This window comes from Alphaproteobacteria bacterium, from assembly GCA_015231795.1.
In the GTDB taxonomy this organism is placed as follows: domain Bacteria; phylum Pseudomonadota; class Alphaproteobacteria; order Rhodospirillales; family WMHbin7; genus WMHbin7.
The window spans coordinates 337,014-394,684 of sequence record JADGAX010000003.1; the positions used below are offsets into that span (position 1 = coordinate 337,014).

Sequence of the window (57,671 nt, forward strand, 5' to 3'; positions counted from 1 at the left end):
CGTCCTCAGTAAGCCCTGGCTTTCCTCGAGGCCCATTATCTGCTGCCGCATATATATGGCAGATCTGACCTAATACTGCTTTATCACTTTCTGGGGTCGCAGAGCTAATAATTGGATTCGTGCAGTCAGGGTGAGCGCACTGATTGCCGCTTAGGCCAAAGAGCAGCTTAATTTCTCTTTCTGTGTATTTTCTGCCGACTGATGCCATTACACTTGCCGCCTGATTGAAGTCTGATACGCAGTGAGAGAAGGATAAGTGCTTATCGGTGGTTACATATCGAATCGCAATTCATAGGCTTTTCTGTCAAGAAGCTCGATAAATGAGTTTCCATCTGTTATGCCGCGTATGTCTTCTAGAGAGAGGACGAGGGTATATGCATTTTCTGCGTCGAACATGGCTTTAATTTCGCGGAGTGCGTCCACACCAGAGTCCTGCCCTGTTACGCCGTTCTTTGAAAAGATAATGCCCAATCTAACTTTGCATTTTCTTAGTTTTCCTTGAAAATCGCGTACGTTGGCAGCGCCAACCGGCTTTCTCCAATTCTTGCACTCAACCAGACAATAGCGCCCCATCTCCTCAAACAGTGGGACCATTTTCTGGGTCTTATCGTATTCAACTACCAGATCGATTTCACTGCTTCGAGTTCTGAGATTGTTGAACTTACAGCTCAGAGGTGGTGTTGCGTTAAAGAGATACGCTGCCAACTTTTCAAGCGTCTCGCCCTTCTCTTTACTCGCTTTTGCGTCCTCAACGGCTTCGATTAGCTTGACCAACTCAGTTTCCGAAATTCCTTTCTCAGTCAGTGTTTCTGTCTGCGCTTCGCGCACCATGGACTTAAGAAGATCTTCAGCCTCTGCGTCAGACAGACTTTGTAGATCGTAGTGTTTCTGGTGCTTACCTGATATATGAATTATCGATTTTGGTGTTAGTACAACGCCGGTGTGGCAACCAAATTCGTCAAGATATCGGCGCAGTTGGTAAATTGCGTCCCCGGGATTTGCAGGCATTTTCCTCTTTAGCTCAAGCACAACCCATGGCTTGGTCTCAATTGACTTAGATAGAACGGCATCTGCTCGATACCGCCCCCCATATTCATAAAATGTCTGATTTTCGTCGTAATTTAGAATCTCAGCGATACGAGGCACCACGCTCTGAATAAAATCAATTTCCTTGTCATACGATTTTTCAGTCAGTTCATGCAAAAAATCTGATAGCTCCTTCTTTGACTCGCTAAGATATCTCTTTAATTTGGGTTGACCAGAGGTAGGGGCGAATATCCTTCCGTCCGCGCTCAGTTCTTCAGCCCTTTCCTTTTTTATGCGCCAGTGGCGTCCCTTAGGAGGAAGTTTGCCATGCAACTCGTACTGCAATATTGGTCGCTCGCCTTGCGCGGTTAGATCTACAAGCACATATGGACCCTTTGGGTCGTTATCCAGATTAATATACCCTTTAGAGTGCCATTCATTTGCAGCCATAATTTCCCGCCTTTTCAGATAAAGAACTCCATTCTATTGATCTCACTGTGCTGTATTTCCCTTCCCACCACCCGCATTCACCCGCCACAGCGCACAAGCCCGCAGGGCGCGGAGCATGCGGGGCAGCCTTGCGGCACCCCCGTCAGGGGGCGGGTCAGGGGGGAACGGCTTGCCGTTCCATACCCTGCTCCTCTGAGTTGTGAAAATCAATATATGCCGATAGCGGGACATACGGATGTATGCGCCAAGGACGCACGATATCCAAAGTTACTTTTGACGATGATATGTGGGGGATGTCAGATCAAGGCTTCAGATTGCCGATGCCGATTGTGCATGTATGCGTTGAACGCCCGCCGATGGTGAACCGGCTATCGGCTTGCTGCTCGGAAATGCAGGGCCATGAGGCCCCGTTATTCCCGGCCACCTGCGACCAGTAAGGTGCCTCGCGGATGATCATGCCAAGACGCTGAAGTTGTACATCAGTCAGGCTTGATATGCCGATGTCGGCCCAAGCTATGCGCTCGCTATTCATCTGGTGCAGCCCAAGGGCCGCACCGCCTATAACCACACAGGTAAGGGCAACGGCGGCAATCAGATCGCGCAACGTGAACCGTAAGCCCCGCTTATGTTGGAATGCAGATGCCCTTTTCGCGGCTTCTTCAATCCGTGCAGGGATCGCTTCATATAGGGCTTGGTAATGCCCTAAGGCAATGAAGATAAGCCATATAGGATCGTCGTCGGAAAGGCCGAGGGCATCCTTGATACGTACCAGTCGAAGTCGCTCCGCATCTGTAGCGGCTCGTTGATACCGAATCTCGAACGCTTTCTCGGCCTTTGACGACATCATGGCTACAGGTATGCCTTCGCCTTGTTGATCTCTGCATCAAACTTTTCCAGCCAAGTGATGATGCGCCGACGATTCGTGAATGTAAGTTTGTCGTACTGCACAGCATCACAAAACGGCAAGCTTGCTTGGTCGAGCTCGTCGAACAAATCGTCGAGCAATTCCGGCATGTCGATTTCGATAGCTCCCCTGGCCTGGGCTTGCGCTCTGGTGTTACTGTTCGCAAAGCGAACAAACTTTTCGGTTTCTCCAAAATAGGTGTTCCGCACAATGATCCAATTCGCAGGGACGCTTTCAAAGTCTGTCAGCGCCTGACGCAGTGCTGCAAGTGAAGAGCGTGACCTGCTCAGAACGAACACGATTGTCAACTGTGCTCCCAAATCTTGAAGCGCCCCAGCCAATTGAATGTCACCTTTTACAAGTGCATTCAGTGCATCGCCGGCACCGGCAGCGAGATCGACAAGCGCATTGTTTTGTCGCGTCGAAAGCTTATCCAGCAGTGTATCGAAGGCCGTCTTTGACGACAAATCGATTAGCGTTATGGGGACTTTCTTGTCATAGAAACGGCTTAGATCGGGATTCCGCTTATCGCTGTCGTAGGCATCGACAGAAACATTGAAGCGGATAAAGTGATCGATCAAAGCTCTGGAAACGGTTGACTTACCGCAGCCGCCTTTGTCTGCATGTACCAGTACGATGCGCTTCGTTCCTTTGGTATTCGCGTTCATGTCAAAGGCCCTCATCCGGAATGTTGACGAATTTACTGCGGTCCGTACCTGGCGTAGCTGGCCGAGCATCTTGTGCCGTCAAGCGCGTTTTGCTCTGCCGAGGCTTTCTCGGCATGGCAGCGTTCATGCGCTTTGAAACCGGCTTAGCCGCCTTGGCGCGGGCCTCAGACACATATTGGCGTAGCGTCGTGATGCCGATATCGACGCCCTTCCCATCCAAGTAATCCCGAATTTGTTCGAAGCTGACGCCGCGCTTTAGGGCCGCGTCGATCTTCTCGAAGTGCTCCCTGATGAGCGCATTTTTTCTTTTTGGTTTTGTAGCAGGCAGAAGGCTATCCAGCCCCACACCTAGCTCGTCATCGTCTGCCCTTAAGTTGTCCATCGCAGGATATCTCCGCTTTTATTTCCTGATGGCATGAAAACATATGTTGCTCGTTTAAAAATGGCAAGCATAAATATTTGTAGGAACTTACGAATACTGTGCATGCACATACAATTACTTGCTATCGTGTGCAATAAAGTGCATCTGCATGCAACGCTGTGCAACGGAGGAGCAGGGTATGGGACGGCAAGCCGTTCCCCCCTGACCCGCCCCCTCCGGGGGTGCCGCAAAGCGGCCCCGAGTGCTCCGCGACCCTTCGGGTCTTGTGCGCATCGGCGGGTGATTGATCGGGTGCTGGGAAAGGAAGGATTTGGTGGTGGGCAAAAAGGCGCGGGCTGGCGACGGACAGCAGAGAAGCAATCGGCGGAAAAAATGCGAAGCGCTGACCGTTCGACTTTTGCCAGCTCAAAAAGTCGAGTTAGAAGACAAGGCGGCCATTGTCGGCATGAAAGTGACCTCCTATGCGAGGCATGTGTTGCTGACAGATCGACCCATAGCCTCTTCGAGGGTCAATCAAGTGGCACTGGCTGAGCTCTCCAAGGTGTCATACCGCTTAAATAAGATCGGTGTACTCATCAACCAGATTGCTCGTGTCTGCAATGCGACTGGGCAAATCTTGTCTCCCGATGAGTTCTTTGAACTTGTTGGCTACTTAAAGGCAGCCTCAGATAAGGCCGGTGGCTTAATCCGCCGCCTAAGCAATTTGGACGAGGAGGACAAGGATGCTTCCTAAAGTTCCAAAAAGCAAAGATGGCAAGGGATCAGGAGGGAACGGCTTCAGGGGGTTGCTTAATTATGTTCGTGAGCATGCGTTTGCCCTAGCTCATCGCTTTGTACAAAGTGTAGATACTGCTGCTTCTGAAATGCGTGCTGTTGCAGGGGATGCTAATAAGCCTGTTTATCATTTCATTCTGAGCTGGGCAGCTCTGGAACGCCCCACCGACGAACAAATGTTTGAGGCCGGTGACATTGCGCTAGCGCACTTAGGTCTAAGCGAGAATCAAGCAGTCTTGGCAATCCATCGAAACAGAGCTCACCATCATCTTCATGTTGAGGTGAATGTGGTTGGTTTCGATGGCAAGAAAGCTGATTTAGGCCACGACTTTCTTCGCTTGGAAAAAGTCTGCCGCGAGATCGAGTTTAAGCAAGGCTGGGCGCAGGATCGCGGTAAATATAATCCTGTCATAAACCCGGATGGTAGCGTTTCGCTAGACGGCTTAAGTCCGTATGCAAAGATGGGCTATAAGCTAACAGACGGAGAAGTGGGGCGTGAGCGCCGGACGGGTCAAGAACCGCTTGTCGAATACCTTAAGCATGATGAGATATTCGAACACATAGAAGCCATCTTCGACATGTCTCGGTCATGGGCCGAATTGAATGACCGTCTTGCTCAATACGGCCTGCGATATGAGGCCAAGGGCAGCGGCGCTAAGCTGGTCAGTACAGCCGATCCAAAGGATTGTTGTTCGCCTTCGCACGTCGATAAATCTTGGTCGCGGTCAAAGCTGGAAGCACGGCTTGGTCTTCTTGTTACCCGAACGCCGGAATACAACACCGCAGAGAAGGCCAATGGTCAATCCGTTGGTGGACCCCAGGTCAATCGGCCTGAGAAAGTGGCGGATATTCCGCCTAAGCCTGTACACCTGATCTTTGAAGCTGACGAAGATACTGAGCGCAAGAAGCGCTACAAATTGCTTTTGCTGTCGAAGATATACCTTGTCCGCATCCGCTCGACGATCAAGGACGATCTGCAGAGTATCGACCGTCATCACGACGGAAATATTCATATTCGTCTGACCTCCGGCACTCGTATCGTTGACGAAGGGGACAGGATAAGCACGGACAACGGCAATGACGATAGGGCCATTCAGGTCATGCTGGAGATCGCAAGGGCAAAGGGATGGACGTCAATCAATGTTTCCGGAACGAAAGATTTCCAGGTTCGTGCTGCTCGTGCGGCTGTTCTGGCTGGGTTCAATGTGACGAACCCGGACCTAGCCGATGTCGTTTCTGTGGTAATGCAAGAGCGGGAAGCCCAACTGGGAATCCGAGACACATTCCAAATCAAGAGTAATGTTACAGAGGCGCGGCAGCGTTGCTGGGCACGATACTCAGAAGCAAAGCAACTTTGCGCCGATCAACGCTTCCAACACGAGGCCGAACGAGACGAGCTAATAGAGACCCATTCTGCCTGGCGCGATATCCAAGAACAAGGACAGCAAGAACGAGCTCTCAATCTTGAAATGACATTCCCAGAAGGGCCGGAAGCCGAAATATTCAGAGCTTGGCATAAAGACAAGGCGAAGCGCGAGAATGCCTCGCAAGCAGAGCATCAGTGCAGGGAACGCAAAGACCTTCAGAAGCTGCAGAGGGTAGCCCGTAAGTCCGTCAGTATACCTGACTGGAGAACCTGGCTTCGGGTTGAGACAGGTCGTGGCGACGAAGACGCCAGGGTGGTTATTGAGGCCATAGATAAGCGTCAGGCAGCAACAGCAAAGAAGCCCGCGCCAAGCCGCGTAGATCGTCGGGAGGCAGACCGCCAGGAGCTTGAGGCGATGCGCCGGATAGATCTGATAGCCATGGCGCAAAGCTTGGGATATGCGGTCGATAAGGCTGAATCGACGCAGCATAGCGTCAAGCTGCGGAAGGATGGCGAGGTGCTGATCGCTGCGACGGCCAAGGATGGCACCTGGAGCTATTTCAATTCGCAGGTCTCTACCGATAACGGCGGGGTCATTCAGTTTATGCAAAGTCGCTTGGGTTCTGGTGCCAACCTGGGCGATGTCCGCAGGGCCTTGCGCCCCCATCTGGCCAATGTAGACGCTGCCGCTCCCCCTCAGGCAGCGCAGGAGCGCAAGCGTGACCATACGGCAGCTCGTCAGGGCTGGAACATGGCCAAGACGATTGTGCCCAGCTATCTCCTTGAACGAGGCATTACCGAGGCGACCTTGACCGCCTATGCCCGTGACCAGGTGCGGGAGGACGGGCGGGGCAACGTCCTCTTCGCCCACCGAGATCAAGCGGGCAACGTCCTGGGATTCGAAGTCAAGGGGCCGAATTGGTCCGGCTTTGCGAAAGGCGGTCAGAAAACCCTGGCCATCTTCGGAACTTCGGATTCACGAAAATCTGCTTTGCGGATTGTCCTGACGGAATCAGGCATCGACGCCTTGTCGTTGGCGCAGATGGAGGGAAGGGCAGATACCCTCTATGTCAGCACCGGCGGCGGTTTCGGCAAGAGGACGCTTGAGGAGGTCAAGGCCCTTGTCGCCGCTCACTCTGGCGCTGAAATCGCTCTCGGGTTTGACAACGACTATGCCGGCGAGGAGATGGCCGAGAAAGTCTCGGAAGCCTTCGATTTCGAAACCACCCGTCTGCGGCCTATCGGCAAGGATTGGAACGAGGATCTGGGGTGGGGGCGGCCAAGGCACGGGCCAGGGATGAGGCATTAGCCAGTTAACGTGCTGATATAAAATAGATGTCAAGTTGCCTGCAACATGGTTGATTTGCAAGTAACTGACTGGTATTCTCTGGAGCGATCTGCCGTTAAACAAGGTTAGCGAATGCTAAATAGAGTCGGTCTTTCCATTCAAACCATGTTTGCCGATTTAATCCAGCGCAGTCACGATGCTGCGTTTGATCGTGACTTTCCCGTTAACGGGAGCTTTTACCCTAAGCAGGTAAAGGGTAAGTCTTATTGGTATTATAACGGCTATGCCCAGGACGGGAAACGCTATGTGAAATATGTCGGTCCCGATAGCGACCCGGAAATTGCGTCTCGTATCCAAAATTTTCATTCTGTCAAAACTGATTTTAATGACCGCAGGAAGGTCGTCAGGGCTCTTGTCGCGGCGGGCCTTCCCCAACCTCCAGCGCCAGTCGGGAAATTGATTGATGCGCTGGCCCGTGCTGGCATATTCCGTCTTCGCGCCTGCTTGGTCGGAACCTCGGCATTCCAAACCTATTCAGGGGTGTTGGGGGTTATGCTCCCTTCGCAGCATCTTCAAACCGGGGATATCGATATCGCGCAGTTTCTTTCGGTAGCGATTGAGGTGGAAGATTCAGTTTCGGAAATCCCGAACATATTGAACGGGGTCGATAATAGTTTCCGCTCTGTATCGCACATGATGGATGGGCGCAAAATTATCGCTTTCCAAAATAATTCAGGCTTACGGGTTGAGTTTCTCACGCCCAATCGTGGTAGCGACGATTACCAAGCCGAGCCTCCGATTCTTCCCGCACTCGGTGGCGTCGCCGCACAACCTCTTCGCTTTTTGGATTTTCTGATCAGAGATCCCATCCGTTCGGTTCTGCTGTATGGGGGCGGGGTGTTGGTCAATGTTCCAGCCCCAGAGCGCTACGCTCTCCACAAGCTTATCGTTGCGACAAGAAGACGTTCAGAGTCTGCTGCGAAAATTGAAAAGGATCTGGCGCAGGCGGGCGTCATCATCGAGGCGATGGCGGAGCATCGACAATATGATCTTTACGACGCTTGGAACGAGGCTTTTGAGAGAGGGGAAGCTTGGCGTATTGCTTTGCAGCGCGGTATGGATATGCTGTCTAAAGACAAAAATGAAATCCTCAAGAGCTTGCTTGAACGCTGTGAATCTATGAAGCGCTGAGATTCCTCTGTTTGCCGCGATATCGGCCTTGACGTTGACAAGATATGAGAACGACCATGCAGATCAATCGACCAATTCGCAACGACAGAGAGCATAAGGCAGCCCTGCGAGAGATCGAGGGGCTGATGGATGCGAAGGCCGGCACCCCTCGCGGTGACCGCCTCGACCTCATTGCAACCCTGGTGGAAGTCTATGAGACTAGGCGCTGGCCGATAGAGAACCCGGACCCCATTGAGGCGATCAACTTCATGATGGAGCAGAAGGGATTGTCGCGGCGCGACCCGGAGACGATCATCGGCGGCAGGGGGCGGGTTGCCGAGATTCTGAACCGCAAGCGCAGCCTGACCCTTCCCATGATCAGGGGCTTGGCAAAGTTTCTTGACCTGCCCGCCGATATTCTCGTGCAGTCCTATCCGACAAAAGCGGCAGCCTAGCACATTGCAATTTAGCCCTCTTCGTCGTCGAGGTCGAGGGCTGCGTCCAGGTATCGCCTCAGGAGCTTGGTCATGTCTGATCCGTCGATCACGCCCGCCCGGTGCAAAGCGATAATCAGATATTCAATTCTATCTGTGACGACATCATTGCCCCAGAGGCGCGTTTTGGCTTCAATCAGTTCATCAGAGGGAGTTGGCACGTAAACAACACCATGCTTGCGTGCAAGCTCTTCGATTTCAGCGGCCACTAGGGCCTGAGCTTCATTCATGGTCATGGCCGACATTCCTTTGCACTTTTGCAATTTCACGCCTGAGCGATTCGATATCCGGCTCTTCGGGCTGACATAGAACAAAGAAGGCGGCCAGATGTAGGGCATCGTCAAGAGCGCGATGCGTTCTTGGAGCAAGTTGGTTTGCGAGCTGCTCCGCCCTGAGATAGCGCAATGAGGCTCCTTCTATGGCCTTCTGTTGCTCGCCTGGCGTTTGCGCTTCCTGTTTCCGAAAAACGTTATACACCAGCTCAACATCGGCAAGCCTTAGCCGCATCGCAATATCCGTGGCGGAAAAAAGAATCCGAAGCCAGTGACCGTCTGCCCCCGGATTGTCTGTGAAAGCTGGCCCGGCTTCTATTGCACTATCAATTAGCCGCGCCACGTCAGCAGGGGGCAGGCCCTTCTCGTTCAACAGCGCTTGGCTGATTCCGTGCGCTGCCTCGGCGGCATAATCCCAGGCGCAGGACTTCAGCCAATGCGGATCAGTGCGGATGAGGAACGATTTGCCCGAGAAGCGGTTGCCTTCATCGACTGCAACCCAGCCGACTTCGATGGGATAGCCGTTTTCTAGCGCCGAGGCTTCAAGATCGATGAAAACAGGCAATATTCTTCTCCACTATCGGGGCGTCCATTTATCCCCGACTCCCCAGCTTGTAGAGGCGGCTTTGTGCGCGAGCCCACCCCATCTTCTCATCGATCCACAGAATGGCTGACGACTGAAATCTTTTACACGGATCGGCAAATGGATGGTTAATGCAAAACCCGCTTAATGCCTCATACACGATGCCTGAATTCGGGCCTACTACGGTCTCCAACGACCAGCCTTCAACCTTTGCCACCCGTGTTCCTTCTGGCGGAGGATTCCAGCCAGGCGGGCAACGGCGCAGCGCCGGTTGCGCTTCCTTGCCCACCTGCTCACGGATAGCCAGCGCCACGATGCACAGTTGAGTTGGCAGGACATCGAGCGCCGGAGCAATCTGGTCAGCAAGAAGCTGCCGCCATGCCGGCATTTTCCCGAGCAACTGCCCTTGATACACGAGGGCTTCTTCAGTTCCATCAAGGCGGCCTTGTAGCCCAAGCACAAGGACTTGAGCGGCAATTGGTAATTCAATGAGTTCTGGCCGCATGGGCTCAAGCATGAGTTCACCAAATTTGCATGGCGCGACCTGGTCATATCCAACCGTGGTTACGTATTCAGGATTGTCGCCGTAACCACAAAGCACGGCGCAAAGCTCGGAGCCTATCCCCAGCTTCCAACGATGCTGTCTGGCCAGGGCTTCGGCCAGGAGGGATGGAACAGGCGAAAGGGGCCTTGGCCTCCCCTCTTGCATGCCAAGCAGGAAGTCGAGAGCCCAGGAATCGGCTTCGGCATAAATGTGGCGGGTGACGGCCCCGATTTTTCTTGCTCTAAGTGCTGCGCCGATTTCCTTGTGGGTGACGCCAGTGCTTTCAAGCTCGATCAATGCCACTGGCCTGGACATGGCAACGTGGTTGCCGTAGGCCAATGCAATCGTTGTGGCCCAAGATAAATCGCGCTGCTTTCTTATCTCGTTCAGCCTGTCACGAAGGGAGTTGTCAGTCATGCGCATAGCTGAACTCCCTGCTCTCCCGAGCAGCTTTAGTAAGCGCCTCGCGAGCGATCATGCGTTCGCGTGTGGCGCACAGATCGACGATGTTGGCCCGCTCCACCAGGTCGCAGGTGGCTAGGTGCACCGGCTGGACGGCGAGGAGTTCTTCAAACGGGTTTGTGATGACGTTGAACATATTTGCCCTCTTGCTTTACGCCAATAATAGGATAAAGTTTATCCTATAACAAGCCGATTCTCCCCGATTGCCGTCTGGATAGAGTTTATCCTATCCTGGGGGCATGAAGCCCGTAAGCGATACCCGAAGGCATGAGATTGAAGCGTTTTCCGAAGTGGTGCGGGCCGCCGCCGCACAGCTTGCGCCGGAGGCTCGGGATGCGGAAAGGATACGCCGATTGGCGGAACATCTGGACGCAGGGCTGCCTGCCGTCAAGAAATGGTTCTACGCGCAGAACTGCCCGAGAGGTGGGGCGGCAAGCGCCATTCTGCGGCTGCTTGAGCAAATCTCAGCGCCAGAGACTGACTTGGCTTTTGACGCGAACGAGGTAGGGCAAAGCCAGGCCTTTGATCGCCAATCACAGAGGTAGTCGTGGCCTGCCGCGCTTAGCTTTAGGCTTATACTCTTCCTGGAACTGCTGGACCCAGGCATAAACGACATCCGCCTGCCAGCGCAGCAAACTGGAATCCGGCAGCCGTACTCGAGGAGGAAGGCGATGGGGTGCCCTGGAGGCATCGTGGCGGATCGTGCGAACCGACCTGCCCAGATAGGCGGCCAGGTCTTCGGCGGTCATTAGGTTCTGAAGCTGAGTTTTAGGGGCGGGCGTTCTAGCCATAAACATCTCCAGCTTGGACATACGGGGGCTTATTCGCCAGTGCAACCTTTGCAATTTGTCAGTTTATTATCTTCTCCCGGTATGCGAAAAATAGGCCTAGGGGACTTTTCTTCCTGTAGGGGCCATGGACAAGAAGAAGCTAAGCGAACGCGATATCTGCACCAAGTTCATTACGCCTGCCTTGCGTCAGGCGGGCTGGGACGAGATGTTGCAAATCCGCGAGGAATTCGCCTTCACCAAGGGCCGCATCATCGTGCGCGGCAAGCTTGTCAGCCGGGGCCAGGCCAAGCGGGCTGATTACATCCTCTATTACAAGCCCAACATCCCCATTGCCTTGATCGAGGCCAAGGACAACAACCACAGCATCGGCGACGGCATGCAGCAGGGCCTGGGCTATGCCGAGACGCTGAACATCCCCTTCGTCTTCTCGTCGAATGGTGATGGTTTCGTCTTCCACGACCGCACGGGAGCCAGCCCCCGGCAAGAAACCGATCTGCCCCTGGATGCCTTCCCGTCGCCCAATGACCTATGGGCGCGATATCGCGCCTGGAAAGGCCTGTCGCCCGAGGCCGAGCAGACCGTCTTGCAAGATTACTATGATGACGGCAGCGGCAAGACACCCCGCTATTACCAGATCAACGCCATCAATGCGGCCATCGAGGCCATCGCCAAAGGCCAGGACCGCATATTGCTGGTCATGGCGACCGGCACCGGCAAAACCTATACGGCTTTTCAGATCATCTGGCGGCTGTGGAAGGCTGGGCGCAAGAAGCGCATTCTGTTCCTGGCCGACCGCAATGTGCTGATCGACCAGACTATGGTCAACGATTTCCGCCCCTTTGGCGGGGTTATGGCCAAGCTCAGCAGCAATTCCAAGACCATCGAAAAGGCCGATGGAACGATGACCGATGTCACCACGGCCATCGACTCCAAGCACCAGATCAACAAATCCTACGAGGTCTATCTGGGCCTCTATCAGGCCATCACCGGGCCGGATGAAAAGCAGAAACATTTTAAGACGTTTTCAAAAAACTTCTTCGACCTGATCGTGATCGACGAATGTCACCGAGGCAGTGCCGCCGAAGATTCGGCTTGGCGCGAAATTCTGGACTACTTTGAAACCGCCACCAAAATAGGCCTGACCGCCACGCCCAAGGAAACCAAATATGTTTCCAACATCCAATATTTCGGCGACCCGGTTTACTCCTATTCGCTAAAGCAGGGCATCCACGATGGCTTCCTGGCCCCCTACAAGGTGGTCAAGGTCCATATCGACCGCGATGTTGAAGGCTACCGGCCCGAGAAGGGGCAGCTTGACCGCGATGGCGAAGAAATCGAGGACCGCATCTATAATGCCAAGGATTACGACCGCACCATCGTCTTGGATGATCGCACCAATCTGGTGGCCCGTAAAATAACTGATTTCCTGAAGGAAAGCGGCGACCGATTCCAGAAAACCATTATCTTTTGCGTCGATCAGGAACATGCCGCCCGGATGCGCCAGGCTCTGATTAACGAAAATGCCGATCTGGTCGGCGAGAACCACCGCTATGTCATGCGCATTACCGGCAACGATGCCGATGGCCAGGCCCAGCTTGGCAACTTCATTGACCCTGAATCCAAATATCCAGTTCTGGTCACCACCTCGCGCCTGCTCTCGACCGGGGTCGATGCCCAAACCTGCCGCCTGATCGTGCTGGATCGGGAAGTAGGTTCGATGACCGAGTTCAAGCAGATCGTCGGGCGCGGCACCCGCGTGCATGAAGACACCCGGAAATTCTATTTCACCCTGATCGATTTCCGGGGCGCTTCCAGCCACTTCGCTGACCCAGACTTCGATGGCGAGCCGGTGCAGATCTACGAGCCGGGCGACGATGACCCCGTCGCACCACCCGACGATGTGCCGCCGCCCGATGACACTGACGATCCCATCCCACCCGAGCCAGGCGAGGAGGAGATCATTGTCGATGGCTTCCCCGAAGGCCCCACAGGGGGCGAATCCCGGCGCAAGATTTACGTGGATGGCGTCAAGGCCACCATCATTGCCGAGCGGGTGGAATATCTTGATGAAAACGGCAAGCTGATTACCGAAAGCCTGCGCGATTACACCAAGAAGGCCTTAAAATCCCGCTTTGCCAGCTTGGACGAGTTCCTGAAACGCTGGAAATCGGAAGAGCGTAAGCAGGCCATCATCGATGAGTTGGAAGCCGAGGGCCTGTCGCTTGATCCCCTGGCCGAGGAAGTGGGCAAGCAGTTCGATCCCTTCGATCTGATCTGCCATGTCGCCTTCGACAGAAAGCCCCTAACTCGGCGCGAGCGGGCCGACAACGTGAAGAAGCGCGATGTCTTCACCCACTACGGCCCCCAGGCCCGCGCCGTGCTGGATGCCCTGCTGGCCAAATACCAGGACGAGGGTATTATCAATCTCGACGACCCGCGTGTCTTGCAAATCCCGCCCTTCGACCGCATGGGCACCCCCATGCAGCTCATCAAAGCCTTCGGCACCCGCCCGGATTTCGAAAAGGCCGTGCACGAGTTACAAACAGCCCTTTACCAGGAAACCGCCTAGATCATGTCCGTCCGCACAACTGTTAAATCCATCCAAGACATCATGCGCCAGGATACCGGCGTCGATGGCGACGCCCAGCGCATCAGCCAGCTTTGCTGGATGTTCTTTTTAAAGATCATGGATGACCAGGACCAAGAACTGGAGCTGCTGAACTCCGGTTATCGCTCGCCCATCCCCACCAAGCTGCAATGGCGCTTCTGGGCCGCCGATCCCGAGGGGATCACCGGCGAGGAATTGATGACCTTCATCAACACCGATCTGTTCCCGGCCTTAAAGGCACTCCCCTTGTCGGGCAAAGCGGGCGACAGGCGGCGCGTGGTGCGCGACGTGTTCGAGGACGCCTATAATTACATGAAGTCCGGCCAGTTGATGCGCCAGGTGGTCAACAAGATCAACGGCATCGACTTCAACAACCTGACCGAGCGCCAGCACTTTGGCGACATCTACGAGCAGATACTCAACGATCTGCAAAGTGCAGGAAATGCGGGCGAATATTACACGCCGCGTGCCGTCACCGCCTTCATGGTGGATCGCATCGATCCCAAGCCCGGCGAATTGCTGTTCGATCCCGCCTGCGGCACCGGCGGCTTTCTGACCTGTGCGCTGCGCCACATGCGCGAACGCTATATCAAGCGCCCCGAGGACGAGCGCAACATGCAGGCCGCCCTGCGTGCCGTCGAGAAAAAACAACTGCCCCACATGCTATGCGTCACCAACATGCTGCTGCATGGCGTCGAGGACCCCGGCTTCGTGCGCCACGACAACACGCTGGCCAAGCCCTATATCAGCTATACCCAGTCGGATCGGGTGGATATCGTCCTGACAAATCCGCCCTTTGGTGGGCGCGAGGAAGACGGCATCGAAAGCAACTTTCCCAAGCATTTCCAAACCCGCGAAACCGCCGATTTGTTCCTGGCCCTGATTATCCGCCTGCTGAAATCTGGCGGGCGATCAGCCGTGGTGCTGCCCGATGGCACCCTGTTCGGAGAAGGTGTGAAAACCCGCCTCAAGGAACATTTGATGGAGGAGTGCAATCTGCACACCATTGTGCGGCTGCCCAATTCCGTATTCAAACCCTATGCCAACATCGGCACCAATCTGCTGTTCTTTGAAAAGGGCGAGCGCACCAAGGACATCTGGTTCTATGAGCATCAGGTGCCGGATGGGCAAAAGGCCTATTCCATGACCAAGCCGATCCGGCTGGAGCATTTCAAAAGCTGCATCGATTGGTGGGGTGGGGCCAAGCGCAAGGGGCGCAAGGAAACGCCGCAAGCCTGGAAGGTGAGCGCCGAGGACATCAAGGCGCGGGGCTACAACCTGGATATCAAGAACCCGCACACGGTAGCCGACGATCATGGCGACCCCGAAGTTTTGCTGGCCAGATTGAACGAGGCCGAGACCCAAGCCGCAGGCTTACGCGACCAGTTGAAAGCCATCCTGGCCGAGGCCCTGCTTCGATGAGCACCACGCAATGAACCCCGACATGCTGCTGGCCCATTATGACCGCATTGCCGATGCGCCGGATGCCATCGCCCGCCTGCGCCGCTTTATTCTCGATCTGGCCGTGCGTGGCAAACTGGTACCGCAAGACCCGAATGACGAACCAGCATCGGAATTGCTGAAGCGGATTGCGGCAGAGAAAGCAAGGTTGGGTATTCGAGACGCTTTAGAGCCGCTTGCGAGTGAAGAGGTGCCCTTTGCTTTGCTCAAAGGCTGGGCTTGGACTCGTATCGGGGAAATCTGCTCTAAGACAGGTTCTGGAAGCACCCCCCGGGGTGGCAAGGAAGTTTATGTAGAAAGTGGTGTGCCATTTCTACGGTCTCAGAATGTGTACGACGATGGGCTTCGGCTTGATGACGTTGCCTACATCGCTGCAGACGTTCACGCCAGGATGTCCGGAACTGCGGTTAAGCCTGCGGACCTGCTCTTGAATATCACAGGGGGATCTATGGGCAGATGCTGCCGGGTTCCCGATGGTTTTGGTGAGGCCAATATTAGCCAACATGTCGCCATTATCCGCTCTGCCATCGACGGCATGACCGACTTCTTACACAAACTCGTTCTTGCCCCATATTTCCAGGCCTTCATATTTGGAAAGCAGACGGGCGCTGGTAGGGGGGGGCTTCCCAAGAACCGCATGGATCGAATCGCGGTCGCACTTCCCCCCCTCGCCGAGCAACACCGCATCGTTGCCAAGGTCGATGAGTTGATGGCCCTGTGCGACAGGCTGGAGGCGGCAAGGAAAGAGCGCGAGGCAACCCGCGACCGACTAGCACTTTCCAGCCTCGCCCGCCTGAACGCCCCCGATCCAGAAACCTTTCAAGCCGATGCCCGCTTTGCGCTGAACAATCTCTCTGCCCTGACCACGCGCCCAGATCAGATCAAGCAACTCCGCCAAACCATCCTGAACCTTGCCGTGCGCGGCAAACTGGTCCCCCAAGACCCCAACGACGAACCGGCCTCGGAATTGTTGAAACGGATTGCAGCTGAGAAAGCAAGGTTGGTAAAGGCGGGGGAGATAAAGTCTCCGAGAGAAGCCTCTGTTCCTGCCGAAGCACCATTTTCAGTTCCTTCAAATTGGCGCTGGTCGCAGCTTTCTGAAATCGGCGTGTTGAGCCCGCGCAACGAAGCACCCGATGTCCTTGAGGCATCATTTGTTCCGATGCCGCTGATTGCCGCTGACTATGGCGTTGCGAACCAACACGAAGTCAGACCCTGGGGCGAGATTAAGAAGGGATACACGCACTTTGCTGAAGGCGATGTTGGCCTCGCCAAGATCACGCCTTGCTTCGAGAACGGTAAATCGACGGTCTTCCGAAATCTAACGGGCGGGATTGGAAGCGGCACGACTGAGTTGCACATAGTGCGTCCGCTGTTCATCGAACAGGATTACATCTTGCTGTTCCTCAAGAGCCCGCACTTTATCGAAACTGGCATCCCGAAAATGACCGGCACGGCTGGCCAGAAGCGCGTGCCAACCGAGTATTTTGCACATTCGCCTTTCCCCCTCCCCCCCCTTGCCGAGCAACACCGCATCGTCGCCAAGGTCGATGAGTTGATGGCCCTGTGCGACCGGCTGGAGGCAAGCCTATCAACCTGCGACGACACCCGCCGCTGCCTGCTTGAATCCATCCTTCATCACTCGTTGGCCCTGGCGGCATAGAGGTAGAGGCGACAGCATGGGGCAAGCGCCGCAAACACCTGCATCAGAACGCTTGGACCCTGAAAAGGTGGCCTACTGGTATTTCCGGTTAAACGGTTTTCTTCAAATTGAAAATTTTGTTGTTCATCCAGAAAGACGTGGCAGCCAACGCACAGACGCTGATTTACTTGCCGTGCGTTTTCCTTACCGTGCTGAGCGCCTATTCGACGACCCTAATGACATTATGGCCGACGATGTGGCTGGGTTGTCACTTTCCCGTGACCAGATTGAAGTCGTGATTGTGGAAGTGAAGACGAACCAGCCTTGTACCCTCAACGGTCCTTGGACCCAATCGGATCGAAAAAACATACACCGAGTTCTCGCTGCGGTCGGCTGCTTGCCTCATGCCGATATCGACCAGGCTGCAACAAACCTATATGAGAAAGGGCTCCATGACGCTCACAATAGTCTCCGCATTCGTCTTGTCGCGGTGGGAAAAGATCGAAGCATTGGTTTGGGGACGAAATATCCTCAAGTTAAGCAGCTGATTTGGAAAGACTTTACTTACAAGCGGCTCCATTCATATCGCCAGCAAAAGAAAGACGTGCATCAGTGGGATAATCACGGGCTTAAGATTAAGGGGCAAGCCGAAATGGCTGCTAATGAAGAAAGGTTCGTTGAACAGATGCTGCTCTTAATGGGGGTGCGGAATGACAATCCGGGTTCATGATATCTGGCCGACTGGCGTGCCAGAGATGATAATCTCAGCTTTGTGAGGTTGAGTAGCGTGAACCAACCCCTTGAGGTCTCGGTCTCCTTCCAAGAATGCACGGTAGGATGGATTAGATTCACCATCACGATTGCCAATAAGCAGATTCAAATCAGCGCCTCGCACATATACGACCCATTTCCCAGGATGCTTCAATGGCTGCATGCCTGCGTTCAAGGCCAGTCTCCATCTGAATGGTTCATTGACGAGGAAGGCAGTGGCACCAGATTCTTGTTTGAGAAGGGCGACGGCCCCAGGGTTTCTATCTGGCAAGGCGAACTACCACTCAACGATACTGATTTCCAACTGACTGCAACGATCAACCCGCGCCAAATGGCCGATGCCTTTATGTCGGCCCTGACATACTTCGCCAACAGTGTCGATTACGATCCCTTCGAATGGGCGCATATCAGCCTTGCCGTTGCTCTGGACCGTCTGGTGCCAACGCTGATCAAAGATGATTTGCTTGGCCTCTCGGCGCGTGACTTGTCATTGCTGCTTCATGCGACGATGGAGATTCGCAGCATCGCTGACCCCTTTGCCGATCTGAAGGCGCTGCTTGAGTTTGCCGAACAGCGCGTAACCCCGCCCTGGCTGGCCGATGACAACACCTATCCAGTTGGGTTCGATGGTGCTGATGTCCCCGCCGCGTGGGACGAATGGGATGACGACGAGAAGCGCAAGTTTCTGTCCAATATCCTGACAGAAGGAGTCACAAGCTGGAACGCTTGTGATCTAAGGGCGTTGTTTCTAAGCAAGAGCTACAATGAACTCCCCAGCAAGCAAGAATGTAAGGGCTGTGAGAATGCAAGAACCTGAACAGAAATGCCCAATATGTAAATTTCAGGCAAGTGTGACGCAATACGACGGTGATTGCATTATCGTCAGGTGCCCGCGTTGCGGAAGCTTCTATGCTTCCGGATCAGTATATGGATATCTTTCGCCCGAACGCAGCGACCTGACAGACTATAAGCGCGCCGTTCTTAGCCATGAAGTTCGCAAGATGCAGCGTCATGCCAGCCTGCCCACCCTGACCACCAACATAATGAACAATTGCTTTGAGCACGAGCTTCCAGCCCCAGCCGAACGGGGCAACAATTTGATCATCTGGCTGGGTGAGAACGGCAGGAAGAATCCAGGCAATTACCTACAGCCTGTTTACGATGAATTGATCGGCATTCTCGGCTGTATGACCGCCAATGATGTGGACTATGTAGCGAAAAGTTTGCTTGATCAGAAGCTGGTTGAAGGCAGCACTGATGGTGGATCGGGAACTCTGCGGCTTTTGTTCAAGGGCTGGGAACGATACGACCAACTACTGCGTGGCGATTTTGTCAGCCGCACGGCTTTCATGGCGATGCCCTTCAATAATCCACTGCTTGATCATGTTTATAAGGACATCTGGCGTCCGGCAGTCAAGCGGGCGGGCTTTGATCTCGTTCGCATTGATGATGAGCCAAAGGCAGGCGTGATTGATAACCATCTGCGCGTCGAGATTCGCAAGGCCCGCTTTGTGATCGCCGAACTGACCTGCGGGAATCATGGTGCCTATTGGGAAGCCGGTTTCTCGGAGGGCCTTGACCGCAAGGTGATCTATACCTGCGAGAGAGCCTTCTTCGACCTTCATCGCACCCACTTTGACACCAATCACTGCACGACCATCATCTGGGAAGAAGATGGCCTTGAGGAAGCGGGGCGAAAGCTAACAGATACCATCCGCGCCACCTTGCCCGGCGAAGCCAAACAAACGGATGATTGATTGACGCATGGCATTAACCAGTACCTTCTTCGCCCGTTTTATCGGCATCGACTATTCCGGCGCTGAGACCCCGACTTCCAGCCTGAAGGGCCTGCGCGTATATATGGCGCTGGGCGATGCCAAGCCGGTTGAGATTCCGCCACCACCGTCGCCCCGAAAATATTGGACGCGCAAGGGGCTTGCTGAATGGCTTGTCGAGCGGTTGGCCGAGGAGGTGCCGACACTGGCCGGCATTGACCACGCTTTCTCCTTTCCACTACGTTATTTTGAGGTTCATGGGCTGCTGCCTGACTGGCCCAGCTTTCTTGATGACTTTCAACACCACTGGCCAACCGACGATGACAACACCTACGTCGATTTTGTCCGCCATGGTCTTTGCGGCAATGGTGCTGCCCGTACCGGCAATTCGCGCTGGAAGCGCATAACAGAAGAACGCTCGGGCACGGCCAAATCCGTCTTCCATTTCGATGTCCAAGGCTCGGTCGCCAAATCCACCCATTCCGGCATTCCTTGGCTGCGCTATATCCGCAACCAGCTTGGCAATCGTGTTCACTTCTGGCCCTTTGACGGCTGGGTTGTTCCTGCCGGGCGCTCTGTCATTGCCGAGGTCTACCCACGGCTTTGGAGCAGCCAATTTCCCCGCCAGGATCGCACCACAGATCAACACGACGCCTATTCGGTTGCCGCCTGGCTATCGCAAGCCGACCGCAACGGCGCTCTCGCTGACCTCTTCAATCCAGCCCTTACCTCGCCTGAACGCGCCGTGGCAGAGGTTGAGGGCTGGATTTTAGGGGTTAAGTGAGTGGGTAAACCTCTCTACATTGAGCTTTCATCCTTGATGGTATTGGCGAGATCGGTTTCTAGAGTTCGTCGGTAATTGTCAGCAGAGATGAGATTTGTTGATCTGAGGCGGTCATCATTGGTATGCCCGGCCTCAGCTTTAGTCGATGACAGGTTTCTTCGGGCGGCCAGGTTTACTTGTGCAGTTTTTCTTCCTGCGTGGCTTTGATGCAAGGTGACCCGCTTTCAAGGCGGCTATGAATTCGTCGCGGGCAAAGACATACTTTGACGCTCCGATTGGATATCTTTTGAGCGTTCCCTGAGGGAGATGATTGAGGAAACTGGCGCTGAGCCCGAACTCTTCGGAAATTTGAGCTGTTGACATGAAGCCGGAGGATGGCTTCGGGTGCAGGCGCCTGCGAGAAGCACGAATCTTTTCTGATGACTTGTCTTTGGGCATAGCTGTGGCTCCACAACACAGAGGTTGATGAAGCCACGTACTGAGTTTCGCCCGTGGCATGCGGGGATTGTCTCCACCCCGCGGCTGAGACGGCAACTCCCGTCACTAAGGCACCTTCTTTAGGCTTGCGCTGGTGCTATGCCCCCGATTTTCATCGGTCAGATTGAGTGCGGTTGACTGGCTCTCATTGCGGCCTGTCCAGGCGGCGGATGGTTCGAGTCGTGCGCGAACAAATTAAACTTCTTCACAAAGCTATTGTCAACATTGCTGCGCTCCATCTGCGCTCCATCTGCGCTCCAATTGCGCTCCACTCAGCCTGCATTTTCATGCAAAAACGTGCAAACTGGTGCAGCGTAATGCATTGATTTATATGAAAAGTCGAGGCAGGGCGCATCGAGAGAACGCCCTCCGAAGGCAGGGGTCATGGGTTCGAATCCCGTCGGCTGCGCCAAATTTCTCTGACTTGCCAGACACTTAGATGCGCCCATAACTTAGCGCCGCTTCAATTATTTGGCTGTTGCCAAACTGTTGCCAAAAATTGGCCCGGTCTCATCCCAATTTTCCCATGGGAAGAGGAACCAAAGCAGCCCTCTTGGCTTCGTCATTCACATGCACATAGTACTTGGCCGTAACGCTTGATCCCGGCGCGTGCCCAAGCATGGCTTGGAGTACGGGTTGGGAAACACCTCGGCTTGTCGCGGCCCAGGTGGCGAAGGCCTTCCTCAAAACATGCGGCGTGATGCGTGCCGGGTTTCCTTGTCTGTCGGTGATCCCGGCGGCCTTGACCGCAGTGGCGAACGCTTTCTTAACTTCGGTGATCTTGCCGCCCAACCTTCCCGTGAAAACGGTTTCGGTCAGCTTGGGCAGTTGCCGGATTTCTTCCAACATCTCGGGCATCAGGTAAACCCTTCTGACCGAGGAATAGGTTTTCGGCGTCCAACCATCTTGAGGTTTGATCTCGACATAGCCGTGAACCTCATTCACGCAAGACCAGGTTAGATTAAAGGCTTCGCCGGATCGGCATCCGGTTTCAGCCAAGAACCGCACCAGGGAGCGAAGCCGTTCTGGCAGAGCCCGAATTATCCTGACAACCTCTTCCGGCGTCGGGATGTAAACCTCTTTCGGATGATCGGGAATCCTTTCGACGGTATCGGGGATTTGATCCACGAGGCGCGTCTTCTTGGCCCACCGAAGAATCTTGAAGAGGGTGACCAGATCGGAATTGATTGTTGAGGGGCTTCTTCCCGCTTTCAATCGCATCGCCTGATAGCTCAGGATCTTGGTTTCAGATATGTCAGGAATTTCCATTTTCCCGAAATGTCGGCGAAGCCATTTCAGCCTGCCCTTGTCAGTTTCCAAAGAAACCTGTTTCTTCTTTCTGGTTTGAATACGGGCTTCTTCCCGTTCAAGCCAAAGTGCGACGATTTCCGAAAAACTGTAGGCAGAGCGTTCGTCTTTGACCTGCTGTGCCAACTCGCCGCGCCTATAGGCTCGGTCGAGCTTGCGAGCAAACTCTTCTGCTGATACACGGTTGTCAAACAGCACCCGCCTGCGTTTGCCGCCAAATCCTTCCGGCACATTCACCAGCCATTGACCGGTTTGCTTGCCGTTTCGGACAAAGGGGCGTAGACGGAAAGGGCCTACTTTAATCGTGTTGCTCATTGCGTCCTCCGCAAAGGACGCCCTCGCACACTCTCCGTGGTCGACTCTAGCAGCCGTTGGACGGCTTGTGTATCGATGACTTCGGCTTGAAGGCCCTTCACATAGGCGTCGATATCCTGAAACCGGTAGATGTTCATCTTGCCTGGGCGTGAGCAGGGAAGTTCATCTCGGGGAATTCGCCGCACATGATCGATGGAGCATCGCAGAATGCTGGCCACTTCATCCACGGTCAGAAACAGCCGCTCGGGATCTGTTATGACCCTGTAGGATTGATCGTTCAGGAAGGGGTGGTTCGAACTCATAGGCCATCCACACATTTGAAGCTTGCTAGGGCAGGGAACTTCATGTGGTTGTCTATGGTTTCGAAGAAAATGCGAGTTTATAAAGAAAGAGTCAAGACAAAAAATACAGACATCAAAATAATCGTTCTTGATTGTCACGAATACTGTTGATCTGATTTCCAGGACAGTATTTCAGCTATCCAAGTGGTTTAACGAGGTGCACCGATAATTTCCTGTTATCAGCTTATGCGTCATGAAATTTCTGGCGGAAATGTCAATTTCTCAAAACGCGCTCAGGAAATTTGCGGCATAAATTTCGAAATGGTTGCCGCCGAGCGGGAACGCCTCGGGAGTGTTTCAATCTGGTACCGCAGATTTTGCTCACTTCTCCGCTTTGCTGGAGCGACGAAATCTCCAGTCTTTGTCAAGAATCCGGACTCGTTGTTTCAAAAGGACGATGGTACCGCTGATTTGCGATTCAGACGGTTTTCTCTGGTGCCAAGATATGCCGATTGCCTGGAACCAACAATTGCCAGAGGCGCGGGGAAATGCTGGGACCGGATTTCTGCGGCATGTCGTTTGATTTTATGTGCCGCGACTTTTGCAAAATGCGTGGTACCACGAAAAGTGAAAAGAGAGACAAGGCGCACCAAAGGAAGGAGGCGTTCACACGCCCCTTCCAGCCTCATTTTTTGGCCCCACGGCGTGCTCATGCAGGGGGATATTCATGGCTCAATGAAAAGCGACGTCAGTTTCGAATTAATGTGCCCGCCAATTTGCCTCGTCTGGTGGTACCGCAAAATCAAACCACATGAAAATTCGTGGTACAGAAAAAGTCTTAGGAGAAAGCGGAAAGCGGAACATGAAAATGCACCTGCTTGGCGAGATTGCGGTGCCATGAAAATGGGGATGCGCGGCAATTTGCCCGGCACATCTTTTCCTCATTCGGATAGACGCTCTGCTTGCGTGGCCTACGATCCACGTAAATCTCTAATTGATCTGCGGAGTAGAAGAAATTAAATGCAGAAAGTGCAATTAATTTCGTATTAGAAAAGGCTGATACAGGAGATTATTTCTGAAAACGCCATTTTATTTCTTATTAGAGAAATCTGATTCAGGAGATTTTTTTCGAAAAGAGCATTTAATCTCCTTTTAGCGGAATCTAATAAACGAAATTTTCTTTAGGGGCTCCGCTTCAACCGCATCGTAGGGTGTTGTCGTTGGCGAGATAGAAATTGTTTTTGCGTGCTTCCGTAAGTTTCGCCAAGAAATCTGTCGGATGATGTGGCAGATGGAAAATGTGCAGTCGATCCAATAGATCGACATGAACGCGATGCGCAAAAGGAAAGCGGCATGAACGCCCAGGACACCCTGACCATCCGTATTCCGATGACCATTCGCCGCTTCGGCGGGCGAAAACAGATCATCGTGCCCGAGGGCGAGGGCGTTCCCGAGCGCCGTAGCGCCAAGCCCGACGAGGCACTGCTGAAGGCCCTCGCCCGCGCGTTCAAATGGAAGCGCATGATCGAGGACGGGCAGGTCCGCTCGCTGAACGAACTGGCCGAGGCCGAGAAGCTGAACGGCTCCTATGTCAGCCGTATCTTTCGCCTCACCCTGCTGGCCCCCGATATCGTCGAGGCCATCCTGGAAGGGCGCCAGCCCCGCACCCTGCAACTGGCCGACCTGCTGGAAGACGTGCCGGTGGATTGGGGGGCGCAGAGAAGCGAATACGGCATCACCCCCCGTAGGACGTGACATATACGGACACGGCATGTTTTGATCCGGCTTTACAACCAAAATTAAGCACTTGAGGGCCTCCCCGGAATCGCTATTCTTGCTTTTGCGAATTAGCAGGGGAAAAAGACGCTGGCCGGGATATTCGGCGTGAAAGCCTGAGGAGGCCCTTGACACCCGTCGCTATGCCATTGAGGTCGAACCAAAGACTTGCACGGAAGTGGGCAACTATCGTCGATTGGGGCAGCTTTAAAAGGGGGATCCATTACCAAGATGAGGAAACGTGCCGACGATGACCGCTGATCACATGAAGGACATCGAGAAGTTCGAGGCCGATCTTTGGAAGATCGCAGACGATCTGCGGGCCAATTCCGGGCTGGCGTCTAACGAATATTTCATGCCGATCATGGGGTTGATCTTCCTGCGGCATGCCACGAATCGGTTCTACGAGGCACAGGCCGCGATCAAGGAGGATCAGGCCGCCGGACGCATGCCCGACCGGCCGCTGGTGGAAGCCGACTTCCGCCGTCGCCGCGCCTTGATGCTGCCCGAGGCGGCCCGCTACGACGCCTTGTTGGAGAAAAAGAAGGACGGCAATCTCGGCGCGGCATTAACCGCAGCCATGGAGGCCGTCGAAACGGCCTTCCCACCGCTGGCCGGGCAGTTGCCCAAGGACTATGAGCGCTTCGAGGGCGACCTGCTCGAACGCATGCTGCGCATGTTTGATTCCGAGGGGCTGCGCACCGCTTCTGGCGACGTGTTCGGTCGCATCTACGAATACTTCCTGGCCGAGTTCTCGAAGCAGGGTGCGCATGACAACGGCGAATTCTTCACCCCGCCCTCGATCGTGCAGACCATCGTCAACGTCATCGAGCCCGAACACGGCATCGTCCTTGATCCGGCCTGCGGTTCCGGCGGCATGTTCGTGCAGTCCAGCCATTTCATCGAGGATGCGGGCCAGGACACCATGAAGCGGGTGACCTTCTATGGCCACGAGAAGAACGAGACCACCGCGAAAATTGCGCAGATCAACTTGGCCGTTCACGGCCTGCAAGGCACCATCCGGGCCGGCAACGAAGCCATCACCTATTACAAGGACCCGCACGAACTGGTCGGCAAGTGTGACTTCGTGATGGCCAATCCGCCGTTCAACGTCGATGAGGTGGACGCCGAGAAGGTCAAGGGCGACCCACGCCTGCCCTTCGGCCTGCCCGGCGTCAACAAGGCCAAGAAGGTCTCGAACGCCAATTACCTTTGGATGTCTTACTTCTACAGTTATCTGAACGACCAGGGCCGCGCCGGTGTGGTGATGTCGTCGCAAGCCTCCAGCGCCGGGCGGGACGAAGCCACCGTGCGCCAGAAGCTGGTCGAGACTGGCGCCGTCGATGTGATGATCGATATCCGGGGCAACTTCTTCTACACCCGCACCGTCCCCTGCCAGCTTTGGTTCTTCGACCGGGCCAAGGAGCGGGACGAGGCGCGGCGCGACCATGTGCTGATGCTTGATGCACGCAGCATCTTTCGCAAGGTTTCGCGCTCGGTCTGCGATTTCAGCCCGGAGCAGCAGAAGAACATCGCCGCCATCGTCTGGCTCCATCGCGGCCAGCAGGATCGTTTCCTGAAGCTGGTGGAAACCTATCTGGCCCGGGCGCTCACCGAGGGTGAGGCGACAAAACCCGCACTCACCGCCTACGAGGAGGCTCTGGGCACCCTGGCCGACCTGATGGAGCCCTTCGCGAAGGTAAAGCGGAAGGTTGACCCGCTTGCCGAGCCGTGGGCTGAATTGACCAGCGCCCAGGCAACCCTGACGGCCGACATCGACGCCTTTGTCGCAGAAGCGGCGGCACGGGGCAAGGGCTGGCCGGATGCCGGACGCGACAATGCCGGCCTGCACGCGGCGCGGACGGCGCTGCACCCGCTGGCCGAGCGTTGCCGGGATCTGACCAAGCAAATCGATTTGGCGGCGAAGCTGGCGGGGCGGGTGATCGACATCGCCGTCAAGGAGCTTGCCGCGCGGGATTCGGATTCCTGGGCCAATGCCGAGGTGAACCGGACGCGCAAGGCGCTGGACGAGGCGCGGGCAGCGGCGGTCGAGGCGCTGCGCCAGACCCGCTATTTTATCAAGCAGGCAGAATGGTTGCAGGACCGTTTCCCCGACGCGGTGCTGCGCGATGTCGAGGGGCTGGTGAAGCAGGTCGATCGGGCGACTATCGCAGCCCATGATTACAGTCTGACCCCCGGACGCTATGTCGGCGTGGCCCCGGAAGAGGTGGACGAGGCGTTCGACTTCGAGGAAGCGCTGCGGGCCATCCACATCGACTTGAAGGGGCTGAACGAGGAGGCGGTGGACCTGGCGGCGCGGATTGCCCGGAACTTCGAGGAGTTGGGGGCGTGAATTGGCCGAAGATCACAATCGATGAGATAACAGAAGTTGTGACCAAAGGCACGACCCCGACGACATATGGCATGCCCTTCACTGAAAGTGGTGTCAATTTTATTAAGGCTGAAGCCTTGAATGGCGACAGTTCTTTGGACATATCCGGATTTACCTATGTCGATGAAACCACCCACGAAGCACTAAAGCGCTCGATCCTTCATGACAAAGATGTGCTCTTAACAATTGCGGGCGCACAGGTCGGGCGGTGCGGTCTTGTTCGCAATGAGCACCTTCCAGCCAACACAAACCAAGCTGTCGGGATTATGCGCGTCAACAAGGCCAAAGCCGACGCACGCTTTGTATATTACCACTTTAAAAACCCAAGAACATTTCAGAAGTGTCAAGGCCTCGGTGGGCAGGCAGCGCAACCAAACATCAATCTGACAGTGCTTAAGGGTTTTTTGATCCAACTACCCGACCTGCGAGTGCAACGCCAGATAGCCGACATCCTCTCTGCCTACGACGACCTGATCGAGAAAACAACCGACGGCGGATTGCGTTGTTGGAGGAGGCGGCGCGGCTGCTCTACCGTGAATGGTTCGTCCACTTCCGCTTCCCCGGCCACGAACACGTCAAGATCATCGACGGCATCCCCGAGGGGTGGGAGCGCCGGATGCTGATCGACTTAGTCGATGTCGTCAAAGACACGGTTAAACCCGCAGATTTCGCCGAAGACGATATCCACATCGGCTTGGAGCACATTCCTCGCCGATCCTTCACCTTGGCGGAATGGGAGACCACAGAGGAATTGGCGAGCGGCAAAACTCGATTTGCGGAGGGCGACATCCTCTTTTGCAAGATTAGGCCTTATTTTCATAAGGTGGGCTTCACGCTGCGATCAGGGCTGGCCTCGTCCGACGCGATCGTCTGGCGCGTGAAGGAGAGCGAAGATTGGCCGCTGGTCGTCTGCACCACTTCCAGCGACCATTTCGTGGCTGTCGCCTCGAAGACCGTGCGCGAAGGCTCCAAGATGCCGCGCGCTGACGAAAAGGTATTGCTGGGGTATTCGATCCCAAAGCCGCCAGAGGGGCTGCTTTCCGTATTCAACAACACCATCCTATCCGTTACTCAACAATGTAAAACCCTCGCGCTTCAAAACCGAGCCCTTGCCCAAGCCCGCGACCTTCTCCTGCCGCGCCTAATGAACGGGGAGATCGCGATATGATTCCCGATCCGGAGCACTGACGACATGGCGGTGACCGGCATCAACAGCGAGGACCGGCTGGTGCAGGCGACCTTCGCAGAGCATCTGGAAAAGGTGTTGGGCTGGGACTCCGTCTACGCCTGGAACGACGAGACCTTCGGGCCGGGTGGCACGCTGGGACGGACCAGCACCAGCGAGGCGGTGCTGACCCGCGATCTGCGCGCCGCTCTGGTGCGGCTCAATCCCGATCTGCCGGCCTCCGCCATTGATGAGGCCCTGCGGGCGCTGACCGTCCAGGATTTCAGCCGCTCGATGGTCCAGCACAACCAGGATTTCTTCCGGCTGATCCGGGGGGGCGTTCCTGTCCATTACCGCGATGCCTCGGGTCGCCTGCGTGAGGCCCGCGCCCGCGTGATCGATTTTGACAATAGGCCCTTGCCCAATGGCACGCCCTCGAATCGCTTCCTCGCCGTGCGCGAACTGAAGCTGACCGGCCTGCGCACGCCGAATTACAACCGCCGCGCCGATCTGGTCTGTTTCGTCAACGGCCTGCCGCTGGTCTTCATCGAGTTGAAGGCCGTCTATAAGAACATCCGTGCCGGCTTCGACGGCAACTTGAAGGATTACATGGACGAGAACGTCATCGCCCATGCCTTCCATCACAACGCCTTCCTGATCGTCTCTAACGGTGATCGTGCCCGCTATGGCTCGATCACCAGCGCCTGGGAGCATTTCTACGAATGGAAGCGCCTGGACGAGACCGACAAGGGGCGGGTGGATGCCGAAGTTCTGCTGAACGGCATGCTGGCCCATGACCGGCTGCTGGATGTCGTCGAGAATTTCATCCTGTTTGACGAAAGCAAGGCTGGCGCGACCCGCAAGGTGGTGGCGCGCAACCATCAGGTTCTCGGCGTCAATCGTGCGGTGGTCTCAGTTGCCTATCAGGAGGAGCTGAAGCGCGAATTCCCACCGGAAACGCGGCTCCGACATCGCGTGATCGAGCTGCCGCTGGAAAGCCGCGCCATCGCCGACCAGAAGCGGCTTGCGACTTCGGACCAGGAGGGTATGCCCGCGCTGCCGTCCTTCATCCCCGAAGGTCCGGTGGAGATCATCGAACGGGCGCACCCAGATCTCGGTCGGTTGGGGGTGTTCTGGCACACCCAGGGCAGCGGCAAGTCCTATTCCATGGCCTTTTTCGCTGAGAAGGTGCGCCGCAAGGTGCCGGGCAATTTCACCTTCCTGCTGATGACTGATCGTCTTGATCTTGACAGCCAAATTTACGGGACTTTCGTCGGTTGCGGGATCGTCAATGACAAGGCCGCCCGCGCCGAGACCGGCCGCGATCTTGAAAAGTCGCTGAAGGAAAATCACCCCTATGTTTTCAGCTTGATCCATCGCTTCAATCAGGATGTGAAGCCGGATCAGCCTTACAGCCTGCGCGACGACATCATCGTGATTTCCGACGAGGCGCACCGAACCCAGGCCGGCCGGTTGGCCCGCAATATGCGCTTGGCTTTGCCCAACGCCGCCTTCATCGGTTTCACCGGAACGCCCCTGTTCAAACAGGACGAGATCACCAAGCGCATCTTCGGCGATTACGTCTCGTGCTACGACTTCAAGCGCTCGGAAGAAGACGGCGCCACCGTCAAGCTGGTCTACGAAAACCGGGGCGAGAAGCTGGGCGTGGCCCGCCTCGATTTGAACGACCGCATCGCGGAAAAAGTTGAACAGGCGGACCTTGACCCCGACCAAACGGCGCTACTGGAAAAGCTGCTGGGCAAGGATTACGAGGTCGTCACCGCCGACGAACGGCTCGACAAGATCGCGGCGGATTTCGTCGAACATTGCGCCACCCGCTGGGAATCCGGCAAGGCGCTGTTTGTCTGCATCGACAAGATCACCTGCGCCCGCATGGTTCAACGGATCGTGCCGCGCTGGCAGGCCAAGGCGAAACAGGTTCGGGCCGCGGCCGCCGCCAAGAAATCCGAAGCGGCGGCGACCGCCGACCAAGGCATGCGCGCGGCCCTGACCGAAGCGGCGGATAGGCTCAATGCGCAGGCGGACTGGCTGGACGAGACGATCGTCGAGATCATCATCAGCGAGGCGCAGAACGAGGTCGCCGATTTCCAGAAATGGGGCTTCGACATCATCCCGCACCGCGCCCTGATGAAACAGGGCTTCGGCACCGCCGACGGCCAGCGGGTCGATGTCGAAACCGCCTTCAAGAACCCCAAGCACCCGTTCCGCGTGGCCATCGTCTGCGCCATGTGGCTGACCGGCTTCGACGTGGAATGCCTGTCCACGCTCTACATCGACAAGCCGATGAAGGCGCACACCCTGATGCAGGCTATCGCGCGGGCCAACCGGGTCTATCCCGGCAAGGATTTCGGTCTGATCGTCGATTACAACGGCATGCTGAAGAGCCTGCGGGAGGCGCTGGCGCAATATGCGCTGGGTGACGATGGAACGGGGGAAGAGGAGGTCGTGGCGCCGATCGAGGAACGGGTGCAGGCCCTCTTGGAAGCTATCGAGGCGACCGAATCCCATCTGCGCAGCCTGGGCTTTGATCCCACAACGCTGATCGGCACAAAGGGATTTGCCTGCATCAAGGGGCTCGCTGACGCGGTCGAGGCCGTTTACACCACCGACGAAGCCAAGCGGCGATTTGAGATCCTGGCGCGACAGGTGTTTATCCGCTTCAAGGCCCTGCTGATGGAGCCGTCGGCCTTCGCCTATGCCGAGCGTCACGACAATATTGAAGCCATTTACAAGAAGCTGAGCGAGCGCCGCGACACGGCGGACGTGACCGAGTTGCTGAAAGAATTACACCGAATCGTCAACGAGGCGATTCGAACCGACGAGGTCGGCGACGATCAGGCCGAGGGCCTGATCTTCGATCTCAGCCAGATTAACCTGGAGCGGTTGCGCGACGAGTTTGCCAAGAAGGTCAGGCGCAAGGCGACAGCGCTTCAGGACATTCGGGACATCGTCGAGGCAAAGCTGGCGGCGATGCTAGCGCGCAATCCTATGCGCATGGACTACCAAGTGAAATACGAGGAGATCGTCGCCGACTACAATTCGGAGAAAGACAGAACGACCATCGAGGAGACCTTTCGGCGACTTATGGAACTCGTCAACAGCCTGGACGAGGAGCAGATGCGAGCTACCAGGGAGGGCTTGGGCGAGGACGAACTGGCCTTGTTCGATCTGCTTCAGAAGGATGGTCTTGATAAGACTGCCCGCGAACGGGTGAAGCAGGCCAGCCGCGACTTGCTCGCTTCGGTTAAGGTGCGGCTGGCGGAACTCGATCGGTTCTGGGAGAAGGAGCAGACCAAGGCGGATGTTGAGGTCTTCATCCTGGACAAAGTGTTCGCCAGCCTTCCGACTCCGCCCTTCACGCCCGAGGAAAAGAAACTCGTCGCCGGAAACGTCTATGCCCATGTCTGGCAGCAGGCGATGAACGGTAGTTTCGCCAGGGCGGCATGACCATGGGCATCAATCTCGTCATTGCTGTAACCGACGGAGACTGGTTTGAGACGCTGCGCCAGCAAGCGAATCTGAGCGAGGTAAATTTCTGGGCGCCATCGGCGGCAAATTTCCGCGCCCTTCAGCCTGGTGATATGTTCCTGTTTAAACTTCACGCGCCGCGCAATTTCATTGTCGGGGGCGGCATCTTCGCTTACGCCAACGCGCTGCCCTGTTCCCTCGCCTGGGAGGCGTTTCGCGAAGCGAATGGGGCGCGATCGGCGCAGGAAATGCGTACTCGTATCGCCCGTTATCGCAAGGCGGATCCGAGCGACAGAAGCGATTTCGAGATCGGCTGCCGTATCCTGACCCAGCCATTTTTCTTCGAGGAACGCGACTGGATTGCCGTGCCGCCAAGCTGGGCGCCGAATATTGTCTCGTTCAAGACATACAATACGAACAACGCCGAAGGATTGGAGTTATGGGAAACGATTAACGACCGTTTGACCCGTCCGCCGGTTCCAGGCTTGGCCGAGGCACCAGCCCGTTTCGGCGAACCCCACCTTATCCGACCTCGGCTTGGACAAGGCGCGTTCCGGGTGTTGGTGACGGATATTTATCACCGGCGCTGCGCGGTGACCCAAGAGCGCACTCTCCCGGCGCTTGAAGCCGCGCACATCCGCCCTTATGGCGATGGCGGAGATCATGAGGCGCGGAATGGTCTTCTGCTGCGGCGCGACATTCACAGCCTGTTCGACGCTGGCTATGTAACCGTTACGCCCAATCATCACTTCGAGGTCAGTCGGCGCATTCGGGAAGAATTCGATAACGGCAAACACTATTACGCCCTTCACGGCAATTTGATTGACATGCCTCAGGACGCAAGTCAGCGCCCTGATCCCCTTTCCTTGGCGTGGCATAACGAGAATTGTTACAGGGGGTAAGATGCCTGCCTTTTTCCGCTTTATCGGCATCGACTATTCCGGCGCAGAGACGCCCTCCGCCAGCCTGAAGGGCTTGCGCGTCTATCAAGCCGAGGGAGATGCGGTTCCGACCGAGGTGCCGCCGCCGCCATCCCCCAGGAAATACTGGACGCGGCGCGGTATCGCCGAATGGCTGGTGGAGACGCTGGCCAGAGACGTGCCCACGTTGGTCGGCATCGATCACGGCTTCTCGTTCCCGCTACGCTATTTCGAGGTTCATCAGCTTCCCCCCGACTGGCCGACCTTTCTCGAAGATTTCCAGCGACATTGGCCAACCGACGAGGACATCTACGTCGATTTCGTTCGCCATGGCGCGGTCGGAGACGGGGCATCCCGCCAGGGCAACGCTCGCTGGAGGCGCTTGACCGAGGAACGGGCCGGCGGAGCCAAATCGGTTTTTCATTTCGACGTGCAGGGATCGGTTGCCAAGTCCACCCATGCCGGGATTCCCTGGCTGCGCTTCATCCGACGACACTTTGGTGCCCGCGTCCATTTCTGGCCGTTTGACGGCTGGGAAATCCCGGCCGGGCGTTCCGCCATTGCTGAGGTCTATCCCGCGCTGTGGAACCGCAGCTTTGCCTGCGAGGACCGCACACCCGACCAGCACGACGCCTTCACCATCGCCGCCAGGCTGTCGCACGCCGACCGCAACGGCACCCTTGCTGAGCTTTTTAATCCAGCCCTTAACCCGCCCGAACGCGCTGTTGCCCAGGTAGAGGGCTGGATTTTGGGTGTAACCTGATCGGATATTGACCGTTGAATTCGCGCCCAGACTCTTTTCGCGCCCGCCTAAATTGGCGAAAAGGTCAACAGCTTTGCGCCACGTAACATATTGAATTTACACGAAATACAAATCATGTACCTTTCCGACAAGGTCAACAGCCTTTGGAGAAAACGGGCCACAGAGAAGGGATTTTGGGAGAAAACGGGGCCGAACTGACCCGCCAAGGTCAACGGCCACAACCCAGAAACTGTGCCAATGCTGAGCTTTTCAGGCCCCCACGGGCAGGCCAGAGAATGTCTGGAAAAAGATATTGGCGGAGGGAAGGTTGCTGGAATTGAACCTTCTCTGCGTGCCGGGAGATTGGCAGCTGGTAGCAGTTGAAAGTTCCACATGGTCCGTCTCGCAAGAAGTCAAGCCAGTCCCAACCATTACCCTTCACCGACCCGTCGTCCGTCAGGTCCCGACGCCCTATCCTCAGGACCTGCGATTACGGATTCTTCAAGGAACCGTCGTCCGAGAAATGGGCAACGAGAATTTTCTCCAGGTCCCAAAGATCGCCGTCTTCGAAAACGATGCGAATGAGGTCGTTGGGGTTGCACTGTGCGACAAGGGTCTTGATTTCTCCCGCCTCGCGAAGAATTTTCGAGACTCGCCGAGCGACGGTGTCGGAACCGGTCGCCATTTCGCGAAACTTGTCCGCATGGGACTTGATCTCAAGGGCCAGGCAGCGGAAGAAGACGTTTCTATCGCCGGCGAAATAAGCGTCGGTCAGGGTCGAGATGAACTTCCTGACGGTTTCCTTGTCGTCTTGGACACTGGACAGCAGATCGGTCAGCAACTGCGTGGCCGTCATGCTAAGATCGTTGAGCGCCAGCGTCAGCAACTCGGCCAGCGAGCGCATGCGGTCGATGCTTTGTACGGAATCGCTGGCAACGACCGGCGCCAGCTTTTGGGCCGACAGGGCCAACTCGCGCGAGATGTCCCGCGACATGCCGCCTTGCGAGCGCAATTCCTCGATGATGGCTTGACGACTATCGCGCGTGGCGTCGACCAGCAGGGTGGCAGCCTTCTCCTGCGCCTCGATCTGGGCTTCGCGGCTTTCCCGAATGGTCTGGCTGATCAGGGCAAGTGCCTCGGTGGCAATACCGTCGTGCTGGGACAGTTGGCCGACATCCGTCCGCAGACTATCCACGCGGATGGTTACCTGCGTGATGACAATGACAAGACCAAAAAAAATCAGAGGCAATGCAACGACAAGCAGAATAATAAAGAACTCATGCGGCATCAAATACATAATATTTTCCCAGCCGCTGTATACAGAAATATAAGCCGCGCAAACAAACAGCCAGAGCGCTGAAATCGCCATGAAAACGCTTCTGTTCTTTCCATTGAAGGACAGGAGCGACTTTTTCGACTTGTCATGCATGGTAAACTCCGCAGGTTACTGAAAGCAAGCGCACACACCCCGGCCCGAAAGGCGCCCCTTCTTTGGCCCCCCCCTAGGCGGAAGAAAGGCCAATCGCCCCCGATCACGAGATCGATAAAGACCCCAACGCTCCAACGTCAATGGATTATCCCGCGATTTGGCCGCTTTGCAAATGATCTTTCCCCATGACTTGCTCTGATGCATCTCGTCGCCGCAAGATTTCAAAAAAATAGTGGGTTTGGAATATATTTTTGTGCATATGTAGAGATTGTGATAATCTCTGACGCTGAAATTCAATTCTTGACTTGGGGAGGGGAGAAGTGGCCTACTCGAAAGAAATCAGCCGTGACAGCCGGGGGGTTTTCCTGTTTCTGGTCGATCAGTCGCGCTCCATGAACAAGCCTTTCGGCATCGACCCTGCGGGCAACGCCCTGACCCGCGCCGAGGCGGTGGCCAATGCCCTCAACGGCACGCTGGAAGAACTGATTAATCGCTGCATGCGCGACGAGGGGGTGCGCGACTATTTCGATGTCGGCATCATCGGTTACGGCAAGACGCGGCGCCCTGAATTCTGCTGGCGCAACAATCTGGCGGGCCGCAAACTGGTGCCTATTACCGAGGTGGCGGAGAATGCCGAGATCGTAGAGATGGATATCGCGACGGAAGTGCGCGGCCAGATCATTCACGAGCGGGTCGCCGTTTCGCGCTGGATCGACCCCATCGGCGTTGACAGCACCCCGATGAACGCAACCTTTTTGCTGGCCCAGGCGACGCTGGCCGAATGGATCGCCTGGAACCCCGATTCGTTTCCGCCCGTCGTCATCAACATCACCGACGGCATGGCCAATGACGTCAACAGCGACCAGGAACTGCTGAGGACGGCCAGGAATCTGACCAATCTCGGCACCAGCGATGGCAAGGTCCTGCTGATCAATTGCCATATTTCAGGCGGCGACGAAGCGTCGGTCTTGTTTCCCTCCACGCCCGATGAGTTGCCCAATGACGCCTATGCCAGATTGCTTTTCGAGATATCGAGCGAATTGTCGCCCCGTCATCGGGCGGTGATCGAGGAAGTTCACGACCGGACGCTAGCACCCGATGCGCGCCTCAAGGGCATGGCCTATAACGCCAATGCGGTGGCCCTGCTGACCTTGCTGGACATCGGAACGCGTCAAGCCATCAATGTTCAGCCCGCACGTTCCTCTCTGGTCGAGCCCTTCTCGCCAGGCGAGCTGTCTTCGGCTTCGGACATCGCGGGCGACAGTTATGACGATGGCGACTTCGCGGAATCGGAACTGCTGGACAAGGCATCGTGATTTCCGGGCAGACTTCCTGGCCGAGTTGCTCGGCCAGGGGACGCTCTGTCGCCAAACCTCGTAACGACAGCTTTTCCAGCGGTGATCAGGTTGTCTGGCGGCAGAACGAAGACAAGTTTCGTCTGCATAGGTCCAGAGGCGGCCTGCTGGCGGCTGTTTCCGACGGCGCAGGCGGCACGGGGATGTTTTGCGGGGCCTGGGCCGAAACGCTGGTCAGCCGTTTGCCGGGAAGGCCCATTGCCGGAATAAACGAGCTTAATCGCTGGCTGGACGGCTTCTGTCTCTCCTTTCGCAGCGATTATGCCCAGCGGGCGAAAAGCCAGCCGGTCAAGCATGCCAAGTTCGTCAAGGAAGGTTCGTGCGCCACGCTGGCCGCCTGCTGGCTGAGCTTCCTGCGCGGCCGGGCGGTGATGCGCTGGCTGGGCTATGGCGACAGCCAGATCATGGTGTTCGACCGAGCGGGACCCCGCCCCGTTCTGACGACAAGCTATCCCTCAACCCTTTCCGACTTGGGCCGGACACCCGCCCTGCTCAATTGGAAGGACCTGCCCGACAAGGCCAAGCTGTCAACCAGGGTGGTAACGCTGCCTGCCCGCGCCACGATCGCCGTGGCCTCCGACGGGATCGGGCAATATCTTCTGCTGCGCTATCTCGCCTTGCATGCGCCAGGCGCGAGCAATTCGAAAATGGCCGAGGCGTTCTCGCGTCTTGCCGAGGGCGACAGCAAACTTGGCGATGCCATTCGCGCCCAGCGCAAACAGGCGCAGGAGCCCTTCGCCAGGGTTCTGGACGCCTTGCGCCAAGCCCTGAAATCGGACCAGGCTTTCTTGGCCTATGTCCGCGCCCGCCACAGGGAAGGGCTTTTGGCAAATGACGATGCGACTTTGTTGCTGATCGACATCGACACGACCGAGCCCCCGCAGATGGCAGGATCGGGCACAAGACAGCCCCTCAGGGGCTCAACAGGATGAACCTACAATGACCTATCCTCTGATCAATGACTATAAGCATGCCGTGGTCAATCCGAAGGGACGCTTCGTCTCTCTGGACATCTCGCCCTTGCGCGATTCCAGGAACGCCCCCATTTTGCTGGCGGGAAATTTCGCAGGCGTCTTCAAGGTGCAAGACGCAAAGGGCCAAGTGTTGGCCCTGAAATGCTTTACCCGCGATATCGCCCATCTGACCCGGCGCTATCAGGTCGTGGCCGATTTCATCCGAACCGCCCAGTCGCCCTATTTCCTGCCGATGAAATTTCATCCCGAGGAAATCTTCATAACCTCCACGACCGCTCCTCATCGGGATTATCCCGTGGCTACCATGCCCTGGCTTGAGGGCAGAAGCCTGGGGGCTATGACCGAGGCCTTGTGCGCGGCAAAAAAGCGCCAGGCCCTGGCTGGTCTGACCATCGCCTGGAGCCGCTTGTGCCAAGACCTGCTCAAGCGCGGCATCGCGCATGGCGATTTGAAGCACGACAATGTTTTCGTAAGCTCGACCGAGGGCAAGCTGAAACTGCTCGATTACGATTCGATGTATCTACCCAAGCTGAAGGGGCTTTCCTCGCCGGTTTTGGGCAGCGTCAATTTTCAGCATCCGCTGCGCAACACCAAGCATTTCGACGAGACCATCGACCATTTTTCCATGCTGGTCATTCTGCTCTCGCTGCGCGCCCTTGTTTTCGAACCGGAACTGTTCGCGCAGTATCACAACGGCGAGAATCTGATCTTTAGCCGCGAGCATTTTCTGACGCCGGAAAGCGCTTCCTTGGTCGCTCGTCTGTCCAAAAGCCCGGATATCTTCGTGCGCGATTGGACTGAGGCCCTGGTCAAGGCTTCCAAGTCCCGTGCAATCAGCGTTCCGGGTCTAGCCGCCATGCTGAAGACGGCCACCAAGCTCGATGCCACCCCAGCCCAGTCGCGGCATACAGGAATTCTATCGTTCTTTTCGTAAACGGGCAGGCCGTCAGGCCTCGGCCAGAGGCGGCGCCTCGGCGTCTTGGTTCTCTGCAAGCTCGGCTTCGCTTGGAATGTCATCCGTGGGTTTTGGTTTTTCGAAAAGCCCCCATGTCACATCGCCCAAGCCAGAGCAGGCGGGACATAACACAGTCCAGGCTGATAAAGACGCCTTGCAATGCCCGCAATGCCAGCCGTAATCCTTGGCTGCATGCTCGGACTTGTGACGCCATCTGCCGACAGCCGTCGCGTCGCCGGTCTCCTGCTCTTCGATTTGAGCCAGCAGGGCATAAGCTTTCGCCGAGGGTTCGGACTTCACCGCCGCGATCAGATGTCGTCTGGCCCGCCCCCAGACCTTGGCATGGCAGGCAGCCTCGCCCAGAGCCAGTTCGCTCTGCGGGTCTCCTGGGCCTTTCTGAACGAGATCTTCGATGCGCTTGAGACGATCCTCTGCCGTCGCACCATGCGCCAGCTCCTCCTGGCGTTCCAGAAGGGGATAGGCCGGATGCCTGTGGCAAGCGTCCTTCAACAAATTGCCCAGCTCGTCAGGCTTGCCTTGGCTGGACAGGATTTCGGCCATGAAAAGAGTCGCGGGAATGAAGGCCGATGACTCGTGTTGTGCCGCCGCCTCTTTGGCCAGGGCCAGGGCTCGCCCCGGGTCGGCGGTCTGCGAGGCCATGGCCTGCGCCAGAGTGATGCCTGCCTTCAAGCGCAAAGCGGCATCCGGCACTTTGCCCTTCTGCGGAATGGCCGAAGCGATCACGTCCTGGGCGCCATCCCAATTTTCCTCCCGCACCAGTTCGGTCAGCCTCGTTGTATCGACAACCAGCATTTCCGGTGCTGGCGGCGCTTCGGAAGGAACATCCTGCGGTTCGCGCTTCACTGGCTTTGGCGAAGGCTCGGGGGCTGAAAAGTCAGCAGGCGACAAATGACGCGCTGCCAGCCTGCCCCTTGAGGGGCGGGGTGGGGCATTTCCCTGCAGTTTTCGCCACCAGGAGCTATCCTCCTTGGCCCGCACGGACTCCCTCGCTGCACCGTCGTCCAGCGAAGGCTCTCCCACATCGGCGGGCGGAAGCGGCATGAACGAAGCCAAGAGCTTGGCCAACTCCCGGCTTTGCAGCAATTGAGCTGCCTGTCCGGCGAGACGCCGTCCTTCGCGAATCTGGCCGACCGAAGCGGCCTCGAGAGCGCCGATCAGTGCCGCCAGACCCGCGTCCTGATCCTTGACGCGCCTGGCCAACAAAGCGCGGCTGCGCATTTTGCCCAAGGAGAAGACAAAACGGAAGAGCGAGGAGGTGAAGGAAATTAACAAGAACAGAGCGAGCAGAAATAGCAGCAGCACCAGCATGGTCGTCTCGACCTGCCAGCCCATCCAATCGATGCTGATGGCGCCAGGATTGGCAACCAGCCAGAGGGTTGCTGCGGCAACCAAGCCGGAGAGAATCAGCAGCAGGATCAATCGGAAGAGCATGGATCAGTCGCCGCTTTCATTGGCGGCCGTGATGGCTGCCGAGAGAATTTCCGAAAGCGCTCTGTCGGCATTGATTCGCGTCACCGCTGCTTGCATCCAGGGCAGCATTGCATTGGCCGCAGGCCCCTGAAGCAGCCTGAGGGCATCGACGCAGCCGATCAGATCGCCCTCTGCCATCAGCTTTTCAGCGCGCCTGAGGGCGTCGCCGTTGCCGTCGCCGCTGCCATCGGTCCTGCGCACGGTGATGGCGGAAGAGAATATCTGGGAGACGCGGCCCTCCAGCCAGTTGCTGCCCAGTTGCGAATTGGCCGCCAAGGCTGCGGATGCGCTTGGCTTGTAGCGTTCCATCAGCACAGCGCGGGTGGGAATTCCCGTCTGCGAAAGCGGGGCCAGAAATTCAAGCGCATTGGCGAATTTGCTCGGACCCAGCGAGCGCGCGACCTGCAATTCGGTCTCGAAAGGCGTCCCCCTGTCGACGGATTCCCGCAACTGGCGGGCGGCCAGCAGGAGCAGCGATCCCCTCGCCACGCGCTCACCCTGCCTTTTGCGCAAGTCATCCGGCTTTTCCGCCGGGCTGGCAACATTTGCGGGCATCTCTGCCCCACCAGCCTGGAAAGCCTTGTCTGCAGGCAAAGCCGGCGCCAGGGCGGCCAGGGGCTTTGGTGGCAATTCCTTGCTATCCTCTTGAGTGCGCTGCCGTGTCGCCTGCCTCAACTGCGCCTCGACCAAAGCCAGCCGCTGCTCGGCCTGTTCAAGCCGGATGGCCGCCGAGGACAGGGCAGCCTCAAGCATGGCGGCGCGCTCAGAAGATGCTTCAGGCGGCGGCAAGGTTTGGACGGGCCTAGCAAGGGAAAAAGATGAAGCGGAAAGCCAGCCCAAGAGGGGCTCCGCATAGGGGCGAATTTCCGTCCAAGCGGCAGCCCCCCCCATCAGCATCAGAAAAAGGACGATGAGGACAAGGCGTCCCGATCCGCCGCCGGACTTCCTTCTGGGCCGTTCTCCTGCCCGGGCATCGGTGCGCGATGCCCGGCTGGGAGATGAGGCGGTTTTATCGAGTGTCTCTGTCATTCCAGCCACCTTGCCCGAGGGTTATAACACGGGCGAAGGGATAAGAGCCATAAGCGAAGCCGCTCATGTGCCAGCCAAAGGAAAAGTCACCAAGCCCCTTAAGGAGGGGGCTTCGGCGCCTTTCCGATTTGTTGGGAACGCCTTAGAGCGGATTAACATTTTAATCCGTGCCACAAAGTGACTCGGATTAAAACGATCGCGCACTAGATGCGTGCCGAGACGTAGCTGATCAGCGGCAGTTCCCAGGCCCTTCCGAAAACCACGGACAGCAGGCCCAGCGCCGAAAAGGCCACGACGGCCATGGTGGAAAGCCCGAAGACCCACTTGCCCAGAAGCGGAACGTGAAGGGCGAAAATCGCCAAAGCGCCCCACATCCAGATGACCAGTCCCTGCTTGGCATGAAAAGAGACAAACTCGTCGTCGCGCGAAACCAGAAGCGGAACAAAGCACAAGATTCCCAAATAGCTGAGGGCGGCAAGAAGCTTGCTCTTCACTTCCCTTGGCGCCAGTACGAATGCTTCCGTCATGATCCTCTATCCCCTGCTGTTAGGCGTCTCTGCAACTCAAGCCATGGCTTGGCGCAGCTCGATTTCCTCGTCGGACTGTTCCTGTTCGGCCTTGCGGCTGCGCAGATAGGCATAAGCGGCGGCGGCAGCGGCAAGACCCAGGAAGATGGGGCCCCAAGCGCCCAGACCCAAACCGAGGCCTAGGCCCAGCCCCTTTCCGGCAACGGCGGTTCCGCCCGCCGCGCCAACGGCCGATTTGGCAGCAAGACCAGCGGTACCTTTCGCCGCCGCAGTTTGCCCGGCTCCCGTCTTCAAGGCAACACCCAGTCCCTTGGCCTGTCCGGCTCCGGCAGCCGCCTTTGCTGCCCCGCCCTTTGCGACGGCACCCTTGGCCCCGGTCGCCTTGGCGGCCACGGCTTCATTCTCGATCTCTCCTGCCATGGCGGCGGGCACCGCGGGAGAAACGCCCTGAGCGATGGGTGGGCAATTTACGGCAGGTGTGATCATCTCTCGTTTCTCCCCTAAGGATAATGCCAACAAGCTTATCATATCAGCCATGCCCTGATAGCACGGCCTGGACAATCGAGCAACCCTGACACATAGGAAAAATACTAACTACCGATCAGATATGGATTTTGTGACGAGAACCGGGCGGACGGGGGCCCTATCCTGGGGTTGGCGTTTTTGGCCACAGGCGAAATTACCTGCAGCAACCGTCCGGCTTCTGGTATAATTTCTGGCAATGCACCGATTGGGCGCGAACGGTCGCCAGCTTGCAGTTAGCGACATCGCGACGGGAATGAGATTATCGGGCCTAAGGGCCTGGGGTTAGGTGAGACATGAAATGGGATGCCCTGCTGGAAGTCGGTGTGCCTTCGATTGACGAGGACCATCGGGATATTGTGGCCTGGGTATCGGATTTGCAGGAAATGGGCGACTATTCCTTTCCGCACAGAACCCTGGTGTCCGTTTTCGATTCCCTGGTCGATTATGTTTCGATTCACTTCAGGCGCGAAGAAAGCGCCATGGCGGCCTGCTCCTTTGCCGGGCTTGAATCGCATCGCAAGGAGCATGAGGCGTTCGAGCAGATCATACAGAATATCCATAGTCAGTTGCTGGGGAATGCGGACTTCATCTTCGAGAAGGCGACATTCGACTTCATCTTCGACTGGCTGCTGTCGCATATCACGCAGGTTGATGTTCAGATGGCTTCTTCGGTTCGAGGCAGCAAGGCTGCAATCGAAGCCGCGGATAAATTTCCCGGCGTGTCCATCAAGGCACCGTCTCACATCTAGAGGTCCGATTCAGGCTGGGGGCATAAGTCTTGGCCCTGGTACCCCGATTCAAAAATGATTAGACTTGGGGGCGGGGATCGCCAGAGTAATCGCCTGATCTTGCGTAATATCCCCCGATATGGATGCGTTCCTATCTGTTGTGGAGTTTGGCGCTAAATGCACACGGCCAAGTCACTTGGCGATCTTGTCGCAGCGTATCTGGGCCAAGCCGAGGTTGCTGTTGCGCTTTTTGACGAATGCGGACGAATTCTGCGGGCCAACGTCAATTTAGAGCGCTTGCTGGGATGTCGGGGCGGCCAGCTTTTGCAGGCAAACTATTTCGAGCTTTCGCACCCAGACGACCGTGAAAGCGAGCGCGCGGCTTTTTCGACGCTGACGGACGAGGGGCAGCAAACCTACGCGCTGGAAAAGCGCCTGCTGCTGGGCGAGCATGATTTGGCGCATTACCAGGGCGTGCTGCATGTGGAGTGCATGGTCACGCGCTACCGCTATCAGGAGAAGATGATCTTACTGGCCCTCATGCAGGAGATGAAAATCTATCGGCACTTCAAGACGCGGCATATCTAGACATGAGTCTGAGCTTCAGCCTTGCTGCGATTCGCATGTTGCTGGGAGAGGCCAATCCCAATGTGCGCAGCAGCCTGCGCACATCCTTGTTCCGCCACGGCCTGCGCGGCATACAAGATAGCGCCTCGGCGTTGCGTTCGCACGAACTGCTGGGAGAGCAGCCTTTCGATCTTGTCGTTCTCGACGCGAATATGGAGGACTCGGACGTCTTGGGAATCGTCCGGCTGGTTCGAGAGCATAGGCTTAGCAAGGACCCCTTCGTCAACGTGATCCTGATTGCCGATCCCCCTCATCCGGATATGGCCCGCCTCCTTGTCAATGCGGGCGCCGATGCCGTTCTCATCAGGCCCATCTCGGTTCAGGTTCTGCACGCGCGGATCAATCTGCTGATCGAAAGCCGCAGACCCTTCGTGGTAACACAGAACTATATCGGGCCTGAGCGGAGAACCGAGCCGCGCCAGGGAGCCATGCTGGTTCCTGAAATACAGGTTCCCAGCAGCTTGAAAAACAGGGCATATGGCCGGACCGATGACGAGCTTCACATGAAGGCTGTTTCCACAAGTTGGGAAATTGTCAAAAAGATACGAGCCGAACGTTTAATTTATCAGATCGGCTGGCTGGCTAAGCGCATCCTGCCCGAGGCGGGAAAGGAAGATGTCCTGCATCCGCTTTCGCAGATCGCCATGCATTTGGTTTTCGCGTGCGACAGGCTGACCAATTGGGCCAATGACGTGGAGAACGAGGAATTCTATACGGTCTGCCGCAAACTCAAGGAGAGGGCAGAAACGGTTCAGCGCGCGCAGACACCCCCGGAGCAGCAACTGATTGCCGAGATGCAGGCCGACGCGGGCCGCCTCGAGGCCTTGTGGTCGAGACCTGCCGGTGACCCGCCGCCCGAGAGCTGAAACGAAAAACGGCCCCTGACGAGGGGCCGCTCTTCATGAGTGCGTGGCTGAGCCGGTCAGGCGATGTCTTCGATCGCCTCGTCATCCGCACCGGATGTGCGTGCCGCAATCTGGGCCTCGGTATATTCGACGGCCCGGTCCCAGGCATATTTGCCTGCGATGCCCGCAGCAACGGCAACGCCCAGCGACACCACCAAGCCGCCGCCGACGGCACCGGCCACGGCAGCGCTGAGGGCCGTCGCCAAGCCGGCGCCAACCGTTTCCTTGCCAGTATCGATAGCTGCTTCCTTGCTGCTGACTTTTCCGGCCTGCAGTAAGTGGAGATTCTTTGCCAGAGCAGCCGCCCCGCCAACGATTCCGCCAAGAACGCCGACACCGGGAAGCGATTTAGCCAGATAAGGCGCCAGATGAAAGGGCATGATCAATTCCTTATAAATTAAAAGACGTCACCTTATGCAACAGCCCGTAAATAGCACAACGAGCTGAAGGCAGGTCCGTCAGGGACGGTTGGAACTCTAGCATGGGCGAAGGTGGCTGAAAAGTCCTAACAGAGAACAGCTTCCGCTTGGTGAATCGCCCCGTCAGCATTTACGCTGACCCTGTTGGGGGAGAGGAGTGTAGACCCTGATGCCGAATTTGGAAGCAGAGGCGGAGGAAGACCTGTCGGCACCGGAGCGTTTGGGTGTCGACCCCATGCGTGACGTCCGTCGTATGCGCAGGCTGGCAACCGGTTTGCTGTGTCTTGTCGCCGTGATTTTTCTGATGGCCGCTCTGGGGGAAGAACGCTGGCCCTGGCTGGGCATCGTCCGCGCCTTTTCCGAGGCGGCCATGGTGGGCGCCATTGCCGACTGGTTTGCCGTCGTCGCCCTGTTTCGCCACCCCCTGGGCATACCAATTCCCCATACCGCGGTTATTCCCCGCAATCACAAGCGGATCGCCGCCGCCATCGGACGTTTCGTCTCGACCAACTTTCTGGCCTCGCAAGCGGTGGCGCGCCGCCTTGAGGAACTTGATGTCGTGGGCCGCCTGGGCCGCTGGTTGTCAGCACCAGAGAATGCAAGCCTGCTTGCGGAACGGCTGATGGTGCTGCTGCCGCCCGTCTTGGAAGTTATTCAAAGAGAGCATTTGCGCAAGACGGTGAATTCGATGTTTCGAAAGGGCATCGGCAAAGTCATCACCGCCCCCTTGCTGTCAAGCCTTCTTTCCGTGGCTGTGGCCCAGGGATATCACCAGTCGCTTCTGAACGAGGCCTTACAGGCCCTGGGCGACCTCCTGCGCGCCAAGCGCGGTTTTATCCGCAAGAAGGTGGCTGCAAAAAGCAGTTGGCTGCCTTTGTGGCTTGAGGAATCCCTGTCGGACCAGATCGCCGCAGGGCTTAACGAGGCGTTGGTCGAGTTGCGCTCTTTGGATCATCCCTGGCGCGCAGAATTTGAAAAGGCGACCCGGGAGTTCATTCATCGTCTGGACGCCACCCCTGAGTTCGAGGAACGAATTCATGCTGTCAAAACCCAGATCCTGAACGATCCGGCCATTGAGACGTATCTGGACGACTTGTGGAACGAATTGCACGATCAGCTTGCCACAAGTGCGGCGGAAAGCGGCAGGGGGCTTCGCGGAACCATTGAGGATTCCTTGCGTTCCCTGGGCGAGCGCACCGCCGCAGACATTACGTTTCGTGAAACGGCCAGCCGGTGGCTCAAGCGCGCCATCGAACAGTTCATGGTGCCGCGCCGCGAGATGATCGGCTCCTTCATCGCCGGAATGGTCATGCGCTGGCCCACGGAAACGCTGGTAAACCGGCTTGAAGCCCGCGTCGGCAAGGATTTGCAATATATTCGCATCAACGGAACGCTGGTGGGCGGCTGCGTTGGCTTGGTCATTTATCTGATCGGCGCTGTCCTCAAGCCCTGAGCGCTTTCAGCCCCGACTGGCGCCTTGCGCCGTCCGCCCACTTGGCTATGATTGGGCAAGAGCAAGCGTTCAGGTTGTTGCAACGATGGCTTTTCTCCCGTATGGGGGATGGGCAGCGCGGGGAAGTTTCCAGAAAAGATGATGACCGTTCCTTCAAGAATGGGTTCAAGCGGCGCCGAGCCCCTTCAAGCCAGCGATACGATAACAGCCCAGGCCCGCAGGGGCAGCCTTCGGCTTGCCCTCTGCCTTGGGCTGGCTTTCGCGCTGATCTGGGGAGCCCTGGTCTGGCGGGCGGACAGGATGGGCCAGGATGCGGCTGGAAAAGCGGCCCATCTGGCACAGAATTTGTCGATTGCCTTCGAGGAAAACATTGCCCGAACCATCGGCAATCTCGATCTGTCGCTTTTGCATGTTAGGCAGTCTTACGAGCGAACGCAGGGAAAGGGATTTGACGTCGAAGTCGAGCTTGAGCAGTTGCAGGCCATACAAGGCCTGGCCTCGCAGGTGGTGGTCATCGGCGAAGACGGGCTGGTCAGGCAAAGCAGCGGCGGGCCGCTGTTGGTCAAGGCCAATGTCAGCGATCAGGACTTTTTCAAGGCGCACAAAAACGGCGATTCCGACAAGCTTTTCATCGGCCGCACTCTGGCCGATGCCACCACCTTACGCCTGTCCGTGCCCTTCTCGCGCCGTCTGCGCAAGGCCGATGGCGGTTTCGCCGGAGTTTTGCTGCTGTCGGCCGAGTCTCATCTTCTGTCGGAGTTCTTCAAATCCGTTGATGTCGGCCCAGCCGGAACGGCCAGCGTGGCCGGGCGCGACAGCTATCTGCGCGCAGGCCTTGATCTTAACGCGGCCATCATAGATACGCCGATTCAAGACGGGCTATTATTTGCGCAACTGACTCAAAATCCGTCTGGGCAGTTCTTCGACGAAAAGGAAGGCGGGCGCGTGATCGCCTACAGGTCCTTGATGGACTATCCCCTGATCGTCGCTGTCGGCATTCCGGTCAGAGATATGTTGGATATTCTCGGCCAGGATATGCTCCCGGAGATTCTTGTCGGCCTGCTGCTCTCCGGTCTGCTGGGCGTTGTGGGCTGGGGGGCGGGCCAACGCCCTGCCCAGCGCGGGAAAGAGGCGCCTTTGCCCAAGGCGGGACCAGAGCGCTTCCACAAGACTCTGGATAGCCTGACCGAAGGGGTTGCTGTTGCCGGTCTGGATGGCAAGATCGTCTATGCCAATCCGGCCTGGCAAGTCCTGGCGCAGGAGAATCCCGCCCTTGGCGCCCTTGGCGAAGCGGCGCCTCAGGCTGATGACGCGCTGGGCCAAGCCATCGTTGAGGTGGCCTGGGGCCGCTCGTCTGGCCAGTCCGTCGATTATCCGACGCAGGGCGGAGAGGCGGCGAAAGTCTGGCGCCGATTGGATATCCTGCCTTTGTCCGGTGGCGGCGGCGCCTTGATGCGTCTGGCCGATATCAGCGAAAGTCGAAAATACGCCGAGGCCCAGCAGATTCTGGAAGCGCGGATCGCCCTTCTGTCAGAAGGATCGCTGACTTGGCACTGGGAGATGGGGCCGGACTACTGCTTTACATGGCTGTCGCAAACTTTTCAGGCGTTGACGGGGCAAGATCCGCGCACTGTCCTGGGCCGCCATGTCGAGGCGGTGACGGGCACATCCGCGCAAGAGGCCTTGACGGGATTGCTTGACGATTTTCTGGCCTATCGCAAAATTGCAGGCTTTGAATTCTCACTTCAAGACCGGCGCGGCGCCACGCGAACCTTTTGCTTAGGCGGCGAGCCGCTCTTCAATGCCAGCGGGCAATTCGCAGGCTATCGCGGCAGCGTCCGCGATGTCACCGAGACTAGGAACGCCCAGATCGAAAGGCAGCTTTTTCTAACCCGCCTCGAGGAGTTGGAGGAGCGCAACCACGCCTTGCTGAACATACCAGGCATTGCTGCAATTATCTTGGACGGCGAAGGCAGATTGGTGGCTTGCGGGGCGGCCTTTCTTGAATTGACCGGCCTGCCTGGCGAAACGGCGCTTGGGCGGCGCCTGACCGATTGGTGCCCAGAGCCATCAGCTCAAGAGGCCCGGGAGAAACTGGCGGCGTTGAGGAATACTCCCGGCTCGTTCGAAATGACGCTGCTCTGCGACGATGCCCGCGAGGCTGACATATTGGTGAGTGGATGCGCCGCTCAGATCGGTGGAACCGCCCTGATCATGATATCGATACAAGACCTAACGGACCTGAAGAGGGCGGAAGCTTCGCTTGATGCCGCCCAGGAAAAGATCGAAGTCCTTTCGACGGCCATGATGGATTTCCTGAAGGCGGCCGGGCGCGACATCCATACGCAGCTATACAGTATCCTGGATCTGGCGCATCTGGCCCTGGCCCGAAAGGAGATGGCGCCAGGAAGAGATGTCGTTCAAACGATGAAGAAGACGGCCAAGCGGCTGCTGGCCGTTACGGGCGGCCTTATGGACATGCCCGGCTTGCAGACAGGGCAGCTAGCCCCTGCCTGGGAACGCTTCGATCTGGAACGGCTGATTGGCGAGGCGGTTGCTTTGGCGGCGGATCTGTCCAACGTCAAGGGGGTAGAACTGGTGGTTCGCATCTCGCCGGAGGTGCCGCGCCTTGTGGTCGGGGACGCCAGGCGCCTGGGCAGACTTCTGCTGGGCAGCCTGAGCCAGGCGGCCAGATGCACCGAGTCGGGCGAAATCGTTCTCCAGGTCGCCCTGGACGGGACAAGCGGGGATCGCCCGCAGCTTCGCTTCACCGTCGATTTCAGCGGAACCTGCGGCGAATCAAGCGGGTTGGAAGATGGAACGGTCATGGATATGGAGACGGGGGCGGGCGGTTCCCTCTTCAGGCCTCTGGTGATTCTGCTGGGAGGGGAGGCGGGGGCAGCGACAGCGACAGCCGGAAAGAAAAGCACAATCTGGTTTACCCTGCCCATGGGCATGGCAAAAGCCAGGGAACAGGCTTCTCCAATACGCCTCGGAGGGCGCAGGATGCTGGTGGTGGACGATAATCCCAGCGCAAGCGAAGCTCTGGCTTTAATGCTTTCAGAACTGGGAGGCGAGGTCGAGCGGCTGCCTTCCGGCAAGGCTGCGCTGGAAACCATCACGATTGCCTTGGCGTCGGACAAGCCGTTCGACGTTGTTTTTATCGATCAGGGGATGAAGGATATCGAGGGTTTCGAAGCCATCATCCGAATCCGCAGCAAGTTCGGAAACGGCAAGTTTCCGCATCTCGTCTTGATGTCGGACGGTCATCTGCCCGAAAGCGAGACGCCGCATCTTGGAAAGCCTGTTTTGCGCCACCGTCTGCACGAAGTGCTGGCGCAGGTGCTTGGGCTTTCGATGCAGGCAAGTGCCCAGCCATCCAGCTCGGCGCAGCTTGATCCGTCGAGCCTAAGCGGCACCAGAGTCTTGCTGGTGGAGGACAGCCCTACCGACCAACTGGTGGCCAGGGACATGCTGGAGGCGGTGGGCATGAATGTCGATACCGCTGAGAATGGCGCCGTGGCTGTCGAGATGGTTTTGTCCAACGACTACCAGATCGTGCTGATGGATGTCTTGATGCCGACGATGGGTGCCATCGAAGCGGCGCGTCGCATCCGCCTTGACCAACGCTTCGCCCGTTTGCCCATCATCGCCATGACCGGCGAGGATTGGAAGGACGAGCAGGAAAAGTTCATTCAGTTCGGATTGAACGACGCCATCTTCAAGCCGGTCGATCCCGACCAGCTTTATGCGGTGATTCAGAAATGGGTGTTGGGAGTTGAGGCTCGTCCTTCCTTGCTCGATTGACCTGAAAAATGGTCGATCAATTCGACCATGCCAACGGCCAGTCCAAGCAACAGCAGGAACAAGGCCACCTTGACCATGCTGGTTTTGGGCGTTCCGGCGAGCATGGGAAGAGAGAAGTGCCTTGGTAAATTACGAGCAGCCGTCCGGCGGCTTTTTGCCACCGGTGCCGCAGCAGCCTCCGCTGCAGGAGGCCGAGCCGGACTTGGAGAAGATGCGCTTGAAATGTCGGACGACGATCGCCGCCACCACGACACCCACAGCGATGATTGCGGAAATGTCCCACGCCGCTTCACTGGTCATAGCAGCACCTTTCCAAGGTTGACGATGATCAGGGCAAGCGACCAGGCCAACCCCAAGGAATAGGCTACCGAGAATCCGACCCATTTCCAACTGCCGGCTTCTCGACGGATGGCGCCGATGGTGGCCAAGCAAGGCAGGTATAGCAGGGCGAACACCATGAAGGCAAAGGCCTGGGCCGGATTCATGGTCCCGCTGATGGCGCTCATCAGGCCTTCCGATTCCTTCGATTGGGCATAGAGAACGGCATAACTGGCGACGACGGCTTCCTTGGCCACCACGCCGGTCAGAATGGCCACGGTGTCCTTCCAGCCAAAGCCCATCGGCTCGAAGACGGGAGCCACGGCGATGCCTATGCGGCCGAGATAGCTTTTTTCCAGTTTTTCGCGATCGCGTTCGGCGGTCAGCCTCTCTTCCGTCGCCGCGCGTTCGTCGCTGGCCGGTTGCGCTGACAACTCCGTCAGGGCGGCCTCATAATCCTGGCTGAAGGTGATTTCGCGCGGAAACTCCTGCAGGAACCAGATGACGACCGAGCCCACCAGGATGACGCTGCCCACCTTTTGAAAAAAGCCCGCCGCATTTTCCCACATATGGAACAGCACGGCGCGGATCGAGGGCAGGCGGTAGGGCGGCAATTCCATGACGAACGGTTCCGGCATGGACCGCAGCACCGTCTTGCTGAACAGAATGGCCGAGCCCAGCGCGGTCACGATGCTGAGCAGATACATGGCGAAGACCATGGATCCGGCATGCGCCGAGAAGAAGGCGCCCGCAAACAGCATCATGACGGGCAATCGGGCCGAGCAGCACATGAAGGGCGTCACCAGCGAGGTGATGATGCGCGACCTTCTGCCCTCGATGGTCCGGGTCGCCATGATGGCGGGCGCGTTGCAGCCATAGCCCATGATCAGGGGGATCAGCGCCTTGCCGTGCAGCCCGAAGAGATGCATCAGCCGGTCGAGCAGAAAGGCGCCCCTGGCGATGTACCCCGTCTCGCTGAACAGGGCGAGAAAGAAGAAGAGAATAACCACGTTGGGCAGGAAAACGATGGTGCCGCCCACACCGGCCAGAACGCCATTCAGCAGCAGGTCCTTGATCATGCTGTCTGGAAGGATTCCGCCAAGAAAGCCGCTGAGGGCATCAACGCCCGACTTGATGATGTCGGTCGGATAGGCGCCCAGGGTAAAGGTCGTTTCGAACATCACCCACATCAGGCCCAGCAGAATGGGCAGGCCAAGCCAGCGGTGCAGAAGGATATCGTCGACCCTGGTGTGCAGCATGGCTTCGTCGGGGATTTCTGCGGAAACCGTCCTGGCCTCCATCAAAAGCCCGTGAATGAAACCGTAGCGACCCGCGGCGAAGGCCAGTTCGCAACTCTCGTCGTGATGCTGCTTGAAGGTGGAGCGTTCCTTCCCGACTTGTTCGATCAGTTCCTTATGCTCGCCCTCGCGGGTCAGGATTTCGTCATCGCCCTCCAGCAGCTTGATGGCCAGCCAGCGGCTTTGCTGGGCCGACATCTCCTGGGGGTGCAATTCGGTAATCCGGGCGCGGACGCGTTCAATCGCCGCTTCGAGATGGGCGTCATAACCCACCGAAACGCTGGGATGGGGCGGGGTGGCGGGGTCGGCAATCTCCAAGGCGGCGTCGAGCAGGCGTTCCAGCCCCTCGTCCGTCGTTGCCACCGTTTCGATAACGGGGCCTCCCAGCATCGAGACCAGGGCGGTGGTGTCGATCGAGATACCCTTGCGTCTGGCTTCGTCGAACATGTTGAGGGCATGGATTCGCGGGCAGCCCATTTCGATCAACTGGGTGGTCAGGAACAGGCTACGGTCGAGATTGCCGGAATCGAGGACGTTGATGACGACATCCGGTCGCTTGAAATGAATATAGTCGCGCCCGGCCTGCTCTTCAGGCGTTCGGGCCGACAGGGAATAGATGCCGGGCAGGTCGACCAGCATGATTTGGCGGCCTCGATGCTCGATCATGAGTTCGCGCGGCGCAATGGTCACGCGTGGATAATTGCCCACGCTCTCGCGCGCATTGGCTAGCTTATTGAAGATGGTGGTTTTGCCGGAATTCGGGTTGCCGGTCAGGGCCACGGTCAGGGTCTTGATCTTTACGTCATGCGTCATTTTTGTATCCACATCCCACGGCGCACGAAGACGGGCATCCTCGCGCAAGCCCGGAAACCAAGGAAATTTGGCCTATCAGCTAAGGCGCAACAAAACCTTGCGCGCATCTTCGTTGCGAAGGCTGAGTTGGTATCCCTTGATGGCGTAAATACGTGGATTGCCCATGGGGGCCGTGCGGTTAAGACTGACCGTCGCCCCTCTGACCAGTCCCATCGCCGCCAGATTATGGCCCAAGGCGTCATCGGCGATCTTGACCACGCAACCGCTTTGCCCGGGGCCAAGATCGGCCAGTGTTACTGCTTCCATCTGAGAATTCTGCATCTCGACCTCACTTGCTTGAGATCTGCCTTTACTTGGACAGATCCTAATTTTTCCAATCCGCCATGCTTGCCGAACTCATTACAAAGGAAGCGCTTTGCGGGAGTTTGTCCGCAGGCATCCTCAATTCTGTACCGAGATGAGAGGCAAAGGTGCCTGCACACCCCGTTAATTTACAGCCCCTCTCAGATACAAGTCAAATTAAAAGTCATTCGCAACCAGCCTCGCTGCCCCCCTGAAGCCCCTAACATTTCCCGATGTTTCCTGTTAGCATTGAGGCAAATCAGGCGCAGGCCCTCTTCTCCTCCACAGGGCGGGAAATTGGTGTTTATTGTGGGAAATGGGCGCTTTGGCCTTACCTCGAAGAGTTTGCAAGACTGCGTCAGCGCGATTCAGCGTTAATCTGGAGCGAGTGAATGGTTAAGGAAAAAAAGCGGCAAGCCCCGAAGAAGCCGGCCCGGCCATCGGCGCCGAAAAAGCAGTCGGCTTCCGAGCCGGTCCATGAGTCGGCCTCGAAGCGGCAAACGCCCTCGGCGGCGCCAGCGGAGTCGGCTTTGCAAAGACAGGCGCCCCGGATGCCGGTCCAGGAGTCGGCTCCGGCGCCCAAGTTACTGGCGTCCATGTTGGCCGAGATGGGGCAGAACAAGGGGTTTATGGCGGCAAGGACGCAAGGCGAGGGGCGCGGCGCGGTCAACGGGGGAAAATCCCCGGCGGGGCAGGCGGTGACAGAGATGGCGCAGGGTGCGCCAATGGTCGAGGGTGCGCCTGCCGCACTCAAAACTTCGCCACCCAGCCGGGATATTCTCTCGCTCATGGAGGAAGCGCCCTGGGCGAAGAAGGCGGCATCGCGGCTGGCCAGACCCGCATCGGCGGTCAAGGAGCCGCCTCCTCCGGTGGCCCTGTGGTCCCAGGTGGCGCCTGCGACGGAAGAATTCGAAGAAAAGATGGCCGAGGAGGATAAGCCGGTTCTTCCCCATTCCCCAGCACCTGAGGCGCCTTCCCCGGCGCCCTCCTGGCAGACGCTGCTGGAAAGCCAGCCCTGGTTGCAGCGGATGCGCCCCGTCTTGCCGTCTCCCGAAGTGCAAGAGCCCAAGCAGGAGCCCGACTTGTTGGGAGATTTGCTGTCCGACAAGCGGGTCTCGACCCCTCTTCAGGAACTCATCTCGCAGAAAGTCTCTGCCGATGCGGCTCCCCCCCCTCCCGAACCGGAGGCCGAGGAGATTGCGCCCGACGAAGAAGCACCCGCGGAGGCGGCGAAGGCCCCCAGCCCGCCTCAGGTCGCGCTGCAAGCCGCCTCGATGGCAAGCCAGGAGGAGGAGGCGACTGACCTCAGCCCTTTCTCCGAACCGTCTGAGGCCTCTTTGGCGGCTGAAAAGCCCTTTGAAGAGACGGTTTCGGACGTTCCGAAACCGCTTGACGAACCGGAGCGGCAGGCCGAGAAGGCTCCTGCTTTGCTGGCCGATCTGCTGGCCAACGCCAAGCCGGCGGCGCCCATCCATGCGCCTGCACCCGATCCCGCCCCAAAGCCAATAACCGCTAAATCGCCGCCTAAGCCCGATTCAACTTTTCGCGAGCCGGACCGCAAGGAAATTCCAGTCGAGGATCTGCTGGGCGGCATGATCAGTCTGTTTGGTTCGGGTGTGAAGGGGGCCTCATCGCTCTTCAGGCGCAAGTCGGGCGCACGAAAGTGACGCCCGGTTTCTGATGGGCGGAAAGAGACGGGAGTGTGTGTCATTCTCATCTAAGATGGAAGGCTGGACACGGGGTTTCTTTTGTGATTAACCATTCTGGCCGTGCGGGGTGACTCTCAGGGCCTTGATGCATTGAAACCAGAGGAAGACATGCCCTCACAGGGAGTCTTGGAGTCGCAGCGCAACTCGCTGTATCTGCTGTCGGCCGTCTGCATGATCTGCATGACGCTGGCGGTGGCCGTGCAGCCCTTGTTCCTGCGTAACGTCCTCAATATTTCCTTCGAGCAGGCTGGCTTCATCAACGCGAATGTGCAGGTGGTGACAGAGATCCTCGACATTTTCGTCGTGGGTTACCTGGGCTATTGGTCTGATCGCATCGGTCGCGTTCGCATCATCGTTTTTGGCTTCCTCGTCGCAGCCCTGGGGGCCTTCATCGCCCCCTTCAGCCTGCCCTTCGGCCAGTTGGCGGGCAGCGCTCTGGTCGTCTATTACCTGTCGCGCATCATCATGTCGCTGGGCACGGGTGCGGTTTGGCCCCAGCTTTCCGCCCTGGCCGGTGATTTCAGCGACAGTTCGAACCGTGCCCGGCTGATGAGCAATACGGCCTTCATGATGGCCTTCGGCGTCACCCTGGTCTATGCCGTGCTGATGCAGATTCCCAATTACGCCAGCGTCTACACCACCATGCTGTTGACGGCGGTTATCTCGCTGCTGGGCGCCTGGCTGGCCAAATCCTGCTTGGTGGATGTCGCGCCACGGCTGGAAGACAAGTCTATTCCCTGGAAGCGCGTCTGGAGACTGGTGCGGGCCGAGCGCCATCTGCGCCTTGCCTTCACGACCTCGTTCTTTGCGCGTAGCGACATGGTTTTCGTCGGTCTTTTCCTGATGCTGTGGTTCATCTATTTTGCCGATCTGGTGGGCATGACGCAGGAAGCCGCTGCGGCACGGGCCGGACAGTTGATCGGCGCCCTGGGGGTTGCGGTGATGGTCTCCATCCCGCTATGGCGCCTGTTCATCGAGCGCCAGGGGCGCACGAAGGCGATCATTCTGGGCATGGCGCTGTCGGGCCTGGGCTTCCTGATGCTGGGTTTCATGGTCAACCCTTTCAGTTGGCTCATCGTTTTTCCGGTGGTGCTGGTGGCGGCGGGTCAGGCGGGCTGCTTTGTCGCACCGCAGATTCTGACCGTGGATTACGCTCCCCGCGACCTGTTGGGATCCGTGCTGGGCGCCTTCAACGTGGTGGGCGGCATCGGGATCATTCTTTTTGTTCAGATAGGCGGACTGCTCTTCGACATGGTAGGTCCGCATGCCCCATTTTTGTTTACAGGCGTGGGCAATCTCCTTATTCTGGCCTATGCCGTTTGGGTTCAAAGGCTTGACCGGGAAGTGGGCCGCGAAGATGAAGAATTCGCGGCGTTGGGAGAGGACGACCCACAAAGCCAGGAACTTTAAGTTGAATCAAACTCAAGCCATATCGTCGGAGAGGACATCATGCCGAGCGTAATTTTTGGATTGCTCACCGTGGCCTTGGGGCTTTGGGGACTGACGGCCTGGTGGTGGTCGGTTACCGAGTTTTTGCGCGGCGCCCTTCCGATCGCCCTGATTTTCTTGGGTTTGGTGGCTTTGGCGGCGGGTGTGCGCACCGTTCGCAAGCCGGGCGGCAAGGCGGCGGGCAAGGCTGAGGCCGAGGAAGAGATCTGATGAGGGATTTTACGGACGATACAGATGAGGCGGCTGGGCCGCAGGTCTGTTCGAAGGATCTGAAAAAGTATTTCTTCGTCATTGGCGTGGTGGCTTTGGTCGTGTTGTTTGGCGCTTACGCCTATCGCCAATCGACGGGTGGCGGCGTCAGCTTCAGCAAGCTTCTGGCGAATTTGGGTGGCAATCCCGCCGTCAATCTGCCGGTTCAGGGCAATCAGGCGGGCGCGGGTGGGGCGATGTCCCTGCCGGTGGGCGTTCTCGCAGCACCCCCGTCGGGGGCTGGCGGGCTGGCGACCATGCCGCCGATGGTCGAGACGGGCGGCGGTCCGGCCACGGACTGGGCGGGGTCTCCCGATTTTTCGTCGGTTGCGAGATTGTTGCGCAACAGCGTGGTCAGCGTTACGGCGACTTCGGGCGGCCAGGGCGTTGCCGAGCCTTTGTCCCCGACCGGCGTGTTTCCGGACGGCCAGTTTCGTTTCGCCCCCCCCATGGCGCGCGCCGTCGAAAACATGGGATCCGGCGTGATCATCCGCAGCGACGGATATATTCTCACGAATTACCATGTCGTGCGCGGCGCCAATTCCGTTTTCGTCAATGTGCTGGATGACTTCGCGGCGACGCGCTATGCGGCCGACATAGTGAAGATGGACGAATCGCTCGATCTCGCCCTGCTGAAGGTGACACCCAAGACACCATTGCATGCCGCCGTATTGGGCGACAGCGATGCCGTCCGGGTGGCGGATGCTGTTCTGGCGATCGGCAGCCCCTTCGGGCTGGATATGACGGTCAGCCGGGGAATCATCTCGGCCAAGCGCAAGTCGCTGGTCATCGAGGGGGTGACGCACACCAATCTTTTGCAGACCGATGCCGCGATCAATCAGGGCAATTCCGGCGGACCCTTGGTGGCGCGCAACGGCGCCGTGATCGGCATCAATACGGCGATCTATACCCCGACCGGAGCTTTCGCCGGAATCGGCTTCTCGGTGCCCAGCAATCAGGCCAGGCTGTTCGCCATGGATGAATTGAACAGCCTTCCCGGCTCGACGGTTGAAGGGCCGTCGATGGGGCTGGTGGCCTTTCAGGGTGCGCAGGGCAATGGCGGATTCGGGCAGCAGCAGATGGGTGCCGGTGCCGTCGGAGCCGCGGGTCCACCGATCATGGCGGGTGTTACCTCGCCGCATCGGGACGGGCGCCAGAACATGGTTTGCACGAACTGCCATGATCTGATTGGCGGTGCCGGGCAAAGGACCGTGGCCGGTCAGGGCCAGCCGATGATGCCCGTGGCGGCTCCTGTGGGCGCGGTACCGCCGCCGATCATGGCGGGCATCAGTTCGCCGCATGCCGATGGCCGCGAGAAAATGGCCTGCACGACCTGCCACACGCTGCTGCCGGCAAGAGCCGGTGTGGTGGCGATGCCGGGTCCGGGTGCGGGCGGATCGCCCTATCAGTTCGCGCAACCTCCGGCAAGTTTAGCCATGAATGTCCAGGCCGGAGCCGGAACGGGCCGCGCAGGCGGCATGGCTCCGGATATGCCGGGGCCGGGCGGCAGCATGAATATGCTGGGGGCTTATCTGCAAGCCATGCAGCCCTTTCTGGCGCAAAAGCTGAATCAACCAGCGGGGCGCGGCGTTTTCGTCAGCGGCGTCGTTCCCGATTCGCCTGCTTTTGCGGCGGGTCTGAAGGCGGGCGATATCATCCTTAAAGCCGATGGCCGACCGGTCAAGGCGCCTCAGGACATCTCGGCGCAACTGACGGCGATGGCGGATGGCAGGCCGGTTCGGCTGGGTATTCTCAGGGATGGCGAGCCGCGCAATCTCGACATCGCTCCGTCTGTGATGGGCCGTGCGGCGGCCCTGCAGGGCGCACCTCAGGCGGGCATGGCGGTGCCGCAGGCCGGAATGGCGCCACAGCAGATTCCGATGATGGGCGCGCCCATAGCGGGCATGCCGCAGGCAAAGCCTGTCGTACCCAGCGAGTTCAGTTGGCTGGGGATCGAGATCGAGAGCTTCCAGCAGGTGCCGGGCGCCGTTGGCGCTCCTCAGGGGACCATGCTGAAGGGGGCCTCGATCGCCGAGGTCAAGCGCGGATCGAAGGCCCAGGTAAATGGGCTGGCGGCGGGCGATGTCATTTTGGAAGTGAATAATCGTCCGACTGGCAATGCGGCCCAGTTGGATCAGTCGATCAAGGGTTCGGCAGTGGGGCAACCGGTTCTCATCAAGGTTCACCGG

Annotated in this window: 52 protein-coding genes and 1 pseudogene (2 of these 53 cut by a window edge); 32 read left to right on the plus strand and 21 right to left on the minus strand. The window is 57.5% G+C overall.

The genetic code is table 11. The features are described 5' to 3' along the window. The 5 genes from HQL44_09290 to HQL44_09310 form a co-directional block, all read right to left on the minus strand. On the minus strand, positions 1-208 hold the start of the coding sequence (locus tag HQL44_09290) for a hypothetical protein (GenBank protein ID MBF0268775.1). The gene continues 3,875 nt to the left of window position 1, outside the view; only the first 208 of its 4,083 coding nucleotides appear in the window; it begins with the start codon at positions 206-208; the stop codon falls past the left edge of the window. 62 nt (positions 209-270) lie between these two features. Beyond that, on the minus strand, positions 271-1,476 hold the full coding sequence (locus tag HQL44_09295) for a restriction endonuclease (protein MBF0268776.1): 1,206 nt from the start codon (positions 1,474-1,476) through the stop codon (positions 271-273). A gap of 301 nt (positions 1,477-1,777) precedes the next feature. Next, on the minus strand, positions 1,778-2,323 hold the full coding sequence (locus HQL44_09300; protein ID MBF0268777.1) for a hypothetical protein: 546 nt from the start codon (positions 2,321-2,323) through the stop codon (positions 1,778-1,780). A 2-nt stretch (positions 2,324-2,325) separates the two neighbouring features. Next, a complete protein-coding gene (locus HQL44_09305; protein ID MBF0268778.1) occupies positions 2,326-3,048 on the minus strand; it encodes a hypothetical protein in 723 nt (240 codons plus the stop codon). Between the two features lies 1 nt (position 3,049). Beyond that, positions 3,050-3,430, minus strand: coding sequence for a hypothetical protein (locus HQL44_09310; protein ID MBF0268779.1), 381 nt, complete (start codon positions 3,428-3,430; stop codon positions 3,050-3,052). A gap of 313 nt (positions 3,431-3,743) precedes the next feature. On the opposite strand from HQL44_09310, the gene mobC reads away from it, so the two are divergent. From mobC to HQL44_09330, 4 genes are all read left to right on the plus strand, one after another. Next, a complete protein-coding gene (gene mobC, locus HQL44_09315; GenBank protein ID MBF0268780.1) occupies positions 3,744-4,163 on the plus strand; it encodes a plasmid mobilization relaxosome protein MobC in 420 nt (139 codons plus the stop codon). Continuing rightward, positions 4,153-6,879 (plus strand): relaxase/mobilization nuclease domain-containing protein, encoded by a 2,727-nt coding sequence (locus HQL44_09320; GenBank protein ID MBF0268781.1) that lies wholly within the window; start codon positions 4,153-4,155, stop codon positions 6,877-6,879. The genes mobC and HQL44_09320 overlap by 11 nt, the downstream gene beginning before the upstream one ends. Positions 6,880-7,023: 144 nt before the next feature. Then, positions 7,024-8,049 (plus strand): hypothetical protein, encoded by a 1,026-nt coding sequence (locus HQL44_09325; protein ID MBF0268782.1) that lies wholly within the window; start codon positions 7,024-7,026, stop codon positions 8,047-8,049. Positions 8,050-8,105: 56 nt separating this feature from the next. Beyond that, on the plus strand, positions 8,106-8,483 hold the full coding sequence (locus HQL44_09330; protein ID MBF0268783.1) for a transcriptional regulator: 378 nt from the start codon (positions 8,106-8,108) through the stop codon (positions 8,481-8,483). Between the two features lie 11 nt (positions 8,484-8,494). On the opposite strand, the gene HQL44_09335 is transcribed toward HQL44_09330, so the two are convergent. The 4 genes from HQL44_09335 to HQL44_09350 are packed head-to-tail and all read right to left on the minus strand — an operon-like array spanning position 8,495 to position 10,519. Next, positions 8,495-8,758, minus strand: coding sequence for a hypothetical protein (locus HQL44_09335; protein ID MBF0268784.1), 264 nt, complete (start codon positions 8,756-8,758; stop codon positions 8,495-8,497). After that, positions 8,745-9,359 (minus strand): hypothetical protein, encoded by a 615-nt coding sequence (locus HQL44_09340; GenBank protein ID MBF0268785.1) that lies wholly within the window; start codon positions 9,357-9,359, stop codon positions 8,745-8,747. The genes HQL44_09335 and HQL44_09340 overlap by 14 nt, the downstream gene beginning before the upstream one ends. A 28-nt stretch (positions 9,360-9,387) precedes the next feature. Further along, positions 9,388-10,338 (minus strand): hypothetical protein, encoded by a 951-nt coding sequence (locus HQL44_09345; GenBank protein MBF0268786.1) that lies wholly within the window; start codon positions 10,336-10,338, stop codon positions 9,388-9,390. Then, a complete protein-coding gene (locus tag HQL44_09350) occupies positions 10,331-10,519 on the minus strand; it encodes a hypothetical protein (GenBank protein MBF0268787.1) in 189 nt (62 codons plus the stop codon). The genes HQL44_09345 and HQL44_09350 overlap by 8 nt, the downstream gene beginning before the upstream one ends. 103 nt (positions 10,520-10,622) lie before the next feature. On the opposite strand from HQL44_09350, the gene HQL44_09355 reads away from it, so the two are divergent. The 8 genes from HQL44_09355 to HQL44_09390 all read left to right on the plus strand — a co-directional run bounded on the left by HQL44_09355 (position 10,623) and on the right by HQL44_09390 (position 20,215). Further along, on the plus strand, positions 10,623-10,928 hold the full coding sequence (locus tag HQL44_09355; GenBank protein MBF0268788.1) for a hypothetical protein: 306 nt from the start codon (positions 10,623-10,625) through the stop codon (positions 10,926-10,928). Between the two features lie 370 nt (positions 10,929-11,298). Then, positions 11,299-13,743 carry a DEAD/DEAH box helicase family protein gene (locus HQL44_09360; protein ID MBF0268789.1) on the plus strand — a complete coding sequence of 815 codons (2,445 nt, stop codon included), beginning with the start codon at positions 11,299-11,301 and terminating at the stop codon, positions 13,741-13,743. 3 nt (positions 13,744-13,746) lie between these two features. Next, a complete protein-coding gene (locus tag HQL44_09365) occupies positions 13,747-15,204 on the plus strand; it encodes an SAM-dependent DNA methyltransferase (protein ID MBF0268790.1) in 1,458 nt (485 codons plus the stop codon). A 10-nt stretch (positions 15,205-15,214) separates the two neighbouring features. Next, a complete protein-coding gene (locus HQL44_09370; protein ID MBF0268791.1) occupies positions 15,215-16,906 on the plus strand; it encodes a restriction endonuclease subunit S in 1,692 nt (563 codons plus the stop codon). Between the two features lie 16 nt (positions 16,907-16,922). Further along, the gene (locus HQL44_09375; protein MBF0268792.1) at positions 16,923-17,615 is read left to right on the plus strand and encodes a hypothetical protein; all 693 of its coding nucleotides are present in this window, start codon (positions 16,923-16,925) and stop codon (positions 17,613-17,615) included. A gap of 57 nt (positions 17,616-17,672) precedes the next feature. After that, positions 17,673-18,473, plus strand: a complete 801-nt coding sequence (locus HQL44_09380; GenBank protein ID MBF0268793.1) for a hypothetical protein — start codon at positions 17,673-17,675, stop codon at positions 18,471-18,473. 34 nt (positions 18,474-18,507) lie between these two features. Next, positions 18,508-19,413 (plus strand): hypothetical protein, encoded by a 906-nt coding sequence (locus HQL44_09385; GenBank protein MBF0268794.1) that lies wholly within the window; start codon positions 18,508-18,510, stop codon positions 19,411-19,413. 7 nt (positions 19,414-19,420) lie between these two features. Beyond that, positions 19,421-20,215, plus strand: a complete 795-nt coding sequence (locus HQL44_09390; GenBank protein ID MBF0268795.1) for a hypothetical protein — start codon at positions 19,421-19,423, stop codon at positions 20,213-20,215. A 138-nt stretch (positions 20,216-20,353) separates the two neighbouring features. Here HQL44_09390 and HQL44_09395 read toward each other — a convergent pair whose 3' ends face one another. The 3 genes from HQL44_09395 to HQL44_09405 form a co-directional block, all read right to left on the minus strand. Continuing rightward, a complete protein-coding gene (locus tag HQL44_09395; protein ID MBF0268796.1) occupies positions 20,354-20,653 on the minus strand; it encodes a hypothetical protein in 300 nt (99 codons plus the stop codon). A 549-nt stretch (positions 20,654-21,202) separates the two neighbouring features. Next, positions 21,203-22,315 carry a site-specific integrase gene (locus HQL44_09400; GenBank protein MBF0268797.1) on the minus strand — a complete coding sequence of 371 codons (1,113 nt, stop codon included), beginning with the start codon at positions 22,313-22,315 and terminating at the stop codon, positions 21,203-21,205. Then, positions 22,312-22,617 (minus strand): helix-turn-helix domain-containing protein, encoded by a 306-nt coding sequence (locus tag HQL44_09405; protein MBF0268798.1) that lies wholly within the window; start codon positions 22,615-22,617, stop codon positions 22,312-22,314. The genes HQL44_09400 and HQL44_09405 overlap by 4 nt, the downstream gene beginning before the upstream one ends. Before the next feature lie 225 nt (positions 22,618-22,842). On the opposite strand from HQL44_09405, the gene HQL44_09410 reads away from it, so the two are divergent. The 8 genes from HQL44_09410 (at position 22,843) to HQL44_09445 (ending at position 33,101) form a co-directional block, all read left to right on the plus strand. After that, positions 22,843-23,616 (plus strand): hypothetical protein, encoded by a 774-nt coding sequence (locus tag HQL44_09410; protein ID MBF0268799.1) that lies wholly within the window; start codon positions 22,843-22,845, stop codon positions 23,614-23,616. Positions 23,617-23,949: 333 nt separating this feature from the next. Then, positions 23,950-24,351, plus strand: a complete 402-nt coding sequence (locus HQL44_09415; GenBank protein MBF0268800.1) for a hypothetical protein — start codon at positions 23,950-23,952, stop codon at positions 24,349-24,351. A 271-nt stretch (positions 24,352-24,622) separates the two neighbouring features. Next, positions 24,623-26,725 carry an SAM-dependent DNA methyltransferase gene (locus HQL44_09420; protein MBF0268801.1) on the plus strand — a complete coding sequence of 701 codons (2,103 nt, stop codon included), beginning with the start codon at positions 24,623-24,625 and terminating at the stop codon, positions 26,723-26,725. Then, positions 26,722-27,387 carry a restriction endonuclease subunit S gene (locus HQL44_09425; protein ID MBF0268802.1) on the plus strand — a complete coding sequence of 222 codons (666 nt, stop codon included), beginning with the start codon at positions 26,722-26,724 and terminating at the stop codon, positions 27,385-27,387. Before HQL44_09420 ends, HQL44_09425 begins: the two co-directional genes overlap by 4 nt. Then, positions 27,381-27,932: a hypothetical protein gene (locus HQL44_09430; GenBank protein MBF0268803.1), complete on the plus strand. Its 552-nt coding sequence runs from the start codon at positions 27,381-27,383 to the stop codon at positions 27,930-27,932. The genes HQL44_09425 and HQL44_09430 overlap by 7 nt, the downstream gene beginning before the upstream one ends. Positions 27,933-27,956: 24 nt before the next feature. Then, complete coding sequence (locus HQL44_09435; protein ID MBF0268804.1) at positions 27,957-31,397, plus strand: type I restriction endonuclease subunit R; 3,441 nt, start codon at positions 27,957-27,959, stop codon at positions 31,395-31,397. 2 nt (positions 31,398-31,399) lie between these two features. Beyond that, a complete protein-coding gene (locus HQL44_09440; GenBank protein ID MBF0268805.1) occupies positions 31,400-32,320 on the plus strand; it encodes an HNH endonuclease in 921 nt (306 codons plus the stop codon). A 1-nt stretch (position 32,321) separates the two neighbouring features. Then, a complete protein-coding gene (locus HQL44_09445; GenBank protein MBF0268806.1) occupies positions 32,322-33,101 on the plus strand; it encodes a hypothetical protein in 780 nt (259 codons plus the stop codon). 469 nt (positions 33,102-33,570) lie between these two features. On the opposite strand, the gene HQL44_09450 is transcribed toward HQL44_09445, so the two are convergent. Next, positions 33,571-34,275: a hypothetical protein gene (locus HQL44_09450; protein ID MBF0268807.1), complete on the minus strand. Its 705-nt coding sequence runs from the start codon at positions 34,273-34,275 to the stop codon at positions 33,571-33,573. A 554-nt stretch (positions 34,276-34,829) separates the two neighbouring features. Here HQL44_09450 and HQL44_09455 point away from each other — a divergent pair. From HQL44_09455 to HQL44_09465, 3 genes and pseudogenes are all read left to right on the plus strand, one after another. Further along, positions 34,830-35,735, plus strand: a pseudogene (locus tag HQL44_09455) (hypothetical protein). A gap of 86 nt (positions 35,736-35,821) precedes the next feature. Next, positions 35,822-36,796 carry a hypothetical protein gene (locus HQL44_09460; GenBank protein MBF0268808.1) on the plus strand — a complete coding sequence of 325 codons (975 nt, stop codon included), beginning with the start codon at positions 35,822-35,824 and terminating at the stop codon, positions 36,794-36,796. Between the two features lie 7 nt (positions 36,797-36,803). Further along, a complete protein-coding gene (locus HQL44_09465) occupies positions 36,804-37,772 on the plus strand; it encodes a protein kinase family protein (protein MBF0268809.1) in 969 nt (322 codons plus the stop codon). Between the two features lie 12 nt (positions 37,773-37,784). Here the strand turns inward: HQL44_09465 and HQL44_09470 are convergent, their stop codons facing one another. The 4 genes from HQL44_09470 to HQL44_09485 form a co-directional block, all read right to left on the minus strand. Then, on the minus strand, positions 37,785-39,245 hold the full coding sequence (locus HQL44_09470) for a hypothetical protein (protein ID MBF0268810.1): 1,461 nt from the start codon (positions 39,243-39,245) through the stop codon (positions 37,785-37,787). 3 nt (positions 39,246-39,248) lie between these two features. After that, positions 39,249-40,037, minus strand: coding sequence for a hypothetical protein (locus HQL44_09475; protein MBF0268811.1), 789 nt, complete (start codon positions 40,035-40,037; stop codon positions 39,249-39,251). Positions 40,038-40,516: 479 nt separating this feature from the next. Then, positions 40,517-40,840 carry a hypothetical protein gene (locus HQL44_09480; GenBank protein ID MBF0268812.1) on the minus strand — a complete coding sequence of 108 codons (324 nt, stop codon included), beginning with the start codon at positions 40,838-40,840 and terminating at the stop codon, positions 40,517-40,519. A gap of 36 nt (positions 40,841-40,876) precedes the next feature. Next, the gene (locus HQL44_09485) at positions 40,877-41,260 is read right to left on the minus strand and encodes a magnetic particle specific iron-binding protein (protein MBF0268813.1); all 384 of its coding nucleotides are present in this window, start codon (positions 41,258-41,260) and stop codon (positions 40,877-40,879) included. A gap of 398 nt (positions 41,261-41,658) precedes the next feature. Here HQL44_09485 and HQL44_09490 point away from each other — a divergent pair, with 398 nt between their 5' ends. The 3 genes from HQL44_09490 (at position 41,659) to HQL44_09500 (ending at position 43,586) form a co-directional block, all read left to right on the plus strand. After that, positions 41,659-42,114, plus strand: coding sequence for a hemerythrin family protein (locus HQL44_09490; GenBank protein MBF0268814.1), 456 nt, complete (start codon positions 41,659-41,661; stop codon positions 42,112-42,114). A gap of 156 nt (positions 42,115-42,270) precedes the next feature. Further along, positions 42,271-42,681, plus strand: a complete 411-nt coding sequence (locus HQL44_09495) for a PAS domain-containing protein (protein ID MBF0268815.1) — start codon at positions 42,271-42,273, stop codon at positions 42,679-42,681. A 2-nt stretch (positions 42,682-42,683) separates the two neighbouring features. After that, positions 42,684-43,586: a response regulator transcription factor gene (locus HQL44_09500; protein MBF0268816.1), complete on the plus strand. Its 903-nt coding sequence runs from the start codon at positions 42,684-42,686 to the stop codon at positions 43,584-43,586. Positions 43,587-43,642: 56 nt separating this feature from the next. Here HQL44_09500 and mamC read toward each other — a convergent pair whose 3' ends face one another. Then, the gene (gene mamC / locus HQL44_09505) at positions 43,643-44,005 is read right to left on the minus strand and encodes a magnetosome protein MamC (GenBank protein MBF0268817.1); all 363 of its coding nucleotides are present in this window, start codon (positions 44,003-44,005) and stop codon (positions 43,643-43,645) included. 274 nt (positions 44,006-44,279) lie between these two features. Here mamC and HQL44_09510 point away from each other — a divergent pair, with 274 nt between their 5' ends. Both HQL44_09510 and HQL44_09515 read left to right on the plus strand, forming a co-directional pair. Beyond that, entirely contained in the window at positions 44,280-45,497 is a 1,218-nt protein-coding gene (locus HQL44_09510) for a DUF445 domain-containing protein (protein ID MBF0268818.1), read from the plus strand. 159 nt (positions 45,498-45,656) lie between these two features. Further along, a complete protein-coding gene (locus HQL44_09515; GenBank protein ID MBF0268819.1) occupies positions 45,657-49,304 on the plus strand; it encodes a response regulator in 3,648 nt (1,215 codons plus the stop codon). Between the two features lie 129 nt (positions 49,305-49,433). On the opposite strand, the gene HQL44_09520 is transcribed toward HQL44_09515, so the two are convergent. The 3 genes from HQL44_09520 to HQL44_09530 form a co-directional block, all read right to left on the minus strand. Further along, positions 49,434-49,604: a hypothetical protein gene (locus HQL44_09520; GenBank protein MBF0268820.1), complete on the minus strand. Its 171-nt coding sequence runs from the start codon at positions 49,602-49,604 to the stop codon at positions 49,434-49,436. Further along, on the minus strand, positions 49,601-51,715 hold the full coding sequence (gene feoB / locus HQL44_09525) for a ferrous iron transport protein B (protein MBF0268821.1): 2,115 nt from the start codon (positions 51,713-51,715) through the stop codon (positions 49,601-49,603). Before feoB ends, HQL44_09520 begins: the two co-directional genes overlap by 4 nt. 93 nt (positions 51,716-51,808) lie before the next feature. Continuing rightward, on the minus strand, positions 51,809-52,039 hold the full coding sequence (locus HQL44_09530; protein ID MBF0268822.1) for a ferrous iron transport protein A: 231 nt from the start codon (positions 52,037-52,039) through the stop codon (positions 51,809-51,811). Between the two features lie 587 nt (positions 52,040-52,626). Between HQL44_09530 and HQL44_09535 the strand changes: the two genes are divergently transcribed. The 4 genes from HQL44_09535 to HQL44_09550 all read left to right on the plus strand — a co-directional run. Next, positions 52,627-53,742, plus strand: coding sequence for a hypothetical protein (locus HQL44_09535; GenBank protein ID MBF0268823.1), 1,116 nt, complete (start codon positions 52,627-52,629; stop codon positions 53,740-53,742). Between the two features lie 150 nt (positions 53,743-53,892). Further along, the gene (locus tag HQL44_09540) at positions 53,893-55,194 is read left to right on the plus strand and encodes an MFS transporter (GenBank protein MBF0268824.1); all 1,302 of its coding nucleotides are present in this window, start codon (positions 53,893-53,895) and stop codon (positions 55,192-55,194) included. Between the two features lie 39 nt (positions 55,195-55,233). Beyond that, positions 55,234-55,443: a hypothetical protein gene (locus tag HQL44_09545; GenBank protein MBF0268825.1), complete on the plus strand. Its 210-nt coding sequence runs from the start codon at positions 55,234-55,236 to the stop codon at positions 55,441-55,443. Continuing rightward, positions 55,443-57,671: the 5' portion of a trypsin-like peptidase domain-containing protein gene (locus HQL44_09550; protein ID MBF0268826.1), read on the plus strand. 30 nt of this gene lie beyond the right edge of the window; 2,229 of the gene's 2,259 nt are visible here — the first part of the coding sequence; it begins with the start codon at positions 55,443-55,445; its stop codon lies beyond the right edge, outside the window. Before HQL44_09545 ends, HQL44_09550 begins: the two co-directional genes overlap by 1 nt.

Bases quoted from the DNA above. Each gene is read 5' to 3' on its own strand.
- HQL44_09295 (MBF0268776.1), bottom strand. From the start codon at position 1,476: ATGGCTGCAAATGAATGGCACTCTAAAGGGTATATTAATCTGGATAAC.
- HQL44_09300 (MBF0268777.1), bottom strand. From the start codon at position 2,323: ATGATGTCGTCAAAGGCCGAGAAAGCGTTCGAGATTCGGTATCAACGA.
- HQL44_09305 (MBF0268778.1), bottom strand. From the start codon at position 3,048: ATGAACGCGAATACCAAAGGAACGAAGCGCATCGTACTGGTACATGCA.
- HQL44_09310 (MBF0268779.1), bottom strand. From the start codon at position 3,430: ATGGACAACTTAAGGGCAGACGATGACGAGCTAGGTGTGGGGCTGGAT.
- HQL44_09320 (MBF0268781.1), top strand. From the start codon at position 4,153: ATGCTTCCTAAAGTTCCAAAAAGCAAAGATGGCAAGGGATCAGGAGGG.
- HQL44_09325 (MBF0268782.1), top strand. From the start codon at position 7,024: ATGTTTGCCGATTTAATCCAGCGCAGTCACGATGCTGCGTTTGATCGT.
- HQL44_09330 (MBF0268783.1), top strand. From the start codon at position 8,106: ATGCAGATCAATCGACCAATTCGCAACGACAGAGAGCATAAGGCAGCC.
- HQL44_09335 (MBF0268784.1), bottom strand. From the start codon at position 8,758: ATGACCATGAATGAAGCTCAGGCCCTAGTGGCCGCTGAAATCGAAGAG.
- HQL44_09345 (MBF0268786.1), bottom strand. From the start codon at position 10,338: ATGACTGACAACTCCCTTCGTGACAGGCTGAACGAGATAAGAAAGCAG.
- HQL44_09350 (MBF0268787.1), bottom strand. From the start codon at position 10,519: ATGTTCAACGTCATCACAAACCCGTTTGAAGAACTCCTCGCCGTCCAG.
- HQL44_09355 (MBF0268788.1), top strand. From the start codon at position 10,623: ATGAAGCCCGTAAGCGATACCCGAAGGCATGAGATTGAAGCGTTTTCC.
- HQL44_09360 (MBF0268789.1), top strand. From the start codon at position 11,299: ATGGACAAGAAGAAGCTAAGCGAACGCGATATCTGCACCAAGTTCATT.
- HQL44_09365 (MBF0268790.1), top strand. From the start codon at position 13,747: ATGTCCGTCCGCACAACTGTTAAATCCATCCAAGACATCATGCGCCAG.
- HQL44_09370 (MBF0268791.1), top strand. From the start codon at position 15,215: ATGAACCCCGACATGCTGCTGGCCCATTATGACCGCATTGCCGATGCG.
- HQL44_09375 (MBF0268792.1), top strand. From the start codon at position 16,923: ATGGGGCAAGCGCCGCAAACACCTGCATCAGAACGCTTGGACCCTGAA.
- HQL44_09390 (MBF0268795.1), top strand. From the start codon at position 19,421: ATGGCATTAACCAGTACCTTCTTCGCCCGTTTTATCGGCATCGACTAT.
- HQL44_09395 (MBF0268796.1), bottom strand. From the start codon at position 20,653: ATGCCCAAAGACAAGTCATCAGAAAAGATTCGTGCTTCTCGCAGGCGC.
- HQL44_09400 (MBF0268797.1), bottom strand. From the start codon at position 22,315: ATGAGCAACACGATTAAAGTAGGCCCTTTCCGTCTACGCCCCTTTGTC.
- HQL44_09405 (MBF0268798.1), bottom strand. From the start codon at position 22,617: ATGAGTTCGAACCACCCCTTCCTGAACGATCAATCCTACAGGGTCATA.
- HQL44_09410 (MBF0268799.1), top strand. From the start codon at position 22,843: ATGCGTCATGAAATTTCTGGCGGAAATGTCAATTTCTCAAAACGCGCT.
- HQL44_09415 (MBF0268800.1), top strand. From the start codon at position 23,950: ATGAACGCCCAGGACACCCTGACCATCCGTATTCCGATGACCATTCGC.
- HQL44_09420 (MBF0268801.1), top strand. From the start codon at position 24,623: ATGACCGCTGATCACATGAAGGACATCGAGAAGTTCGAGGCCGATCTT.
- HQL44_09430 (MBF0268803.1), top strand. From the start codon at position 27,381: ATGCTGATCGACTTAGTCGATGTCGTCAAAGACACGGTTAAACCCGCA.
- HQL44_09435 (MBF0268804.1), top strand. From the start codon at position 27,957: ATGGCGGTGACCGGCATCAACAGCGAGGACCGGCTGGTGCAGGCGACC.
- HQL44_09440 (MBF0268805.1), top strand. From the start codon at position 31,400: ATGGGCATCAATCTCGTCATTGCTGTAACCGACGGAGACTGGTTTGAG.
- HQL44_09445 (MBF0268806.1), top strand. From the start codon at position 32,322: ATGCCTGCCTTTTTCCGCTTTATCGGCATCGACTATTCCGGCGCAGAG.
- HQL44_09465 (MBF0268809.1), top strand. From the start codon at position 36,804: ATGACCTATCCTCTGATCAATGACTATAAGCATGCCGTGGTCAATCCG.
- HQL44_09470 (MBF0268810.1), bottom strand. From the start codon at position 39,245: ATGCTCTTCCGATTGATCCTGCTGCTGATTCTCTCCGGCTTGGTTGCC.
- HQL44_09475 (MBF0268811.1), bottom strand. From the start codon at position 40,037: ATGCTTGAGGCTGCCCTGTCCTCGGCGGCCATCCGGCTTGAACAGGCC.
- HQL44_09480 (MBF0268812.1), bottom strand. From the start codon at position 40,840: ATGACGGAAGCATTCGTACTGGCGCCAAGGGAAGTGAAGAGCAAGCTT.
- HQL44_09485 (MBF0268813.1), bottom strand. From the start codon at position 41,260: ATGGCAGGAGAGATCGAGAATGAAGCCGTGGCCGCCAAGGCGACCGGG.
- HQL44_09490 (MBF0268814.1), top strand. From the start codon at position 41,659: ATGAAATGGGATGCCCTGCTGGAAGTCGGTGTGCCTTCGATTGACGAG.
- HQL44_09495 (MBF0268815.1), top strand. From the start codon at position 42,271: ATGCACACGGCCAAGTCACTTGGCGATCTTGTCGCAGCGTATCTGGGC.
- HQL44_09500 (MBF0268816.1), top strand. From the start codon at position 42,684: ATGAGTCTGAGCTTCAGCCTTGCTGCGATTCGCATGTTGCTGGGAGAG.
- mamC (MBF0268817.1), bottom strand. From the start codon at position 44,005: ATGCCCTTTCATCTGGCGCCTTATCTGGCTAAATCGCTTCCCGGTGTC.
- HQL44_09510 (MBF0268818.1), top strand. From the start codon at position 44,280: ATGCGTGACGTCCGTCGTATGCGCAGGCTGGCAACCGGTTTGCTGTGT.
- HQL44_09515 (MBF0268819.1), top strand. From the start codon at position 45,657: ATGGGTTCAAGCGGCGCCGAGCCCCTTCAAGCCAGCGATACGATAACA.
- HQL44_09520 (MBF0268820.1), bottom strand. From the start codon at position 49,604: ATGACCAGTGAAGCGGCGTGGGACATTTCCGCAATCATCGCTGTGGGT.
- HQL44_09530 (MBF0268822.1), bottom strand. From the start codon at position 52,039: ATGGAAGCAGTAACACTGGCCGATCTTGGCCCCGGGCAAAGCGGTTGC.
- HQL44_09535 (MBF0268823.1), top strand. From the start codon at position 52,627: ATGCCGGTCCAGGAGTCGGCTCCGGCGCCCAAGTTACTGGCGTCCATG.
- HQL44_09540 (MBF0268824.1), top strand. From the start codon at position 53,893: ATGCCCTCACAGGGAGTCTTGGAGTCGCAGCGCAACTCGCTGTATCTG.
- HQL44_09545 (MBF0268825.1), top strand. From the start codon at position 55,234: ATGCCGAGCGTAATTTTTGGATTGCTCACCGTGGCCTTGGGGCTTTGG.